This window comes from Micromonospora palythoicola (assembly GCF_036689795.1).
GTDB classification, from domain to species: Bacteria; Actinomycetota; Actinomycetes; order Mycobacteriales; family Micromonosporaceae; genus Micromonospora; species Micromonospora palythoicola.
This window is the reverse complement of the sequence record NZ_JBAGKI010000018.1, coordinates 1-57,270: the sequence shown is the minus strand read 5'-3', so window position 1 is coordinate 57,270 and position 57,270 is coordinate 1. Positions and strand designations below refer to the sequence as shown.

The 57,270-nt window shown below is 72.6% G+C and carries 53 protein-coding genes and 3 tRNA genes (1 of these 56 only partly in view); 20 read left to right on the top strand and 36 right to left on the bottom strand.

Annotation, left to right across the window (positions count from 1 at the left end; genetic code table 11):
* Both coaD and rsmD read right to left on the bottom strand, forming a co-directional pair.
* Positions 1–355, bottom strand: the 5' portion of a protein-coding gene (gene coaD, locus V5O40_RS11055) for a pantetheine-phosphate adenylyltransferase (RefSeq protein WP_332905351.1). 131 nt of this gene lie to the left of the window's left edge; 355 of the gene's 486 nt are visible here — the first part of the coding sequence; it begins with the start codon at positions 353–355; its stop codon lies off the left edge, out of view.
* The gene (gene rsmD, locus V5O40_RS11050) at positions 352–915 is read right to left on the bottom strand and encodes a 16S rRNA (guanine(966)-N(2))-methyltransferase RsmD (RefSeq protein WP_332905350.1); all 564 of its coding nucleotides are present in this window, start codon (positions 913–915) and stop codon (positions 352–354) included. The genes coaD and rsmD overlap by 4 nt, the downstream gene beginning before the upstream one ends.
* A 287-nt stretch (positions 916–1,202) precedes the next feature.
* On the opposite strand from rsmD, the gene V5O40_RS11045 reads away from it, so the two are divergent.
* Positions 1,203–2,705, top strand: a complete 1,503-nt coding sequence (locus V5O40_RS11045; RefSeq protein WP_332905349.1) for a cell wall anchor protein — start codon at positions 1,203–1,205, stop codon at positions 2,703–2,705.
* A 159-nt stretch (positions 2,706–2,864) separates the two neighbouring features.
* On the opposite strand, the gene recG is transcribed toward V5O40_RS11045, so the two are convergent.
* On the bottom strand, positions 2,865–5,069 hold the full coding sequence (recG, locus tag V5O40_RS11040; RefSeq protein ID WP_332905348.1) for an ATP-dependent DNA helicase RecG: 2,205 nt from the start codon (positions 5,067–5,069) through the stop codon (positions 2,865–2,867).
* A complete protein-coding gene (locus V5O40_RS11035; protein WP_332905347.1) occupies positions 5,066–6,667 on the bottom strand; it encodes a DAK2 domain-containing protein in 1,602 nt (533 codons plus the stop codon). Before V5O40_RS11035 ends, recG begins: the two co-directional genes overlap by 4 nt.
* A gap of 216 nt (positions 6,668–6,883) precedes the next feature.
* Here V5O40_RS11035 and rpmB point away from each other — a divergent pair, with 216 nt between their 5' ends.
* Positions 6,884–7,075 (top strand): 50S ribosomal protein L28, encoded by a 192-nt coding sequence (rpmB, locus tag V5O40_RS11030; RefSeq protein ID WP_093401721.1) that lies wholly within the window; start codon positions 6,884–6,886, stop codon positions 7,073–7,075.
* An 86-nt stretch (positions 7,076–7,161) separates the two neighbouring features.
* Here the strand turns inward: rpmB and V5O40_RS11025 are convergent, their stop codons facing one another.
* Together V5O40_RS11025 and V5O40_RS11020 are read right to left on the bottom strand one after the other, a co-directional pair.
* Positions 7,162–7,623 carry a GNAT family N-acetyltransferase gene (locus tag V5O40_RS11025; RefSeq protein WP_332905346.1) on the bottom strand — a complete coding sequence of 154 codons (462 nt, stop codon included), beginning with the start codon at positions 7,621–7,623 and terminating at the stop codon, positions 7,162–7,164.
* A gap of 49 nt (positions 7,624–7,672) precedes the next feature.
* Entirely contained in the window at positions 7,673–8,611 is a 939-nt protein-coding gene (locus V5O40_RS11020; protein WP_332905345.1) for a thiamine-phosphate kinase, read from the bottom strand.
* Between the two features lie 291 nt (positions 8,612–8,902).
* Between V5O40_RS11020 and V5O40_RS11015 the strand changes: the two genes are divergently transcribed.
* Positions 8,903–9,136, top strand: a complete 234-nt coding sequence (locus V5O40_RS11015) for an Lrp/AsnC ligand binding domain-containing protein (protein ID WP_013284547.1) — start codon at positions 8,903–8,905, stop codon at positions 9,134–9,136.
* Positions 9,137–9,757, top strand: a complete 621-nt coding sequence (locus V5O40_RS11010) for a DUF3515 family protein (RefSeq protein ID WP_332905344.1) — start codon at positions 9,137–9,139, stop codon at positions 9,755–9,757.
* A 57-nt stretch (positions 9,758–9,814) separates the two neighbouring features.
* On the opposite strand, the gene V5O40_RS11005 is transcribed toward V5O40_RS11010, so the two are convergent.
* Both V5O40_RS11005 and V5O40_RS11000 read right to left on the bottom strand, forming a co-directional pair.
* Positions 9,815–10,921, bottom strand: a complete 1,107-nt coding sequence (locus V5O40_RS11005; protein ID WP_332905343.1) for a D-alanine--D-alanine ligase family protein — start codon at positions 10,919–10,921, stop codon at positions 9,815–9,817.
* Positions 10,922–11,070: 149 nt separating this feature from the next.
* Entirely contained in the window at positions 11,071–11,307 is a 237-nt protein-coding gene (locus V5O40_RS11000; protein ID WP_164445736.1) for a hypothetical protein, read from the bottom strand.
* Between the two features lie 275 nt (positions 11,308–11,582).
* Between V5O40_RS11000 and V5O40_RS10995 the strand changes: the two genes are divergently transcribed.
* Positions 11,583–12,428: a helix-turn-helix domain-containing protein gene (locus V5O40_RS10995; protein WP_332905342.1), complete on the top strand. Its 846-nt coding sequence runs from the start codon at positions 11,583–11,585 to the stop codon at positions 12,426–12,428.
* 4 nt (positions 12,429–12,432) lie between these two features.
* A complete protein-coding gene (locus tag V5O40_RS10990) occupies positions 12,433–12,633 on the top strand; it encodes a DUF397 domain-containing protein (protein WP_332905341.1) in 201 nt (66 codons plus the stop codon).
* Between the two features lie 84 nt (positions 12,634–12,717).
* Here the strand turns inward: V5O40_RS10990 and V5O40_RS10985 are convergent, their stop codons facing one another.
* Genes V5O40_RS10985 through V5O40_RS10965 form a run of 5 tightly spaced genes read right to left on the bottom strand, consistent with a single transcriptional unit; the run spans position 12,718 to position 17,510 of the window.
* Positions 12,718–13,782 (bottom strand): ROK family protein, encoded by a 1,065-nt coding sequence (locus tag V5O40_RS10985; RefSeq protein ID WP_332905340.1) that lies wholly within the window; start codon positions 13,780–13,782, stop codon positions 12,718–12,720.
* Positions 13,783–13,802: 20 nt separating this feature from the next.
* On the bottom strand, positions 13,803–14,624 hold the full coding sequence (locus tag V5O40_RS10980; protein WP_332905339.1) for a putative protein N(5)-glutamine methyltransferase: 822 nt from the start codon (positions 14,622–14,624) through the stop codon (positions 13,803–13,805).
* Positions 14,624–15,769: a cystathionine gamma-lyase gene (locus V5O40_RS10975; protein WP_332905379.1), complete on the bottom strand. Its 1,146-nt coding sequence runs from the start codon at positions 15,767–15,769 to the stop codon at positions 14,624–14,626. The genes V5O40_RS10980 and V5O40_RS10975 overlap by 1 nt, the downstream gene beginning before the upstream one ends.
* Positions 15,770–15,777: 8 nt before the next feature.
* Entirely contained in the window at positions 15,778–16,776 is a 999-nt protein-coding gene (locus tag V5O40_RS10970) for an NAD(P)H-dependent glycerol-3-phosphate dehydrogenase (RefSeq protein WP_332905338.1), read from the bottom strand.
* On the bottom strand, positions 16,773–17,510 hold the full coding sequence (locus tag V5O40_RS10965) for a lysophospholipid acyltransferase family protein (RefSeq protein ID WP_281580283.1): 738 nt from the start codon (positions 17,508–17,510) through the stop codon (positions 16,773–16,775). The genes V5O40_RS10970 and V5O40_RS10965 overlap by 4 nt, the downstream gene beginning before the upstream one ends.
* A gap of 129 nt (positions 17,511–17,639) precedes the next feature.
* Here V5O40_RS10965 and cofC point away from each other — a divergent pair, with 129 nt between their 5' ends.
* From cofC to V5O40_RS10940, 5 genes are read left to right on the top strand one after another with little or no spacing between them, the layout of a single operon-like run.
* Positions 17,640–18,281, top strand: a complete 642-nt coding sequence (gene cofC / locus V5O40_RS10960; protein ID WP_332905337.1) for a 2-phospho-L-lactate guanylyltransferase — start codon at positions 17,640–17,642, stop codon at positions 18,279–18,281.
* A gap of 46 nt (positions 18,282–18,327) precedes the next feature.
* Positions 18,328–18,525: a cold-shock protein gene (locus V5O40_RS10955; RefSeq protein ID WP_093401734.1), complete on the top strand. Its 198-nt coding sequence runs from the start codon at positions 18,328–18,330 to the stop codon at positions 18,523–18,525.
* A 53-nt stretch (positions 18,526–18,578) separates the two neighbouring features.
* Positions 18,579–20,873, top strand: coding sequence for an RNA degradosome polyphosphate kinase (locus V5O40_RS10950; RefSeq protein ID WP_332905336.1), 2,295 nt, complete (start codon positions 18,579–18,581; stop codon positions 20,871–20,873).
* 23 nt (positions 20,874–20,896) lie between these two features.
* Positions 20,897–22,429 carry a CYTH and CHAD domain-containing protein gene (locus V5O40_RS10945; RefSeq protein ID WP_332905335.1) on the top strand — a complete coding sequence of 511 codons (1,533 nt, stop codon included), beginning with the start codon at positions 20,897–20,899 and terminating at the stop codon, positions 22,427–22,429.
* On the top strand, positions 22,417–23,295 hold the full coding sequence (locus V5O40_RS10940; protein WP_332905334.1) for an NUDIX hydrolase: 879 nt from the start codon (positions 22,417–22,419) through the stop codon (positions 23,293–23,295). The genes V5O40_RS10945 and V5O40_RS10940 overlap by 13 nt, the downstream gene beginning before the upstream one ends.
* A 16-nt stretch (positions 23,296–23,311) precedes the next feature.
* On the opposite strand, the gene V5O40_RS10935 is transcribed toward V5O40_RS10940, so the two are convergent.
* The 4 genes from V5O40_RS10935 to leuC form a co-directional block, all read right to left on the bottom strand.
* Positions 23,312–25,219, bottom strand: coding sequence for an endonuclease/exonuclease/phosphatase family protein (locus tag V5O40_RS10935; RefSeq protein ID WP_332905333.1), 1,908 nt, complete (start codon positions 25,217–25,219; stop codon positions 23,312–23,314).
* A gap of 147 nt (positions 25,220–25,366) precedes the next feature.
* Complete coding sequence (locus V5O40_RS10930) at positions 25,367–25,972, bottom strand: HU family DNA-binding protein (RefSeq protein ID WP_332905332.1); 606 nt, start codon at positions 25,970–25,972, stop codon at positions 25,367–25,369.
* Between the two features lie 173 nt (positions 25,973–26,145).
* Positions 26,146–26,733, bottom strand: a complete 588-nt coding sequence (gene leuD, locus V5O40_RS10925; protein WP_332905331.1) for a 3-isopropylmalate dehydratase small subunit — start codon at positions 26,731–26,733, stop codon at positions 26,146–26,148.
* A 12-nt stretch (positions 26,734–26,745) separates the two neighbouring features.
* Positions 26,746–28,191 carry a 3-isopropylmalate dehydratase large subunit gene (gene leuC, locus V5O40_RS10920; protein WP_332905330.1) on the bottom strand — a complete coding sequence of 482 codons (1,446 nt, stop codon included), beginning with the start codon at positions 28,189–28,191 and terminating at the stop codon, positions 26,746–26,748.
* Positions 28,192–28,240: 49 nt separating this feature from the next.
* Here leuC and V5O40_RS10915 point away from each other — a divergent pair, with 49 nt between their 5' ends.
* On the top strand, positions 28,241–28,927 hold the full coding sequence (locus V5O40_RS10915; RefSeq protein ID WP_013284529.1) for an IclR family transcriptional regulator: 687 nt from the start codon (positions 28,241–28,243) through the stop codon (positions 28,925–28,927).
* Between the two features lie 122 nt (positions 28,928–29,049).
* Here the strand turns inward: V5O40_RS10915 and V5O40_RS10910 are convergent.
* From V5O40_RS10910 to V5O40_RS10895, 4 genes are all read right to left on the bottom strand, one after another.
* Positions 29,050–29,125: transfer RNA gene (locus V5O40_RS10910), tRNA-Glu, on the bottom strand.
* A 145-nt stretch (positions 29,126–29,270) separates the two neighbouring features.
* Positions 29,271–29,343: transfer RNA gene (locus V5O40_RS10905), tRNA-Glu, on the bottom strand.
* Positions 29,344–29,480: 137 nt separating this feature from the next.
* Positions 29,481–29,552 (bottom strand) — tRNA-Gln (locus tag V5O40_RS10900).
* A 96-nt stretch (positions 29,553–29,648) separates the two neighbouring features.
* A complete protein-coding gene (locus V5O40_RS10895; protein ID WP_332905329.1) occupies positions 29,649–30,452 on the bottom strand; it encodes a fumarylacetoacetate hydrolase family protein in 804 nt (267 codons plus the stop codon).
* Between the two features lie 133 nt (positions 30,453–30,585).
* Here V5O40_RS10895 and V5O40_RS10890 point away from each other — a divergent pair, with 133 nt between their 5' ends.
* Both V5O40_RS10890 and V5O40_RS10885 read left to right on the top strand, forming a co-directional pair.
* The gene (locus V5O40_RS10890; protein ID WP_332905328.1) at positions 30,586–31,893 is read left to right on the top strand and encodes an LPXTG cell wall anchor domain-containing protein; all 1,308 of its coding nucleotides are present in this window, start codon (positions 30,586–30,588) and stop codon (positions 31,891–31,893) included.
* A gap of 34 nt (positions 31,894–31,927) precedes the next feature.
* Positions 31,928–32,845, top strand: coding sequence for a 3-methyladenine DNA glycosylase (locus V5O40_RS10885; protein ID WP_332905327.1), 918 nt, complete (start codon positions 31,928–31,930; stop codon positions 32,843–32,845).
* 5 nt (positions 32,846–32,850) lie between these two features.
* Here V5O40_RS10885 and arfB read toward each other — a convergent pair whose 3' ends face one another.
* From arfB to V5O40_RS10850, 7 genes are all read right to left on the bottom strand, one after another.
* The gene (gene arfB, locus V5O40_RS10880; RefSeq protein WP_332905326.1) at positions 32,851–33,276 is read right to left on the bottom strand and encodes an alternative ribosome rescue aminoacyl-tRNA hydrolase ArfB; all 426 of its coding nucleotides are present in this window, start codon (positions 33,274–33,276) and stop codon (positions 32,851–32,853) included.
* A gap of 77 nt (positions 33,277–33,353) precedes the next feature.
* Positions 33,354–33,650 (bottom strand): hypothetical protein, encoded by a 297-nt coding sequence (locus tag V5O40_RS10875; protein WP_332905325.1) that lies wholly within the window; start codon positions 33,648–33,650, stop codon positions 33,354–33,356.
* 108 nt (positions 33,651–33,758) lie between these two features.
* Positions 33,759–34,622 (bottom strand): S1C family serine protease, encoded by an 864-nt coding sequence (locus tag V5O40_RS10870; protein WP_332905324.1) that lies wholly within the window; start codon positions 34,620–34,622, stop codon positions 33,759–33,761.
* A 66-nt stretch (positions 34,623–34,688) separates the two neighbouring features.
* The gene (locus tag V5O40_RS10865) at positions 34,689–35,648 is read right to left on the bottom strand and encodes a VWA domain-containing protein (protein WP_332905323.1); all 960 of its coding nucleotides are present in this window, start codon (positions 35,646–35,648) and stop codon (positions 34,689–34,691) included.
* Positions 35,645–36,634 carry a DUF58 domain-containing protein gene (locus V5O40_RS10860; protein WP_408631858.1) on the bottom strand — a complete coding sequence of 330 codons (990 nt, stop codon included), beginning with the start codon at positions 36,632–36,634 and terminating at the stop codon, positions 35,645–35,647. Before V5O40_RS10860 ends, V5O40_RS10865 begins: the two co-directional genes overlap by 4 nt.
* Positions 36,635–36,660: 26 nt before the next feature.
* On the bottom strand, positions 36,661–37,710 hold the full coding sequence (locus tag V5O40_RS10855) for an AAA family ATPase (RefSeq protein WP_332905321.1): 1,050 nt from the start codon (positions 37,708–37,710) through the stop codon (positions 36,661–36,663).
* A gap of 166 nt (positions 37,711–37,876) precedes the next feature.
* On the bottom strand, positions 37,877–38,374 hold the full coding sequence (locus V5O40_RS10850) for a hypothetical protein (RefSeq protein ID WP_332905320.1): 498 nt from the start codon (positions 38,372–38,374) through the stop codon (positions 37,877–37,879).
* A 420-nt stretch (positions 38,375–38,794) separates the two neighbouring features.
* Here V5O40_RS10850 and V5O40_RS10845 point away from each other — a divergent pair, with 420 nt between their 5' ends.
* Complete coding sequence (locus V5O40_RS10845) at positions 38,795–39,784, top strand: endonuclease/exonuclease/phosphatase family protein (protein ID WP_408631857.1); 990 nt, start codon at positions 38,795–38,797, stop codon at positions 39,782–39,784.
* Between the two features lie 17 nt (positions 39,785–39,801).
* Here the strand turns inward: V5O40_RS10845 and cimA are convergent, their stop codons facing one another.
* On the bottom strand, positions 39,802–41,385 hold the full coding sequence (gene cimA, locus V5O40_RS10840; protein ID WP_332905319.1) for a citramalate synthase: 1,584 nt from the start codon (positions 41,383–41,385) through the stop codon (positions 39,802–39,804).
* Positions 41,386–41,696: 311 nt separating this feature from the next.
* Here cimA and V5O40_RS10835 point away from each other — a divergent pair, with 311 nt between their 5' ends.
* Positions 41,697–42,158 (top strand): PRC-barrel domain-containing protein, encoded by a 462-nt coding sequence (locus V5O40_RS10835; protein ID WP_269739446.1) that lies wholly within the window; start codon positions 41,697–41,699, stop codon positions 42,156–42,158.
* Between the two features lie 60 nt (positions 42,159–42,218).
* Entirely contained in the window at positions 42,219–42,959 is a 741-nt protein-coding gene (locus tag V5O40_RS10830; RefSeq protein WP_332905318.1) for a tyrosine-protein phosphatase, read from the top strand.
* 107 nt (positions 42,960–43,066) lie between these two features.
* Here the strand turns inward: V5O40_RS10830 and V5O40_RS10825 are convergent, their stop codons facing one another.
* Entirely contained in the window at positions 43,067–44,167 is a 1,101-nt protein-coding gene (locus tag V5O40_RS10825; protein WP_332905317.1) for a branched-chain amino acid aminotransferase, read from the bottom strand.
* Between the two features lie 196 nt (positions 44,168–44,363).
* The gene (locus V5O40_RS10820) at positions 44,364–45,395 is read right to left on the bottom strand and encodes a 3-isopropylmalate dehydrogenase (protein WP_332905316.1); all 1,032 of its coding nucleotides are present in this window, start codon (positions 45,393–45,395) and stop codon (positions 44,364–44,366) included.
* A gap of 222 nt (positions 45,396–45,617) precedes the next feature.
* On the opposite strand from V5O40_RS10820, the gene V5O40_RS10815 reads away from it, so the two are divergent.
* Complete coding sequence (locus V5O40_RS10815) at positions 45,618–46,463, top strand: FAD:protein FMN transferase (protein ID WP_332905377.1); 846 nt, start codon at positions 45,618–45,620, stop codon at positions 46,461–46,463.
* Between the two features lie 331 nt (positions 46,464–46,794).
* Complete coding sequence (locus tag V5O40_RS10810; protein ID WP_216592606.1) at positions 46,795–47,154, top strand: hypothetical protein; 360 nt, start codon at positions 46,795–46,797, stop codon at positions 47,152–47,154.
* A gap of 132 nt (positions 47,155–47,286) precedes the next feature.
* Here V5O40_RS10810 and serA read toward each other — a convergent pair whose 3' ends face one another.
* The 5 genes from serA to V5O40_RS10785 form a co-directional block, all read right to left on the bottom strand.
* A complete protein-coding gene (gene serA, locus V5O40_RS10805) occupies positions 47,287–48,885 on the bottom strand; it encodes a phosphoglycerate dehydrogenase (RefSeq protein WP_332905315.1) in 1,599 nt (532 codons plus the stop codon).
* A gap of 272 nt (positions 48,886–49,157) precedes the next feature.
* Positions 49,158–50,171, bottom strand: a complete 1,014-nt coding sequence (ilvC, locus tag V5O40_RS10800) for a ketol-acid reductoisomerase (protein ID WP_332905314.1) — start codon at positions 50,169–50,171, stop codon at positions 49,158–49,160.
* A gap of 83 nt (positions 50,172–50,254) precedes the next feature.
* Entirely contained in the window at positions 50,255–50,770 is a 516-nt protein-coding gene (gene ilvN / locus V5O40_RS10795) for an acetolactate synthase small subunit (protein ID WP_269739452.1), read from the bottom strand.
* Entirely contained in the window at positions 50,770–52,641 is a 1,872-nt protein-coding gene (locus V5O40_RS10790; RefSeq protein WP_332905313.1) for an acetolactate synthase large subunit, read from the bottom strand. Before V5O40_RS10790 ends, ilvN begins: the two co-directional genes overlap by 1 nt.
* A 185-nt stretch (positions 52,642–52,826) precedes the next feature.
* Positions 52,827–55,238 (bottom strand): putative bifunctional diguanylate cyclase/phosphodiesterase, encoded by a 2,412-nt coding sequence (locus V5O40_RS10785; protein ID WP_332905312.1) that lies wholly within the window; start codon positions 55,236–55,238, stop codon positions 52,827–52,829.
* A gap of 110 nt (positions 55,239–55,348) precedes the next feature.
* On the opposite strand from V5O40_RS10785, the gene ilvD reads away from it, so the two are divergent.
* Positions 55,349–57,196: a dihydroxy-acid dehydratase gene (gene ilvD / locus V5O40_RS10780; RefSeq protein ID WP_332905311.1), complete on the top strand. Its 1,848-nt coding sequence runs from the start codon at positions 55,349–55,351 to the stop codon at positions 57,194–57,196.
* Positions 57,197–57,270: the final 74 nt, after the last annotated feature.

Here is a 57,270-nt window from a genome sequence, read left to right as displayed (position 1 = left end):
TGGTGGGCATGAACAGCGTCTCGACACCGGCGAGACCGATGTTCATCTGGGCCATCTGCAACTCGTAGTCGAAGTCGCTGACCGCCCGCAGTCCCTTGATCAGCACGGTTGCCCGCTGCGCCCGGCAGAAGTCCACGAGCAGGCCCCGGAAGGACGCCACCCGCACGTTGCCGTAGGAGGCGGTCACCTCACGGAGCATCTCGATCCGCTCCTCGACGGTGAACAGGCCGCTCTTCGACTGGTTGACCAGTACGCCGACGATCACCTCGTCGAACAGCCGGCTGGCCCGGCCGATGATGTCGAGGTGACCGTTGGTGACCGGGTCGAACGATCCGGGACACACCGCACGTCTCATGATCGGCGACCGTACCAAAGGGTGGTCTCGCCGTACCGGCGACTGCGCTGGCCAGTGATGCCTTCCACCCACTCGACCGGTCCGCCACGGCTGGACCGCTCCACCACCACCAATGCCTCCGGCGCCAGCCAGCCCCCGTCCACCAGAGCGGCGAGCATCGCGCGGACGCCGTCGTCCGGCAGTGCGTACGGCGGATCGGCGAAGACGACGTCGTACGGCTCACCCGCCACGCCGGTGGCCAGAACGGTGGCGACCTTGCCGGCGACCAGCCGGGCCGAGGCCCCGACCCGCAGCGCCGTCAGGTTCTCCCGGATCACCCGGGCGGCGCGTGGGTCGGACTCGACAAGCAGCACGTGCTCCGCGCCCCGCGACAGCGCCTCCAGGCCGACCGCGCCCGAGCCGGCGTAGAGGTCGGCGAAGCGGGCACCGTCGAGGTCCAACTCGGCCTCGACCGCGCTGAACAACGCCTCACGTACCCGGTCGGAGGTGGGTCGGGTGCCGGCACCGGGCGGGGCGGTGATCCGCCGACCGCCGAGGCTGCCGGCGACGATGCGGGTCATCGCTCGCTCCTGCTCACCTTGCTGACGCTACGCGAGACCGGGAATCGGAGCGGGCGGCCCCCGTTTGATCACCGTGGGTGGATCAATGATCTCACATTCATAACATCTCACTTAAGCTTCCCTGAGGGCTGTTTCGTTTCTCACGATCTCGCTAGGGTCTGCCCGGTGCCGGCGTCATGGCCGCCGGTCATCGGCACGGGAGGCACCCTCTCAGGCGCGGCACGTGCCGCCAGCGCCGTCCGTCCCGCCCGCGCCGACCCTGACGCTTCTTCACCCCGGGAGTACGCGTGATCCGACCCAAGCTGTCGCTCCGGCGGCCGCTGGCTGTCCTGGCAGCCGCCCTCATCGGCCTGACCGGAGCGGCGGCGGTGGCCACCCCCGCCGCCGCACACCACACCACCATCACCGCCACCGTCGTCTGCGACCAGCTCAGTGGTGAGCGGGTGATCACGTGGACGGTGGCCAACAGCGAGCGCAGGACTGCCGCCACGGTCAAGAAGGTGACCGCCGAGCCGTCGACTCCGGTCCAGGTCCTCGTGCCGGGTGCCGAGCCCGTCGACCTGCAGGGTGTGGCGATCCCCCGGGGCGGCTCGGTTCAGGCCGTACAGCGTGTTCCGGGCACCACCGAGAGCGCCAAGCTCATCGTCGAGGGCCGCTGGGACAACCGGCGGGAGAAGACCAACGAGGGCACCATCAACCTCGCCGCCGACGGTGCGTGCACGCCGGCGCCGAAGTGCGTCGACGCCAGCGAGGCGAAGTACAGCCACACCTTCGACGGCCCGAAGGGCACGGCGACGGTCAAGCTGGAGGGTGACCTGCCGCTGTGCGGCGAGGAGAAGCAGTACTTCACGCTGGTGTCGTACTTCGCCCCGCGCCCGCAGTTCGCCACCCCGCAGTACGTCTACGGCGAGCCGGACAGCGACTTCCTCGGCGCCGGCCAGAACGAGATCGAGCTGAACGTCGGTGTCCCGGACTGCCACACCCAGGTCGACCTGATCTGGGGCGGCGTCGACGAGGTCATCGACCCGCTGGTTGAGAACGGCAAGCGCTACGGCTCGAAGAAGCTGGGCGACAAGGGTGCGCCCGGCAACCGCTCGTCGGGCCCGCAGGGCTGGTACAACGGCGGCAGCAAGAACTGCACCACCCCGGCGTCCACCTTCGCCTCCGCCTGCGACGGCAGCGTCACCGTCTCGCTGAGCAACGACGGTTCGATCTCCAAGTACCCGGTGGAGTTCGAGGTCCGGGGCGAGAACGGCTGGTCCAAGACCGTCACGGTCGAGCCGGGCAAGGCCGACAACGAGACCGTGGTGCCCGCCGAGAACGCCGGCAAGATCGAGGTGCTGGTCGACGGCGAGGTCATCGAGAACGGCACGTACTCCTGGGAGCGTCCCGAGGACTGCCCGCTGCCGACGGTGACCACCGACGCGGACTGCGAGACCTTCGGGCTGACCGCGTCGAACCCGGAGGGTGGCATGCCGGTCAAGGTGGAGTTCACCTACGGCGACAAGACCGAGACCCGTACCGTCGCGCCGGGCTCGTCGGAGAAGGTCACCTTCCCGGCCGGTGACGAGGAGGTGGCGCTGGTCGTCCTGCCGGAGCTGGGCCTGGAGCTTGAGGTCGTCTACGCGCCCGAGGGCTGCGGTGGCGGTGGCGGCGGCGAGGAGCCGCCGGGCCTGCCGGTGACCGGTGCCGCGGCCGGCGGCATCGCCGCGGGCGCGATCGCCCTGCTGGCGCTGGGCGCGGTCCTGTTCGTGATGGCGCGGCGGCGGCGGATCCACTTCACCGCCTGAGCCGAGCCGGCCAACTGAATTGATCTGAACCGCCCCGGTGCCCATATCGGCACCGGGGCGGTTCACGTTTCAGCGCAGGTCCGCCGACGGGCCGACCTGTCGAAGCCGGCGGGCGCTGCCGACCGGCGCACGACCGTGGCGTCGACCACCAACGGACGGTCAGCCCTTTTCGAGGTACTCTGCGCGGTCCTCGTCGACGAGCGCGGCAACCGAGGCGGCGAGCGCCGGATGCCGGGCCAGTTCCGGATCCTCCTCGACCAGGGCGATCGCCTCCGCCCGCGCGTCTCTGATCAGGTCCGCGTCGCGCAGCAACGACAGCAGGCGCAGGTGGGAACGACGACCGGACTGGGTGGCACCCAGCACGTCACCCTCCCGCCGCTGTTCCAGGTCCAGCTCGGCGAGCTTGAAACCGTCAGTGGTGGAGGCGACCGCGTCCAGCCGCTCCCGCGCCCCGCTGCCGTCGGGCGCCTCGGTCACCAGCAGGCAGAGCCCGGCAGCGCTGCTCCGGCCCACCCGGCCACGCAACTGGTGCAGCTGCGAGACGCCGAACCGGTCGGCGTCCAGCACCACCATCATCGTCGCGTTGGGTACGTCCACCCCCACCTCGACCACCGTGGTGGCCACCAGCACGTCCAGCTCTCCGGCGGCGAAGGAGCGCATCACCGCGTCCTTCTCGTCGGCCGGCAGCCGGCCGTGCAGGACACCGATCCGTAGCCCGTGCAGCGGCCCGTCGGCCAGCAACGGCGCGACGTCGGTCACCGCGAGCGGTGGCCGCCGCTCCGAGTCGTCGACCGCCGGCGGTTCCTCCTCGGCCCCCGACGTCGAATCCCCGATCCGAGGACAGACCACGTACGCCTGATGGCCGGCGGTGACCTCCTCCCGCAGCCGCCGCCAGGCACGGTCGAGGAAGGCCGGCTTCTCCGCGGCCGGCACGACGTGCGAGGCGATCGGCGAGCGACCGCGCGGCAACTGGGACAGGGTGGAGATCTCCAGGTCGCCGTAGACCGTCATGGCCACCGTACGAGGGATCGGAGTGGCGGTCATCACCAGTACGTGCGGCGGCTGCTCCGCCTTGGCCCGCAACGCGTCGCGCTGCTCGACGCCGAACCGGTGCTGTTCGTCGACCACGACCAGACCCAGGTCGGCGAAGTCGACCCCCTCGTAGAGCAGGGCGTGGGTGCCGAGCACGATGCCGGCCGCGCCGCTGGCGACCTCGGCCAACGCCCGACGCCGCGCCGCCGCGCCCAGCGAGCCGGTGACCAGTTCCACCCGGGTGGCGTGCTCGGCGGCGCCCAGCTCACCGGCCCGGGCGAGCGGGCCGAGCAGGTCGAGCATGCCCCGGTGGTGTTGGGCGGCGAGCACCTCGGTGGGGGCCAGCAACGCGGCCTGCCCGCCCGCGTCGACCACCTGGAGCATCGCCCGCAGCGCCACCACGGTCTTGCCGGAGCCGACCTCGCCCTGCAACAGCCGGTGCATCGGGTGACCGGTCGCGAGATCGGCGGCGATCTCGACGCCCACGTCACGCTGCCCGGCGGTCAGCTCGTACGGCAACCGGGCGTCGAAGGCGTCGAGCAGACCACCCGGTCGCCCCGGTCGGGGGCGCGCGGGCGACGCGGCGGCGTCCCGCTTGCGGCGGACCAGGGTCACCTGCACGGCGAACGCCTCGTCCCACTTCAGCCGCCGACGGGCCCGGTACAGCTCCTCCCGGCTGGACGGCCGGTGGATCTCCCGTAGCGCGGTGCCCAGGCCGACCAGGTTCCGACTGGCCCGCACCGTCGCCGGCAGCGGATCATCCGGCGGGGCCACCGTGTCCAACACCACCCGGACGCAGCGGGCGATGACCCAGGTGGGCACCGCCGCGGCGGCCGGATAGACCGGAATGAGCGCCCCGGCGAACTCCTCGATCTGCTCGCTGGCCGCCACCTCGCTGTCGGTCTGCTCCCCGAGCAGGACGTACTCCGGCCCGTTGAGCTGCCGCCGACCCCGGAACTCGGTGACCTTCCCGGCGAACAGCCCCCACCGGCCCGGCCGCAGTTCCCGTTCGCGCCACGCCTGGTTGCCGAAGAAGGTGAGGGTGAGGCTGCCACCGGAGCCGTCGCCGACGGTGACCTCCAGCAGGTTGCCCCGCCGCTGCCGCATCGGTCGTACGGCGGTGCGCTGCACCTGGGCCAGCACGGTGACCTGCTCGCCGACGTCCAACGCGCGGATGTCGGTGTGCTCGCCACGCTCGTCGTAGCGGCGGGGAAAGTGGTAGATCAGGTCACCCGCGGTGTGCAGGTCGAGGTGGCCGGCCAGCGCCTTGGCGGTCTTCTCACCCACCAGCTTCTTCAGCGGGGTGTCCAGATCGGACGGCTCGACGGTCATTCGACACCGACCAGCAACGGATGATGTGGTTGCCCACCCGGGTACGCCTGCACCTCGACGAAGGGCCAGCGCGCCGTGATGTGCGTGCGTACCGCGTCGACCAGCCCGTCGGGGGCGTCGGCGCCGACGAGCAGGGTGACCAGCTCGCCGCCACCGCCGAGCATCCGGTCGACAAGGGCGACGCAGGTGTCCACCAGGTCGGCGCCGATCAGGTTCACCTCCCCCTCGACCAGGGCGAGCACGTCACCGGCGCGGCACGGTCCGGCGACGGTGAGCGCGTCCCGGCCGGCCCGGCACACCTCGGCGTACCGGCAGGCGCCGGCCGCCTCGGCCATCGCGATCACGTCGTCGGCGAAGCGACGCCCCGGGTCCCGCACGGCCAGCGCCGCCAGCGCCTGCACCGGTGAGCGGGTCGGCACCACGGCCACCTCCACCCCCAGCCGGTGCGCCTCCGCGACGACCTCGTTCGCCACCGCCTGCGCGGCCGGGTCGTTGGGCAGCACCACCACGTGGGCCGCGCCGGTGGCGCGTACCGCGTCGAGCAGTTCGCCGGTCGACGGATCGCCGGGCACCACCACCGCTCCCTCGGCGGCGAGCAACTCGGCGATCCCGGCACCCGCGGCCACCACCACGGCGGCCCGCCCGTCGGACGACCGGGGCGGCACGGGCTCCGGTTGGTCGGCGAAGCGGGTCACCGCGATCTGGTGCGGGCGGCCGGCGACCACGCCCGCCTCGATCGCCGCGCCGACGTCGTTGACGTGCACGTGGACCTGCCAGGTGCCGTGGTCACCGACGACCACCAGGGAATCACCGAGGTCGGCGAGGGTGGCCCGCATCCGCCGCACCGCGGCGGGCTCGGCGTCGAGCAGGAACTGCACCTCGTAGGCGTACTCGGTCGAGCCGGTCTCCCGGGCGACGGTGACCGGCGGTCGCACCGACGAGAAGCTGGCCGCCGGCCGCACCGGGCTGTCCCCCGCCACCACCTCGACCAGGGCGTCGAGCAGCAGGCACAGCCCCTGCCCACCGGCGTCGACCACCCCGGCCCGGGCCAGCGCCGGCAACTGCTCGGGGGTACGGGCCAGCGCGCCGGCCGCGGCGTCGGCCGCCGCCCGGGCCACCAGGCGCAGCTCGTCGCTGCCGGCCCGCTCGGCCGCGTCGGCCGCGGCCGAGACCACCGAGAGCAGGGTGCCCTCGACCGGGCGGGCCACCGCCGCGTACGCCGCGTCGGTCGCCTCGCGCAGCGCCGCCGCCAGCTCCCGGCCCCGCACCTGGGGGGTGGCGGCCAGCGCGTCGGCGAGGCCGCGCAGGATCTGCGACAGGATCACCCCCGAGTTGCCCCGCGCGCCGAGCAGGGCGCCCCGGGCCATCAGGCGCAACGCGTGCCCGTGCGCGGTCGCGACGCCGTCGGCGTGGGTGTCGAGATCCATCGCGAGCGCCTGGTGTGCGGAGGTGAGGGTGAGCACCAGGTTGGTGCCGGTGTCACCGTCGGGCACCGGGTAGACGTTCAGCTCGTCGATCTCACCCTGGTGCCGCTTGAGCGCGGCCAGGCCGCTGGCGCACCAGCGGCGCACGGCGGCGGCGTCGAGGGTGTCCAGCACGGTGGCAGCCTACTGGCGTACGCTGACACTCGCCCGGCACCGGGTGGGTGCGCCCCGGTCGGGTTTCCCGGCACGGTGCTGCCCGCGTCGGATGCCGAGCCGTCTCGGCGGCCGAGCCCGGTTGGGCGGGCGGTTCCCCCATCGGGTACCCTGGCCAGGTTGCCCGGGCTGCGCCTGGTGCCGACTTCATGAACGTTTCAATCCCAGGAGTATCCCGTGGCTAGCGTGTGCGACGTCTGTGGCAAGGGGCCGGGCTTCGGCCACAACGTGTCCCACTCGCACCGGCGGACCAACCGCCGCTGGAACCCGAACATCCAGTCGGTGCGCACCCCGGCCGGTGGCGGCACGACCAAGAAGCTGAAGGTCTGCACGTCCTGCATCAAGGCCGGCAAGGTCGCCCGCGCCTGACGCGGTAACACCGGGACATCACGACCGTCACACCGGCGGGCCCCGACGGGCCCGCCGGTGTCGTCGTGTCCGCATGAGCCGGGGGCTCAGAGCGTGCGGCCGAACGACAGGCAGCCGGGCTCGTCGGCGTAGAAGCCGAAGTTGGGGATCCGCTCGTAGCCGGCCGCCTTGTACAACGCGATCGCCTCGGGCTGGCGGTCACCGCACTCCAGGATGATCCGTCGGCGGCCGTGCTCCCGGGCCGAGCGTTCGATGGCCGCCAGCACCGTGCGGGCCACCCCCCGCCCCCGTGCCTGCGGCGCGGTGTACATCCGCTTCAGCTCGGCGGCCTGGTCGCCGTGGCTGCGCCAGCCGCCGCAGCCCACGGGCTGCCCGTCGATCCAGGCGACCAGGAACGCCCCGGCCGGCGGCACGAACTCGCTCGCCTCGACCGGAGTCTCGTCGCCGCTGCCGCCGTAACGGGCGCCCAGGTCGGCCAGGGTCGCAGTGATCAGCCGCTGGGCCACCGGAGAGTCGAACGGCACCGTGTGGATCTCGATTTCGGGCACCCGTGCAGGGTACGACGCGACCGGCGGCACCCCGCCGGGTGGCCGGTGGTCAGCGAAAATGGTCCCATCCGGGTGGGCCGTCGAACGGTCGGCCGTCCACGGTCACCCCGGCACCCTCGGTGACCCGACCGATCGCCCGCCAGCCCGCCGGCAGGGCCGTCGCCGGGGGGAAGGTCGCCGCCAGCGCGTGGTCGTCGCCACCGGTCAGCAGCCAGGCGTACGGGTCGACGCCGAGCGCCTGCGCCGCGTCGCGCATCTGCGGCGGCACCTCGAAGGCGTCCCGGGTGATGTCGACGGCCACCCCGCTGGCCTTCGCCACGTGCCCCAGGTCGGCGAGCAGCCCGTCCGAAACGTCGATCATGGCGGTGGCGCCGAGCCGGGCTGCCTGCGGTCCGGCCCGGTAGGGCACCTCCGGCCGCCGGTACGCCTCGACCAGCAGCCGGGGCGTGCGGAAACCACGGGAGAGCACGGTGAACCCGGCCGCCGCGTAGCCGGTGCGACCGGCCAGGGCGAGCAGGTCACCGGGCCGGGCACCGGCCCGGGTGACCGGTGACCGGCCGCCCAGGTCACCGAGCGCGGTGACCGCGATGGTGAGCGTGGGGCTGGCCGACATGTCCCCGCCCACCACGCTGGCCCCGACCCCGGCCGCCTCGGCGCCGAGACCGTCGGCGAGCTGCTCCATCCAGCCGGTCTCCACGTCGGCGGGCACGCAGAGCGCCACCAGCAGGGCCGTCGGCTCGGCCCCCATGGCCGCCACGTCGGCGAGGTTCGCCGCCGCCGCCCGCCGGCCGACGTCGTGGGCACCGGCCCAGTCCCGGCGGAAGTGCCGTCCCTCGACCAGCACGTCGGTGGTGGCGACCACCCGGGCGTCCGGCGCGGCGACCACCGCCGCGTCGTCCCCCGGGCCGAGCAGCACCGTCGCGCCGTACGACAACCGGGCGGTCACCCGGTCGATCAGCCCGAACTCGCCGACACCCGCGACGCTCACCACGACACCCCCGTGCGCTCGCTGCGCTCGCTCACGACGGCACTCCGCTCCGCTGCGCGCCGCCGTGAGGCACCACCGCCCTGAGCCTGATGGCTCGCTCGCTGCGCTCGCTCACGACGGCACTCCGCTCCGCTGCGCGCCGCCGTGAGGCACCACCGCCCTGAGCCTGATGGCTCGCTCGCTGCGCTCGCTCACTGCTTCTCCTTGGCCACCGATCGGGATCCGCCCTGGTCCGTAAGGTACTTTCTCCCTTCGGGCCGCCTTGCCGGCGGCGACGGAGGGAGGTCGAGCGTGGTACAGGCGTACATCCTCATCCAGACAGAGGTCGGCCGGGCACGTGACGTGGCCGGTCTCATCGCGGACCTCGCCGGCGTGGTCCGCGTCGACGCGGTCACCGGGCCGTACGACGTGGTCGTGCTCACCGAGGCGAACACCGTCGACGAGCTCGGCAAGCTCATCGTCAGCAAGGTGCAGATGGTGCCCGGCATCACCCGCACGCTCACGTGTTCGGTGGTGCGCCTGTAAGTGGACGAGCACTCGAACTCCCCTGTCGCCCAGGCCGACCGGCCGGACGCGAAGGCACCCGACCGGACCAACCGCAGCGCGGCGCTGATCGCCACCGCGGTGGCGCTGCCGGTGACCCTGCTGGTGGGCGCGCTCGCGCTGAACAGTCTCGCGCCGGAGGAGCCGGCCGCCGCGCCGCAGCCGTCGGCGAGCACCCCCGGCCCGGTCTCCACCGCGCCGGTCGAGATGGCCGCTCCCCCGCTCGGCGAGCGCCCGACCGTCGTCTGTCGTGCCCTGTTGTCGCAACTGCCCGACTCGATCCGCGACCTCCCGCAACGACCGGTGAGTGCCGGTCCCGAGCAGAACGCCGCGTACGGCGACCCGGCGCTCACGGTGGCCTGTGGTGGTGCCGCGCCGCAGGTGCGCCCCGACGACCACCTCTACCTGGTCAACTCGGTCTGCTGGTACGCGGTGGAGGGGCCGGACGCGACGGAGTTGACCACGGTCGACCGGGAGACGGCGGTGACCCTGCGGGTGCCGAACTTCTACGGCGAGGCGTTGCAGTGGGCCTCCCCGGTCTCCGCCACCATCGTCGAGTCGATCCGGTCCTCCGACACGGCACCGTCCGGCTGCACCTCCTGACGCCTCCGGGCCGGCCCGCCCGGTACCGGGGCTGCGCGTCAACCGCCGCGGCGGGGCTCAGTACTGCCCGGGCCCCCGGGTCAGCGCCGTCCGGATGAGCCGGTCGACCAGCTTCGGGTACTCCAGGCCGGCGGCCGCCCACATCCGGGGGAACATCGACGTCGGCGTGAAACCGGGCATCGTGTTGATCTCGTTGAGGTAGACGTCGAGGTCGGGCGTGACGAAGAAGTCGACCCGGGCCAGGCCGGCGCAGTCCAGCGCGGTGAACGCGCGCACGGCGTAGTCGCGTACCTGCCGGGTGACCCGCTCCGGCAGGTCGGCCGGGATGTCGTACTCGCAGGCGGTCTCGGCGTCGATGTACTTGGCCTCGAAGTCGTAGAAGTCGTAGTCGCCGACCACCCGCACCTCGGCCAGCACGGACGCCTCCGGCGCGCCGCCGGCCTCGCCCTCCAGCACGCCGCACTCGATCTCCCGACCGACCACGGCGCCCTCGACCAGCACCTTGCCGTCGATCTCCCGGGCGGTGGCGAGGGCCGCGTCCAGGTCGTCCCAGTCGTTGACCTTGGTGATGCCGAAGGAGGAGCCGGCCCGGGAGGGCTTGACGAAGACCGGCAGGCCCAACCGCCGCTTGTCCGCCTCGCTGAGCGTCGTCCCGCTGCGCAGCACCGCGTACGGGCCGACCGGGATGCCCTCGGCGGCGCAGAGCTTTTTGGTGAACTCCTTGTCCATCGCGGCGGCCGAGGCGAAGACCTTCGCTCCGACGTACGGGATGCCGGCCATCTCCAGCATGCCCTGGATGGTGCCGTCCTCCCCGTAGGCACCGTGCAGGACCGGGAAGACCACGTCCACGTCGGCGAGCGCCCGGGGCCCCTCGGTCGGGTCGAGCACCAGCAGTCCACCGCCGGTGGGGTCGGCACGCAGCACGATGTCCGTGCCGGACGCCGCGGTGATCTCCGGCAGCCGGCGGGCGTTGATGGCCAACTGACCGGGGTCGCCGCTGGTGAGTACCCACTGGCCGGCCCGGGTGATACCGACCGGCACCACCTCGAACTCGTCCGGGTCCAGCGCGGCGAGCACACTGCCGGCGCTGACGCACGAGATGCCGTGTTCCGGGCTGCGGCCGCCGAAGACGATCGCCACGCGGGTCTTGCCTGGGGTGGTCACTGTGATCACCTTTCCGGGACGCACTGCTGGCGCTCTCCCGGATGACCTTACTGTGCGTGGCGGGTGAAGGTAGCCGATACCCTGCGGCAACGCGGCGCGGGCGCAAACGGTCAACAAGTCATATACGCAACGTAATCACGCCGACGCGGTCAACCGGCCAGCTCACGCTCGCCGTAGGCGTGCCGGCGGCCGATGGCGAGCACCTTGACCCGCTGCCGGCCGGCCCGCACCATGCCCAGCGCCATGAAGGCCCCGGCGATCCGGTCGGCCGCCTCGCGGCTGCTCGCGCCGACCACCTGGCGGCGACGCTCGGGGGCCAGCCGCTCGTTGCGGCCGTCCACCTCGTACGGGCGCACGTCGGTCAGCACCACCAGGAAACGTGTCATCGCCGGCCGCCCCGGCGCTCGCCGAAAAACCGCTGACCAGTCCGCACGTCGATTCCCTTCCGGTGGCCGACCAACTGGCGTGGCACGCGACGGTCAGGTACGGGGGAAAACCTGACCGCCGCGCGCCCCATCCCCTCCGGTCGCTCACCACCACCGTCGCCACGACAACCGGCGGTGAGGACGCGCTAACAGATTGACAGCCTCATGGGCATGAATGCAACTCTCACCGGCGTTCTCTCATGTACAGCTTCCCAAATATGTGCGACCATCTATCCATGGCTCCGAAGACCGCTCGTGCCCGCCGGTTGGGCATCGCCCTGCGTCACCATCGCGAGGCCGCCGGCCTCACCCTGGAGACCGCGGCTGACGAGATCAACAGCACCCGCAGCACGCTCTCCCGCTACGAGAACGCGCAGACCCTGGTCAGTCCGGCCACCGTGCGCGCCCTGCTCACCCTCTACGGGGTCGGCGCGGACGAGGTCGCGGCCGCCGTCCAGCTCGCCAAGGACGCGCGCAAGCCGGGTTGGTGGGTGTCCTACTCGTACCTGCTCGACCGGCGCACCATCGACTTCATCGCGCTGGAGGCCGAGGCCGTGGCCATCGCGAACTTCGAGCCGTCGGTGGTGCCGGGGCTGCTGCAGACCGCCGACTACATCCGCGGCGTGATGCGCGGCGGGCCGCACACCCTCAGCGACAACGACGTCGAGGAGCGGGTACGCATGCGACTGGACCGGCAGCAGCGGGTCTTCGAGGAGGACCCGCCGATCTTCGACGCGATCATCGACGAGGCCGCGCTGCTGCGCCCGGTGGGTGACGACTCCGCGCAGCAGGGCCAGCTGAGCCACCTGCTCAAGATGAGCGAGCTGCCGAACATCACCGTGCAGGTGATCCCGTTGGCCGCCGGCTACCACCGGGGCACCCGGGGCTCCCTGCACATCCTCGAATTCGCCGACCCGGAGGATCCGATCATCGCCTCCGTGGAGACGGTCGCCGGGCAGATGATCCTCGACCGTCCTGGCGACCTGCGTACCTGCACCAAGATCATGGAACACCTGCGCACCGTCGCACTCAGCCCGACGGACAGTCGCGAGGCAATCTTCGAACTCCTGAAGGGACGGTAAGGCGATGACACCGGAGATCAGCGCGGCGGTGACCGTGGCGGGATGGCGCAAGAGCAGCCACAGCGGTGACGAGGGAGCCTGCGTCGAGATGGCGGTCGTCCCCGGCACCGTCGCCGTCCGCGACTCCAAGGACCCGCACGGCCCGCTGCTGAGCTTCCCGCCGGCCGCGTGGCGCGCCTTCACCCAGGCGCCGCCGACCCGCTGAACCTCGGAGGAACCGCACCCCAGAGCCGCTGACCGGGCCGGTAAGGGCACCGCCGGCCCGGTCAGCCCCTCCGCCGTCGCCCGCTCAGTCGCCCACCAGCGGCGGCGGCGACGGCAACGCCCGGATCGCCTCCAGCGCCGCCAACGCCACGCCCCGCGCACCGGCCATGTCGCGGTCCGGCACCAGGGCGAAGGTGGCCAGGGCGGCCTGCTCCACCCGGAGCAGCGTGTGCTCCCGTACGGCGGCCAGGAACCAGTCGCGGAACGCCGGGTCCGTCTCCACCACCCCGCCGCCGACGAAGTACGCGTGCGGATCGGTGAAGTTCGCCGCGATGGTGAACAGGGCACCGAGCGCCCTGGCCTGCTGGGCGAAGATCTCCCGGGCCAGCTCGTCGCCCCGCTCGCCGTAGCCGCGTACCAGTTTCGCCGCCCGCTGCGGCGACTCGCCGGCCAGCGCGTGCCCCGGGAAGCGGGTCAGCCAGTACGGCAGCAGGTTGTGCTCGATCGCGGTCAACGACACGACGCTCTCGACGTCACCGGCGAAACCGCAGGCGCAGGTCGGCACCGGCTGTCCCGGCGCCAACACGGTGGTCAGCGGAATCTGCACGTGCCCCAGTTCGCCGGCCATCCCCGCCGCCCCGGAGATCACCCGGCCGTGCTCGACCAGGCCGCCACCCAGTCCGGTGCCGACGATCGCCGACACCGACGACCGCCGCATCGCGTCGGTCCCGAAGTGGACATGATGGGCGTAGAGTGCGGCGGCGTTGCCGTCGTTGTGGTAGATCACCGGCAGCCCCAACCGACGTTCGAGGGCACCCCGGACGTCGTAGCCGCGCCAGGCCGGCTGGGAGAAGTTCGTGGACCCCTTCGACGAGATGACGCCGCTGGCACTGGCCGGGCCGGGGGTGTCCAGACCGACCGCGCCGACCTGGTCGCGGGACACCCCGGTGCGGGCCAGCACGCCGTCGAAGGCGTCCGCCATCGCCGCCACCGCCGCCTCCGGGCCCTCCTGCACCCGGCTCGGCGTCTCCACCAGGCGATCGACCAGGAACCGTCCGTCGAGCGTGAGCACGGTGGCGTTGTTGGTCGTGCCACCGTTGTCGATCCCGACCACCACCGTCGCGCCGTCCACCCGAGTTCCGCCTCCCACCGTCACAGCCTGACGTGAGGCTAGTTCTCGTACCGCCCGCCCGCCACGTCGTCCGGGCATCGGCCCGTCATCGCGGTGGCGTCGGCGACGTCGTCACGCACCACCGATGGCACCAGGCCCGCCTCGCTCAGCACCGCCCGGAACCGCTCGACCTGCGTCCGGCCCACCTCCACCACCAGATGCCCGCCGGGCGCGAGCCAGTACGGCGCGGCAGCGGCCAGCCGACGCAGCACGGCCAGCCCGTCCGGCCCACCGTCGAGTGCCGCGGCGGACTCGTACCGGCGAGCCTCGGCGGGTAGCAGAGCCACCGCGACCGTCGGCACGTACGGGGCGTTCGCCACCACCAGATCGAGCCGGCCACGCCAGGCCGCCGGCAGCGGATCGAACAGATCCCCGGCGAGGACCGGCACCCCCACAGCCGCGAGGTTCCGCCGCGCACAGGCCACCGCCGCCGGATCCACGTCGACCGCGGCCAGCAGCCGGGGCGCGGCGAGTCGACGCGCCAGCACCCGGCTGATCGCGCCGGAACCGCAGCACAGCTCCACCACGGTCGCCGCCGGCCCGGTCACCGCCACCGCCGTCGACACCAGCAGGGCGGTACGCGCCCGGGGCACGAAGACGCCCGGGTCGACCTCGATCCGCTCACCGCAGAACTCCGCCCAGCCCAGCAGGTACTCCAGCGGCTCGCCGGCGACCCGCCGGTCGACCAGATCCGCGAGCGTCTCCGGGCCGCCGTCGACGGCCAGCAGCAGCCGGGCCTCCTCCTCGGCCCACACACAGCCGGCCTGCCGCAACCGGGCGACCAGGGCGTCGTACCCGACCGGGAAGACCGGCGCTCCCATCAGGCCGCGGCGTCCAGCGCGGCCGCGACGTCGGCGACCAGGTCGGCGGGGTCCTCCACCCCGCAGGAGAGCCGGACGAAACCGGGCGACGTGTCGTCGCCCCACTGCGCCCGCCGGTCCGCGGTGGTGTGCAGGCCGCCGAACGAGGTCGCCGCGGCGACCAGCCGGGCCGCGTCGAGGAAGCGGGCGACCCGGTCGGCGCTGCCGAGATCGAAGGAGAGCACGCCCGGCATCCGCCGCAGCTGGCGCACCGCCACCGCGTGCGCCGGATCGTGCGGCAGGCCGGGCCAGCGCAGCCCGGCGACGTCGGCGCGCTCGGCCAGCAGCCGGGCCAGCGCCTGCGCGTTCGCCGTCTGCCGGGCCAGGCGCAGGTCGAGGGTGGCCAGCGACCGGTGGGCCAGCCAGGCGTCGAACGCGCCCGGCACGGCACCGGTCGCGGTACGCCAGGCGGTGACCGTCGACAGCAGCTCCGCCGACCGGGTGGCGACGTAGCCGAGCAACAGGTCGGAGTGCCCGGTCAACGCCTTGGTGCCGGAGGCCACGACCACGTCGGCGCCGAGGTCCAACGGCCGCTGCCCGAGCGGGGTGGCGGTGGTGTTGTCCACCGCCAGCAGGGCACCTGCGGCGTGCGCCCGCTCGGCGAGCGCCGGCAGGTCCACCACGTCGAGTCCCGGGTTCGCCGGCGTCTCCACCAGCACCAGCCGTACCCCGTCGAGGTCCGGGTACGGGCCGGCGGTCGGTGCGAACCGCACCCGCACGCCGTTGCCGGCGAGGGTGTCGGTGGCGAACGCGCGCACCGGGAAGTACCCGTCGGCGGGCAGCACCACCACGTCACCCGCCCGCAGCACCGCCAGCAACAGGCCGGTTATCGCCGCCTGGCCGCTGGCGAAGACCCGGCAGTCGCCGCCCTCGAGCTCACCCACCGCGGCCTCCAGCAGCCGGCGGGTCGGGTTGTCCGGACGCCCGTACCCGTTCGGGGCCGTCGCCGGTCCCTGCCACGGGTCGAGATGGTACGGCGCGGCGAACACCGGCCCGGGCAGGAACGGCGCACCCGGGGTGGGCTCGGGCAGGCCGGCGTGCACGCACCGGGTGCCGTCCCCCGTCGACGGGTGGTCATGCGGCTGCGGGGCGTCGCGCTCGCTCATGGTGCTGCTCACTCCGGCTTCGTGGTGCGGCTCATCAGGGCCTGGACTGCCAGGCGCGGGTCAACCCCCTCGTGGCAGACCAGCTCGACCTGCTCGGTGATCGGCATCTCGACCCCGTGCGCGCGGGCCAGATCCCGGATCGCCAGCGCGCTCTTCACCCCCTCGGCGGTCTGCCGGGTGGCCACCCGTGCCTCCTCCAGGGTGGCGCCCCGGCCGAGGTGCTCACCGAAGGTGCGGTTGCGGGCCGACGGCGACGAGCAGGAAGCCACCAGATCACCCATCCCGGCCAGGCCGGCGAAGGTGAGCGGATCCGCGCCGAGGGCGACACCGAGCCGGGCGGTTTCGGCCAGCCCACGGGTGACGAGCATCGCCCGGGTGTTGTGGCCGAAACCCATCGCGGTGGCGATGCCGTACGCCAGCGCGATCACGTTCTTGACGGCACCGCCCAGCTCGCAGCCGATCACGTCGTCGTTGGTGTAGGGGCGGAAGTAGGGCGTGGTGATCGACCGCTGCACCAGGGTGGCCCGATCGGAATCGGTGCAGGCCACCACGGTGGCCGCGGGTTGCTCCGCGGCGATCTCCGGTGCCAGGTTGGGGCCGGAGACCACCACCACCCGGTCCGCCGCGACCCCGGCGGTCTCGACGATCACCTCGCTCATCCGCTTGGTGGTGCCGAGTTCGATGCCCTTCATCAGCGACACCAGGGTGGCCTCGGGGTGCAGGTGCTCCACCCACTCGGCGAGGTTGCCGCGCAGGGTCTGCGACGGCACCGCCAGCACCACCATCTCGGCACCCTTGATCGCCTCGACCGGGTCGCCGGTCGCGGTGACCCGCTCCGGCAACACCACGCCGGGCAGGTACTCCGGGTTGCACCGCTCGGTCCGGATCGCGTCGGCGATCGACTGTCGCCGCGCCCAGAGCGTCACCTCCCGGCCGGCGTCGGCGAGGATCTTCGCGAACGCCGTGCCCCACGACCCCGCCCCCAGCACCGCCACCTGCCCACTCACGCCGCCGCCTCCGGGTGCTGGCGGTCGGGCTGGGGGCGGGTGGTGCGCTGCCACAGCGGCGGTGGTGTCCCGCCCCGGATGTCGGCGAGCATGTCCCGCAGCCGCAACATGATCACGTCGGTCATCTCCTCCAGCACCTGGCGGCTCGGGGTGGCGCCGGCCCAGCGGCTCAGGTCGATCGGCGGCCCGGCCACCACGGTCACGGGAATCCGGGGCCGCAGGTTGATCCGGGCGCGGCGCGGATCGAAGATCCGCTCGGGTCCCCACATCGCCAGCGGCACCACCGGGGCGCCGGTGGCCAACGCCAGCCGGGCCGCGCCGGTCTTGCCCTTCATCGGCCACAGGTCCGGCTCCCGGCTGGTGGTCCCCTCCGGGTAGATGATCACGGCACCGCCCGCGTCGAGCGCCCGGACCAGAGCGTCCAGCGACTTCACCGCGTCGACCGAGCCCCGCTCCACGGGGATCTGCCGGCACCGGTGCAGGATCCAGCCGATCACCGGCACCTTGAACACGCTCGCCTTGCCGAGGAACTGCGGCCACCGCCCGGCGTCGTAGACGAAGTGCGCGGAAACCAGCGGATCGGCGTGCGAGATGTGGTTCGGCACGATGATCACGGGACCGTCCTGGTCCAGGTGTTCCATGCCCCGCCAGGTACGCCGGGTCCAGACGGTCATCACCGGCTTGACCAGCACCACGGCGAACCATTGCCAGAATCCCAGCCTCCGCCGACCCACCCGTGCCTCCTCATGCCCACCCCGACCCGCCACCGGAGGAGCCCGGTGAGGTCCGCAGCGGAAATCATGCCTGCTCGCCCCGGGTACGGCCAGTGAGGGTACCGCCGGCCGGCTGGCAGGATGGCAGGCGTGACACAGCCCTGGACCGTGGTGGTGCCGGTCAAGCGCCTGGCAGCCGCGAAGACCCGGCTGCGTGGCGGGCTGCCGGGCGTACCCCACCAGGATCTGGCGTTGGCGTTGGCCGCCGACACCCTGGCGGCGGTGCGGGCCTGCCCGGTGGTGTCCGAGGTGCTGGTGGTAACCGACGACACCCGGGTCGCCGACGAGGCCCGGTCCGGTGGTGCCCGGGTACTGCCGGACGTCGCGGACGCCGGGCTCAACGCCGCGTTCCGGCACGGCGCGGCGGCCGCCGCCGGCTGGGTGGCCGGGCTGACCGCCGACCTGCCGGCGCTGCGGCCGGCCGAGCTGGCCGCGGCGCTGCGTGCGGCACTCACCGGACCGCGCGGGGTACGCCGGTTCGTGGCCGACGCCCCGGGCACCGGCACCGTACTGCTGGCCGCCCCGCCCGGCGTACCCCTGGACCCGCGCTTCGGCCCCGGCTCGGCCGCCGCGCACGCGGCCAGCGGCGCCCGTCCACTAACCGGCGACTGGCCGAGCCTGCGACGCGACGTGGACACCGCCGACGACCTGGCCGCCGCGGCGCGCCTCGGACTGGGTCAGCGCACCACGGCGCTGACCGCCGGCTGCCGCACCGAGTCCTTCGCCACCTGACGGCGCGGGTGTGTGCGCCCGCCGGAGGGTTCGGTACGGTGCTGGCATGCAGGGCACGGTGGCGACCTTCGACGCGGCGACCCGCAGCGGACTGCTGCTGCTGGACGACGGCACCGAGCTGCCCTTCCCGGCCCGGGCGTTCGACGCCTCCGGGCTGCGCCTGCTCCGTCTCGGCCAGCGGGTCCGGGTGGAGACCGACGCCGCCGGCGACGTCGTACGCGTGACGCTGCCGACGATGTCCTGACAACCCGCCGCAAGTTCATTTTGCGTTAACCGAGTTCGGGTGATTATGGGCGGGTGAGCACCCCTCGCGAACACCCCGCCAGCCCCGCCGCCACCGACGACACCACCAGCCGCAACGGAGGTCGCCCCCGGGGGACCGACGGCCGGTTCCGCAGCGCCCGCCCGACCCCGGACGACGGCCCGGGCAACGACCCGGCGGCGGCCTCCGCCGGCCTGGAGGAGGTGCTGGACCCGGTCTCGGAACCGGGGCTGCCGCAGCCCGCCGACGAGCCACCGTCCGTCCACCCGCTGCCCGAGGACCGGTTCCTCAACCGGGAGCTGTCCTGGCTCGACTTCAACGCCCGGGTGCTCGCCCTGGCCGAGGACCCGCACACCCCGCTGCTGGAACGGGCCAAGTTCCTGGCCATCTTCGCCAGCAACCTGGACGAGTTCTACATGGTGCGGGTGGCCGGGCTGAAGCGCCGGCTCTCCGCCGGCCTGCCCGTGCGGGGCGGTGACGGGCTGCCCCTGCGTACCCAACTGGCGCTGATCTCCGAGAAGGCCGCCGCGCTGGTGGCCCGGCAGGCCGCCTGCTACGTCGACGACCTGCTGCCCAAGCTCGCCGCCGAGGACATCCGGGTGCTGCGCTGGTCCGACCTCGGCGATGCCGAGCGGGAACGGCTGCGTACCTACTTCCGGGAGAAGATCTTCCCGGTGCTCACCCCGCTGGCGGTCGACCCGGCCCACCCGTTCCCGTACATCTCGGGCCGATCGCTCAACCTGGCCGTCGCGGTACGCGACCCGGACGGCGGGCCGGAGCTGTTCGCCCGGGTGAAGGTGCCGAACAACGTGCCCCGGTTCGTCCGGGTCGACCGGGACCGGCCCGGGGTCCGCATGCTGCCGGTGGAAGATCTCATCTCGGTGCACCTCGGTCAGCTCTTCTCCGGCATGCAGGTGGTCGAGTGCCACCTCTTCCGGGTCACCCGCAACGCCGAGGTGGAGGTCGACGAGGACCGGGACGAGGACCTGCTCCAGGCGCTGGAGCGGGAGCTGGCCCGCCGCCGCTTCGGCCCGCCGGTACGACTGGAGGTGGCCGCCTCCATCTCCGACCACATGCTGGAACTGCTCGTCCGGGAACTGGACATGGACACCCAGGACGTGCTGCGGGTCCGGGGCCTGCTGGATCTCTCCGCGCTGTGGCAGCTGTACGGCGAGGCCGACCGGCCCGACCTGAAGGACCCGCCGTTCGTCCCGGCCACCCATCCCCGCCTCGCCGAGGGCGAGGTGCCGAGGAGTGTCTTCGCCACCCTGCGCGACGGCGACGTGCTGGTGCACCACCCGTACCACTCCTTCGCCACCAGCGTGCAACGGTTCATCGAGCAGGCCGCCGCCGATCCGAACGTGTTGGCGATCAAGCAGACGCTCTACCGCACCAGTGGTGACTCGCCGATCGTGGACGCGCTCGTCGACGCCGCCGCCGCCGGGAAGCAGGTGGTGGTGCTCGTCGAGTTGAAGGCCCGTTTCGACGAGGTGGCGAACATCGGCTGGGCCCGGACCCTGGAACGAGCCGGCTGCCACGTGGTGTACGGGCTGGTCGGTCTCAAGACCCACTGCAAGACCGCCCTGGTGGTACGCCAGGAGGGCAACCAGATCCGCCGCTACTGCCACATCGGCACCGGCAACTACCACCCGAAGACCGCCCGGCTCTACGAGGACTTCGGCATGCTCACCGCCGACCCGGAGATCGGTGCCGACCTGACCGACCTGTTCAACGTGCTCACCGGGTACAGCCGGCAGACCGCGTACCGGCGGCTGCTGGTGGCGCCACAGGGCATCCGCAGCGGGCTGATCGAGCGGGTAGAACGGGAGATCAACCATGTCCGGCTGGGCATGCCGGGACTCGTCCAGTTCAAGGTGAACTCGCTCGTCGACGAGGAGATCACCGACGCGCTGTACCGGGCCTCCCAGGCCGGCGTGCACGTCGACCTGATCATCCGAGGGATGTGCACGCTGCGACCTGGGGTGCCCGGGCTGTCGGAGAACATCCGGGTGCACTCGATCCTCGGCCGTTTCCTGGAACACTCGCGGGTCTTCCGCTTCGGCAACAACGGCGACGCGGAGTTCTGGATCGGCTCCGCCGACCTGATGCACCGCAACCTGGACCGGCGGGTGGAGGCGCTGGTGCAGGTGACCGACCCGGTGGCCCGGGCCGAGCTGGACCATGTGCTCGGTGCCGCGATGAGCCCGGACGTGGACGCGTTCGAGCTGGCCGGCGACGGCACCTGGACCCGCCGTGCGGGCCGGCCGGAGGCGCCGCTGAGCCACCTCCAGCACCTGCTGCTGCGTCGCGTCGGCAGCACGGCCGGTTGACCGGGTCGGAATAGGCTGGGCAGATGGTCGAGGAGGAACGGAAGTTCACGGTGGAGGCCGGGTGGCTGCTGCCCGACCTCTCCCCCGCCGTGCCGGCCTCGGGGAGCGTCCGGACGCTGGCACCGGCGACCCTCGTGGCGACCTACCACGACACCGTCGACCTGCGGCTGGCCCGGGCGGGCGTGTCACTGCGGTACCGCGAGGGCGACGAGGTCCCGTGGACGGTGAAGTTGCCGACCGACAGCCCCGGCGTCCGCCACGAGATCTCCCGTGCCGGCCCGGCCGAGGAGATGCCGACGGAGCTGGTGGAGCTGGTCACCGTGTTCCACCGGGGTGCCGCGCTCACCCCGGCGGCGGTGGTGCGTACCGTCCGGCACGCTCAGGAGATCGTCGACGAGGCCGGCCGGGTGCTGGCCGAGGTGGTCGACGACGAGGTCACCGTGCTCGACGCCGAGGGTGCCATCACCGGCGCCTTTCGCGAGGTGGAGGTGGAACGCAAGGCCGGTGACGGCGCACTGCTCGACCGGCTCACCGAGTTGCTGCGTGACGCCGGTGCCCGGGGCGGTGACTTCACCCCCAAGCACGTCCGTGCGCTCGGCCGGGCGGCCACCGCCGAACCGGACCTGGTCGCCCCGGACGAGCTGCCGGCCGATCCCAGTGCCGCGACGGTGGTCACCGAGGCGGTACGCCGCGAGGTGGCCCGGCTGCTGGTGCACGACCCGCTGGTCCGGCTGCGCGCGCCGGTCGGCGACGACGACACCGCCGTCCACCAGATGCGGGTGGCCTGCCGGCGGTTGCGCAGCGACCTGAAGACCTTCGGCCCGCTGGTCCGCCCCGCGTGGGCCCGGCCGCTGCGTACCGAGTTGAAGTGGCTGGCGGACGCCCTGGGGGCGGCCCGGGACGCGGAGGTGCTGCGCGAGCGGTTGCGCCGCACCGCCGCCGCCGACCCGGTGAGTCCGGTGGATCCGGCGGCGGTCGACCGGCTGGACGCCGTCCTCGCCGAGTGGCAGGCGGAGGCGCTGACCCGGGTGGACGAGGCGCTGCGCGCCCCGCGGTACCTCGCCCTGGTCGACGCGCTGGTGCTGGCGGCCCGGGCACCACGGCTCACGCCCCGGGCGGACGCGCCGGCCCGGCGGGTGCTACCCGGGCTCGTGGCCCGCCCGTGGCGACGGCTGGCGGGCACATCGAAGAAGCCGGGCGGCGTCGCGACGCTGCACCCGGCCGGGCCCGACGAGCACTGGCACACCGTCCGCAAGCAGGGCAAGCAGGCCCGCTCGGCGGTGACGGCGGTCGCGCCGGTGCTCGGCGGGGACGCGGCGAAGCTGGCCCGGGCACTGAGGAAGGTGCAGAACCTGCTCGGTGAGCATCAGGACGCGGCCGTGGCCGCCGAGACCTGGCGCGCGGTGGCCGAGGCCCGGCCCGACGACCATCAGTTGGCGATGACCGCCGGCCGGCTGCTGGAACGGGAGCGGGCGGCCGTACGACGAGCGCGGGCGGACTTCCCGTACGCCTGGCGGCGCGCCAGCCGGCGACGCCGGACCCGGTGGTTGGCGTGACCGCGATCCGGGCGGCCGGCGGGGTGGTGTGGCGGCCGGCGGGGGTGGACCACGTCGAGGTGTGCCTGGTGCACCGGCCCCGGTACGGGGACTGGACCCTGCCGAAGGGCAAGCTGGAGCCGGGCGAACATCCGCTGCTCGCCGCCGCCCGGGAGGTCGCCGAGGAGGCCGACGCGCAGGCCGTGCCGCAGTTGCGGCTGCCGTCGGTGCGCTACCTCAGCGAGGGCCGGCTCAAGGTGGTCGACTACTGGTCGATGCGGGCGGTGGGCACCGGCGGATTCCAGCCGGACACCGAGGTCGACGAGGTCCGTTGGTTGGCCGTCGACGACGCGATGACGCTGGTGAGCTATCCGCACGACATGGAGGTGCTGGCCGCGTTCGCGGCGCTGCCGCCGGTCACCGCGGCCCTGGTGCTGGTGCGGCACGGCCACGCCGGTAAGCGGCTGACCTGGCCCGGCCCGGACACCGGGCGGCCACTGGACGCCCGGGGCTGGTCCGAGGCGCACGCGTTGGCACCGCTGATCGGGCTGATCCGCCCGGCCCGGCTGCTCTCCGCGTCACCGCGCCGGTGCGTGCAGACCCTCGATCCGGCGGCGGCGCTGCTGGACCTGCCGATCGAGATCCGCGGCGACCTGGACGAGCCGAAAGCCGGCCAGCAGCCCGACGAGTGCGTGCTGGCCGCCGCCGCACGCCTGGCCGCGCTGGCCGCCGCCGGGGAACCGGCGGCGGTGTGCAGCCAGGGCAAGGTGATTCCCGGCGCCCTGGAGCGGCTGGCGGGGCGGTGTGGTGACTGGGCCACCGGCAAGGGCGGCGGCTGGCTGCTCGCCTTCACCGGCGACCGTCTGGTCGCCGCCGACCGTCTCTGACCGGGTGCCGCACCCGTCAACGGTCGGGCAGGGTGAGGGTGACGGCGACCGGCAGATGGTCGCTGGCGGTGCCCGGCACCGCGACCGCGTCGGCGGCGACCAGGTCGGGTGAGACGAGGACGTGGTCGATCTGCTCGCGCGGATCGTCCGCCGGGCTGGTCGGCAGCGGGCGGGCGGCGGCGAGCGCGTCGACCAGCCCGGCGTCGGTGAACGCGGTGAACGCCGGGTCGCCCGGCTCGGTGTTGAGATCACCGGCGACCACCAGCGGCGCGCCGTCGGCGTACCCGGTGGCGAAGTCCGCGACGGCGCGGGCCTGCACCACCGGGTCCGCACCCGGCGGCGGTTGCAGGTGGGTGCTCACCACGGCCAGGCGTACGCCGGCACCGAGGTCGACCGTCACGCCCAGCGCCTGCGCGCCGGTGGGCGCGCCCACCGCTGGCAGCGGACGGGTCCGGGCCCGTTGCACCGGCCAGCGACTGAGCACCGCGTCGCCCCACAGCGGGTCGGCGGCCGGCGCGAAGACGTACGGCATCCCCAGCCGGTCGGCGAGCAGGCCCAGTGTGTCGTGGCCACCGTTGAGCAGCCAGCCCCGGTCGACCTCGCTGAGCACCACCACGTCCGCCCGGCCGACCATCCGGTCCAGGGCGGTGAGGTCGAAGCGGCCGTCGAGGCCGAAGCCCATCCGGATGTTGTACGCCACCAGCCGCACCTGCTCCGGCGGCCCGGGCCGGTTGGTCGACACCAGCCATGGCCCGTGTAGCCAGGCGGCGGCGAGGGCGACGACGGCGGCCAGCACCGCCAGCCGCCACCGGGGCAGCTCCGGGGCGGGGTCCGCCCGCGGTTGCCCGTCCGACGCGCCCGTTGCGCGCATCGCGACCACCCCGGTCAGGGCGGCCACCACGGCCGGTACCCACTGGTTGGGGTAGCCGATGTCGTAGGCGGCGTAGTAGACGAGCGCGGCGACGGCGAAGACGAGCATCCCGCCCACCGCCGCGTACGCCGGGCCGGTGCCGCTCCGGTCGGTCGGCTGCGGCGACGCGCCGTCACCGGTCAGGCCGAGGCAGCCGCCCAGCCCCGCCGCGCCGGCCAGGACGGCGACGGTGAGCAGCGTCGGTGGACCGTATCCGAACAGCAGCGCCCCGGCCACCAGCAGCACCGGCGGCAGCGCCCGCCACCGTGGCTGCCACGGGGTCAACGCACCGAGCAGGAACAGCGGTACCGCCGCGCCCAGCGGCGCCAACGCGAACGGCGGGGGCGCGGCGGTGCCCGCCTCGCCGTACCAGTAGGACATGGCGTTTATCGCGACCGCGGGTGACAGCGCCACCATGCCGCCGAGCAGCAGAGCCGGCCCGACGAGCAACCAGCCTCGGCGGTTCGGCGGCGGCCGGTCGTCGACCGCCCGGCCGGCGGCGCGGCCGAAGGCCGTCTCGGCGGCCAGCAGCGCCGCCACCACCGCCACGCTCGCCACCCACGCCGGCCAGCGCTGCCACCACACCAGGTCGTACGTGCCGAGCAGCGCGTGACCCAGCGCGCTCGCGGTCATCCCCAGCACCAGCCCGGGCACCGGGTACGCCACCCGGGCGGCGGTGGCGGCCAGCCAGACCAGACCGGCGAGCAGACCGGCGCTGGCCAGCCACAGTTGGGCCGGCCCGCCCGGCGCGGCGGTGAGCACCAGCCGGGCGGCACCGAGCACCAGCACCGCCGCGAGCCCGACGGTGGCGGAGCCGACCCGCGCGACGAGGACCGGCGCGGCGAGCGCCAGCACGAACCAGCCGACCGCGAACGCGCCGAGCAGCTCGGCCGGGGTCGACGCGGCCTGACCGAAGATGGTGATGACCGACGGCAGGAAGACCCGCAGCACGTCGGTCAGGACGACAAGTCCCAGAGCCAGGGTGGCGGTGCCGAGACGGCGCTGACTCAACACGGTTCTCTTTCCGGCGAGGGGTGGTGCGGCGATTCTGCTGGCCGGGCCCCGAGCCGGTCAACGGTTCCCCGCCGTGGGGGTGGACCGTCGGGCGGAAATGGCGAGGGCGCCCGCCGTGCCGGCGGGCGCCCTCGTCGTACGACCGGCTCAGCGCCGGGTCGCGGCCTTCCTGGCCGGCGCCTTCTTCGCCGGCGCCTTCTTGGCCGTCGCGGTCTTGCGAGCCGCCGTCGCCTTGGTCGCCGCGGCGGTCTTCTTCGCCGGGGCGGCCTTCTTGGTGGCGGCCTTCTTGGCCGGGGCGGCCTTCGCGGTCGTCTTGGTCGCGGTGGTCTTCTTGGCCGCCGCGGTCTTGCTCGCCGCGGTCTTCTTGGCTGCGGTGCTCTTCGCCGCGGTCGTCTTCTTCGCCGCGGTCGCCTTGGCACCGGTGGTCTTGGCGGTGGCTCCGGCGGTCTTCTTCGCCGCAGCCGTGGCCTTCGGCACCTTGCCGCTGGCCACCATCTCCTTGAACCCGGCACCGGGGCGGAACGTCGGCACCGAGGTCTTCTTGACCTTCACCGCCTCCCCGGTACGCGGGTTGCGGGCTGTTCGCGCGCCCCGGACCCGCTTCTCGAACGCTCCGAAACCGGTGATCGCCACCTTCTCGCCCTTGGTGACCGCCGCCTGGACCTCAGCGAGGACCGCGTCGAGCGCGGCCGTCGCCGTTTTCCGGTCCCCCAGGCGAACGGCGAGCGCCTCGATGAGCTCGGCCTTGTTCACGACTTCCTCCTGATTGTGCAACTGACTCGACGCGAGCCATTCTGCGCGCACGGTATGCCCTGTGCTGGCGGGACACAAACATTCGGCGGAAAAAAGCCCTTGTGTCGTAACGGATTCGCCCCCACCGGTGGCACCGGTGGGGGCGGAATCGGCTGCGGATCGGGGCGTTCGGGCTACGCGACCCGAGGCAGGAAGGCCGGTCGGTCGGCCTCGAAGGCGCTGATCCGGTCCTCGTGGCGGAGGGTGAGTCCAATGTCGTCCAAGCCCTCCATCAGCCGCCAACGGCTGAAGTCGTCGAGCGGGAACGACCAGGTGGCGGTGCCGACCCGCACCTCACGCGCGGTCAGGTCGACGATCACCGGGGTGGCCGGATTCTCCTCGACCAGGCTCCAGATTTCTTCGACGGCTTTCAATTCAAGCTCTACCGGAAGCAACCCTTCCTTGAGGGCGTTCCCGCGGAAGATGTCACCGAAGCGCGGCGAGATCACCACTCGGAAGCCGTAGTCACGCAACGCCCACACCGCGTGCTCCCGCGATGACCCGGTGCCGAACTCGGGGCCGGCCACCAGAATCGACGCTCCCGAATAAGCTTGATCGTTGAGCACGAATGCCGGATCCTCCCGCCACGCGCTGAACAGCCCGTCGGCGAAACCGGTCCGGGTCACCCGCTTGAGGTACACGGCGGGGATGATCTGGTCAGTGTCCACGTCGGAGCGACGCAGCGGCAGGGCGGTGCCGGTGTGCACGGTGAACTTGTCCATGTCGCAGCCCTTCTACAGGTCGGCGGGTGCGGCCAACCGGCCGACGACGGCGGTGGCGGCGGCCACCGGCGGGCTGACCAGGTGAGTACGCCCACCCCGGCCCTGGCGGCCCTCGAAGTTCCGGTTGGAGGTCGAGGCGGCGCGCTGCCCCGGCGAGAGCGTGTCCGGGTTCATGCCCAGACACATGGAGCAGCCGGCGAAGCGCCATTCGGCACCGGCGTCGGTGAAGACCTTGTCCAGCCCCTCCGCCTCGGCCGCCTCGCGTACCGCGGCCGAGCCGGGCACCACGAGCATGCGTACCCCGTCGGCGACCCGATGGCCGCGCAGCACGTCGGCGGCGGCGCGGAGGTCCTCCAGGCGCCCGTTGGTGCAGGAACCCACGAACACCACGTCGACGGCGAGGTCGCGCAACGCGGTGCCGGGGTTCAGGTCCATGTACGCCAGGGCACGGCGGGCGGCGGCCCGCTCCGGCTCGGTGACGAACTCCTCCGGGTCCGGTACGACCGCACCCAGCGGCGCACCCTGCCCCGGGTTGGTGCCCCAGGTGACGAACGGCGTGATCTCGGTGGCGTCCAGGGTCACCTCGGAGTCGAAGGTCGCGCCCTCGTCGGTGGGCAGGGTCCGCCAGTAGGCGAGCGCCGCCTCCCAGTCGGCGCCGCCGGGGGCGTTCGGCCGCCCCTTCAGGTACGCGAAGGTCGTCTCGTCCGGCGCGATCATGCCGGCCTTGGCGCCCCACTCGATGGACATGTTGGCGATCGTCATCCGCCCTTCCATGGACAACGCCCGGATCGCCTCGCCCCGGTACTCCACGATGTGTCCGCGCCCGCCGCCGGTACCGACCTTGGCGATCAGGGCGAGCACCAGGTCCTTGGCGGTGACACCGGGGCCGAGCCGGCCGTCGACGGTGACCGCCATCGTCTTCGGGCGAGCCTGCGGCAACGTCTGGGTGGCCAGCACGTGCTCCACCTCGCTGGTGCCGATGCCGAAGGCCAGGGCGCCGAACGCGCCGTGGGTGGCGGTGTGCGAGTCGCCGCAGACGATCGTCATGCCGGGCTGGGTGAGGCCGAGCTGCGGGCCGATGACGTGCACGATGCCCTGGTTGGCGTCGCCGAGCGGATGCAGCCGTACGCCGAACTCGGCGCAGTTGCGCCGCAGCGTCTCGATCTGGGTGCGGGAGGTGGGGTCGGCGATGGTGAGCAGGTCGCCGCGACGCTGCTGGAACGAGGGATCGGCGTACCCGGTCGGGGTGTTGTGATCCTCGGTGGCCAGCGTGAGGTCGGTACGCCGCACCCGACGGCCGGCCATGCGCAGGCCGTCGAACGCCTGCGGGCTGGTCACCTCGTGCAGCAGGTGCAGGTCGATGAAGAGCAGGTCGGGCTCACCATCAGCGGACCGGACGATGTGTGCGTCCCAGACCTTCTCGGCCAAGGTTCTCGGCTCTGGAGTGACTCCCACCATCTGGACATCCTAAATTCTGGGAGGTAAATTTCGGCTTGTGGGACACAGTATGAGCGGTGTCGGCGTTCTCGACAAGGCGGTGGTCATCCTGGCCGCCTGTGTCGACGGCGCCAGCCTTGCCGAACTTGTTGAACGCACGAAGCTGCCCCGAGCCACCGCGCACCGGCTGGCGCAGGCGCTGGAGATCCACCGGATGCTGGTCCGGGACACCCAGGGTCGCTGGCGTCCCGGCCCGCGCCTGGGCGAGTTGGCGAACGCGGCGCCGGATGTGCTGCTGACCGCGGCCGAGCCACTGCTGGCCGCCCTGCGGGACGCCACCGGCGAGAGCGCCCAGCTCTACCTGCGTCGGGCGGACGAGCGGATCTGTGTGGCCGCCGCCGAGCGGGCCAGCGGGCTGCGCGACACCGTGCCGGTCGGCTCGGTGCTGCCGATGACCGCCGGCTCGGCGGCGCAGATCCTGCTCGCCTGGGAGCCGCCGGAGGCGGTGATGCCACTGCTGCCCCGGTCGAAGTTCACCGGCCGCACCCTCGCCGAGGTCCGCCGCCGAGGCTGGGCGCAGAGCGTCGCCGAACGCGAGGCCGGTGTGGCAAGCGTCTCAGCCCCGATCCGCGACCGCACCGGCCGCGTGATCGCCGCCATTTCCATCTCCGGCCCCATCGAGCGCCTCGGCCGCCGCCCCGGCGAACGCCACGCCATGGCCGTGGTCCGCGCCGGCCAACGCCTCTCCGGCCTCTAACCCCCTGCACCTCGTTGATCATGAGGTTAACGGCAGTTGTTGATCTTTAAATTGCCGCTAACCTCATGATCAACGAGGTGGGCTGGGTGCGGAGAGGCCCGTCCGGGTGGGACGGGCCTTTGTGGTAGCCCCGACCGGATTCGAACCGGCGCTACCGCCTTGAGAGGGCGGCGTCCTGGGCCGCTAGACGACGGGGCCAGGTACTTTCCAGATTCACCAGCCCTTGTGGGCGGTGCGGCAGTAGTCTAGCGGCGCCGCCGCGGCAACGGCGGTCGGGGTCGGCAGTTGACCGAGAAAGCGAAACGGCCCGCTCCGCAGCGGCGGAACGAGCCGTGAACACCTGTAGCCCCGACCGGATTCGAACCGGCGCTACCGCCTTGAGAGGGCGGCGTCCTGGGCCGCTAGACGACGGGGCCAGAACACATCGCGGCACCACCCTTTCAGGCGGTGCCGCCGAACTCTACCAGACCTCGGCACCAGAGCCCCTCGCGGTGCCTCGTGCCGAACTCCACCAGAATCCAGCGGCCTCGATTCGTGACGAATCTCGGCTGCGCTGGGGTACCAGGACTCGAACCTAGACTAACTGAACCAGAATCAGTCGGGCTGCCAATTACCCCATACCCCATTGGCCCCTTGCGGCGCCGGGAACAAACTCTACCCTCCCGGCACCGACAGGCCAAATCGACTTCCCCAAACCGCTACTGAGCTGCCAAAACGGCGATCAGGTCGCCGACACCACCGGGTTCGTCAGCTCCCCGATCCCCTCGATCCGGACGCTCACCGTATCCCCGTCCGCGAGCGGGCTAACCCCTGCCGGCGTACCGGTCAACACAACGTCACCGGGCAACAACGTCATCACGTGTGAAACGTACGACACCAGGGCCGGCGCATCGAAGACCATGTCGCCGGTGCGGCCGAGCTGCCGCACCTCCATCTCCTCCGGATCGCGACCGACCTCGCAGCGGATCTCCAGGTCGGTGACGTCCAGCCCGGTGGTGATCCACGGCCCGATCGGGCAGAACGAGTCGAACCCCTTGGCCCGGGTCCACTGGCTGTCGGACCGTTGCAGGTCCCGGGCGGTGACGTCGTTGGCGCAGGTGTAGCCGAAGATGGCCCGTTCCGCCGCGGCCCGGTCGGCCCGGCGGGCGCCGGGTGCGCCGATCACCACCGCCAACTCGGCCTCGTGCTCGACCTGCCTGCTGAACTCCGGCAGCCGGATCGCGTCCCGGGGACCGATCACCGAGGTCGAGGGCTTCAGGAACAACAGCGGCTCCTTCGGCACCTCGGCGCCGTGTTCGGCGGCGTGCTCGGCGTAGTTACGGCCGACGCAGACCACCTTGCTGGGCAGGATCGGCGAGAGCAGCCGGACGTCGGACAACGCCCAGCGGACCCCGCTGAACGTGATCTGGCCGAACGGGTGGCCGGAGATCTCGGCGATGGTGAGCCCCTGGGCCCCGGCCTCCGGCTCCCCCTCGACGACACCGAACGACATTCCCTTGGCATGAGCAAAACGAGCGATACGCACCAGGCCAATGTAGTGCGGCCAGCGAACGGTCGGCGCAGCTTACCCGCACCGCGCACCGTTCGGGCCGGATTCACCGCTTCGTACCCACCCGACGCGCGCCCGCCCCTAGCGTCGGCTGCGGAGGTTCGTTCGTATGCCTGCATCGACACGACACCACAGGACCCTCGCCGCGATCGTGCACTGCGTCGGTCTGTTGACCGCCCTGCCGGTGCTGCCGACCGCCACCGCCCCGCACGCTCCGGCGGTCACCGCCCCGCACGCTCCGACGGCGGGGCTCACGCCGGCGGCGGCAGCACCCGAGCCCAGCATGCCGGCGGCACCACCGGCGGTACCGACGCCGACCCGGGTGGTCTCGCCGGCCGCCAGGCCGAAGGTGAGCGTACGGGTCGCGCCGGAGCGGAGCAGCGCGCCCGGGTACCGGATCGAGGTCCGCAACGCCGGCAGCACCCCGGTGGAGACGACCGTCCGTCAGGAGCTGCCCCAGGGGGTCTCGGCGACCACGGTGAGCGACGGTGGCCGGGTGCTCCGCCCCGGCGGATCGTCGGCGACCGAGGTGACCTGGCGGCTGAGGCTGGCGCCGGAGAGCACCACCACTCTGGGCACCACGCTCACCACGACCGGATCCCGACAGCCGGTGACCGCTCCGACGTGCGCCTACGCCAGTGACGGCCGACAGCCGTACGACTGTGCGAGCGCCACCTGGACTGCGCCGGGGATGGCGGCGTCGCAGTCGCCGGAGGCCACGGGCTGGCGTCGCCAGACACCCGCGCTGGTGGCCGCCGGCGCCGCGCTGCTGGTGCTGGGCGTGGTGGGCCTGCTCGCCTGGCGACGCCGCCGACGGCCGGTCGCCGCGGCACTGGCCTCGGACGGGCCGGGCACCATCTACCCACGCCCGGCCGCGCCCCGGCCGCCGGCCCGACGCCGCAAGCCACCGGTGTGGGTCGTGGTGCCGGTGGCCGCGATCGTGCTGGCCGGCACGCTGGGCGCCGCCGCGTGGTCGGCCACCCGCCGGGTCGTCGCGATCGACACGGACAGCCAGCCGACCAGCGGCGCCTGGACGGGCACCGGAGTCAGCGGAAGCCTGGGGACCCCGCTGCGCGAGGACGCGTTCGAGTTCACCGTCTACCGGATCACCTGCGAACCGGGCCGGGGCGCGCGGCAGTGTCAGGCGACCGTCGGGGTCCGCAACCTCACCCGCGAGCACCAGAGCTGGCACGGCAAGCTGCAACGGGCGTACCTGGCCAACGGCAACTGGGTCACCACCGACGAGCCGGCCACCCGCCGGGCGAACCAGGGACGCGACGTGTTCGCCGATCCGCTGGCCGCCGGCAGCCGGATGGTGCTGCCGCTGGTCTTCACCGTCACCGGGCGTGAGGCGCCGCAGCGACTGGAACTGCGCAGCGGGGTCTTCTCCGCGGGTGTCCGCGTCGACGTGCCCTGACCGGCGACCGGACGGCGGTCGTACCCTTGGCTCCGTGAGCACCGTCCCCGCCCCCGTCGTCGGTGGTGTCGACGGCGGGCGACCGGCCAGCCTGCCGGCAACCGCCTGGCGACCCCTGCTGGCCGGGCACGAGCGACGCGCCGATTCACTCACGGCGGGCCACCGGGCCCGCCGGGCCGCCGGGGCACGTCACGCCATCGACGACTTCCTGTACGACTACTACGGCACCCGGCCGGCGGTGCTACGCCGGTGGCACCCGGGCGTCGGTGTCCGGCTGGAGGCCGGTCCGGACGGTCCGGCACCGCAGCACCGGTGGCGCTGGTACGCGACCGACGCCGACGGCTCGGTACGCCTCGACGTCGACGCGTTCCTGACCGACCGGGGCGACTCGGTGCGCTTCATCCACCGACTGCTGACCGCGATCGCGTCCCGACCGGCCTTCACCGGCTGCTTCGGGCTGCACGAGTGGGCGATGGTGTACCGCCAGGCCGAGCACCGGCACCCGCTGCCCCTTCGACTCGGTCAGCGGGGCACGGACGCGGTGGTCGAGTCGCACCAGATCCGGTGCACGCACTTCGACGCGTACCGGTTCTTCACCCCCGAGGCGGTCGAACTCAACCACCTCCGACCGACCCGGGCCGGTCAGGTGGACCTCGACCAGCCCGGCTGTCTGCACGCCTCGATGGACTGCCACAAGTGGGCCACCAAGCTGGGCCCCGCCGTGCCCGGTGCGCTGGCGCTCGACTGCTTCGAGCTGGCCGGCGAGATCCGGCTGCTCGACATGCGGGCGTCGCCGTACGACTTCTCCTCCTACGGTGAGCCGCCGGTGGCGATCGAGACGCCGGACGGCAAGGCCGAGTACGTGGCGCGGCAACGCGAGTTCGCGCAGCGGGCCGGCCGGCTGCGGGCCCGGCTGATCGAGGTGTGCTCCGCGCTGCTCGACGGCGATTGACGGGGCTACTCGCCGTCCACCCGACGGTCGCGCTTGCGCTGCCCCCGACGCTTCTTCTCGGCCAGCCGCCGCTCCTTGGCCGCCCGCGACGGGCGGGTCGGACGACGCGGTGGCGGTGGCGGGGCGACCGCCTCGCGCAGCACCGAGACCAGGCGTTCCCGCGCCGCCTCACGGTTGGCCAGCTGCGTCCGGTGCTCGCTGGCGGCGATCGTCAGCACGCCGTCGACCAGCCGTCCGGCGAGCCGGTCCAGCGCCCGGGTACGCAGCGACTCGGGGATGCTCGGTGAGCCGGCCAGGTCGAAGCTCAGCTCGACCCGGGAGTCGGCGGTGTTGACGCCCTGCCCGCCCGGCCCGGACGACCGGGAGAACCGCTCCCGCAGTTCGGCGGCGGAAACCACCCACCGGTCGGTCACCCGCAGTCCGTCGTCCACGCCCTGAGGCTAGCGCGGGGTCCGCGGCGCCCTCGCGCCAACGCCGCGAGCGCGCATCCGGTTCGGCGACCGGATGGTCAGCGATCGGGCCGCTCGTCGGCGGTGCTGCTCGGCGTCGGCGTCGACGGTGCCGGACCGTCACCGCCACCGGTGGCGGCGTACGCGACCGCTCCGATCAGGAGCAGGGCGATGACGCCGACCTTCGTGGTGACGACTTTGATCAGCATCCAGGCGGCGCGACGCGCCCCGGGCACGGTCTTCTTCGCCGCCTGGTAGTCGTTCCAGCCCCGTCGGGCGCGCGCGTACGACGACCCGACGCCACTTCCGATGATGAGGCCCACCAGCAGGAGGGCCGCGATGAGAGGACGCTCCACCCACGCCAGTATTCATACCGAGCGTAATATTTCCATTCTCCGATCATCAGGCGCCGGAATCCGACAGTTGCCCCGATCTCCCCGTAATCGGACAGTTACCATAAGTGATCAGCCGCCTTTCCCGATGATCGTGTCGGCGGTCTGCTGCACCTGCTCGATCGGGATGGCGAACCCGATGCCGATGGAGCCGTTGCCGTCCATCGTCGCGATCGCGGTGTTCACCCCGACCACCTCGCCCCGGGCGTTGACCAGGGGTCCACCTGAGTTGCCGGGGTTGATGGAGGCATCGGTCTGCACCGCCCGGTGCCGGTTGTCGCCGAGGCGCACCTGCCGGTCCAGCGCGCTGACGATGCCCGCGGTGACGGTGCCGGGCAGCCCCAGTGGCGACCCTACGGCCAGCACCGGTTCGCCGACCCGGGTCGCACCCGGCTTGGCCAACGGCAGCGACGTCAGGTTGGCCGACGACGGCACCTTGAGCACCGCGAGATCACTGTCCGGCTCCCGGCCGACCACCTCCGCCGCGTACCGCCGGCCGTCCGGCAGTTCGACGGTCACCGGCCCGCCACGGCCCTTGGCGATGATGTGGTCGTTGGTGATGATGTGTTGCTCGGAGTCGACCGCGAAGCCGGAACCGCTCGCCGAGCCACCCGCCGCCCCACCCACCAGCACCGACACCACACCGGGCACGGTCTTCTCGGCGGCGGTCACCAGCTCGGCCGGCACCGGGGCGGCGGACGCGGCGGCCGGCCCCGCGATGCCGTCGCGACCGGCCACCCAGCCGCCGGCGAGCGCCCCCGACCCGGCGGAGATCGCGATCATCGCCAGCCCCGCGAGCAGCCGGCGCCGCCAGCCACCCAGCAACCGCTCCCGCTCCCGCGCCGCCGGGTCCGTCCCGCCCCGCCCGTCCGGGTCGAGTTCGGGCGAGACGAACCAGGGTCCGCGCGGCTCACCCAGTCCGGTCTGCACTGCCATACGTACGCTCCTCACGTGTGTGGCTCGGCCGCGGCCGCCGTCGCGGGTCGGACGGACGGTCGGAACTCAGGGCAGGCGGGAGAACCAGCGCATCGAGCCGGCCGCCGCGCCCATCGCGAAGACCAGCCCGAGCCCGATGAACCGGGCCGAGACGTCCTGCCGCACCGTGCGCCAACCCACCGAGCTGCCGATGTCGTCGTAGACGGCCCGCAGTTCGGCGCTCGTACCGGCCTCGTGGAAACCGCCCCCGGTCTGCTCGGCCACGGCCCGCAGCGTCTCCCCGTCCACCGGCACCTGGATCGGTCGCCCGCCCCGGTCGACGAAGCCACCCGGCGTACCGAACGAGATGCTGTGCACCGGCACGTCGAGGGCCACCGCCTCGGCGGCGGCCTCCACCGGATCCATGCCCGAGGTGTTCGCCCCGTCGGAGAGCAGGATGATCCGGGCCGGTGGCGGCTCGGTCGTGGCCTTGTCGTCGAGCGCCTTCACCGCGCCCAGCGAGGTGCTGATCGCCTCGCCGATCGCGGTGCCCTGCACACCCGTCGCGCCCTCGGCCAACCGCTCGATCCCGTCGTGCAGCGCTTCCCGGTCGGTGCCCGGTGGCACCAGTACCGCCGCGCTACCGGCGAACGCGACGAGTCCCACGTTGAACTCGCCGGGCAGGCCGTCGGCGAACCGCCGAGCGGCGCTCTTGGCCGCGCTGAGCCGGTCCGGCTCCACGTCGCCGGCGAGCATCGAGGTGGAGACGTCCACCGCCACCATCACCGTGGCGCGTTCCCGGGGCACCCGGACCTCGGCGGTGGGTCGGGCGAAGCCGACCACGAGCAGGGCCAGCATCGCCAGGAAGAGGCCGGCCGGCAGGTGTCGACGCCAGGTCGGGCGCCGGGGCGCCACCCGGTCGAGCAGCCGCAGGTTGGTGAAGCGGACCGCGTACCGGCTGCGGCGCCGCTGCGCCACCAGGTACGCCGCCGCCAGTGCGAGCACACCGAGCAACAGCCAGAGCCGCACAGGTGACTGCCAGATCACGCCGTACCTCCCCGGTGCGGCGTGGCCGCGGCGGCGACCAGCCGGCGTTGCGCGTGCACGTGCCGGACGATGTCGACGGTCCAGTCCCGGTCGGTGCGTAGCGCCAGGTGGGTCGCACCGGCCCGGCGCAGCGCCTCCCGGACCTGCTCACGTTGGGCGGCGGCCGCCGCCGCGTAGCGCTCGCGCAGGTGTCGGTCGCCGGTCCACACCTCGCGGTGTTCACCGGTCTCCGGGTCGACCAGGGTGATCAGACCGACGTCCGGCAGTTCCAGCTCGCGCGGGTCGGTCACCTCGACCGCGAGTACCTGGTGGCGCACCGCGAGCTGACGTAGCGCACGCTCCCAGCGGGCCGGGCACCGTGGGTCGTCGGGCAGGCCGTCGAGGAAGTCGGAGACCACCACCACCAGACCACGCCGGTGGGCAACCCGGCGCACCTCGGCCAGCGCGTCGGCCAGCCCGCCGACGGGCACGGCCCGGGACCCGACGTCCGGGTCGTCGCCGGCCCGGGGCGCGGCCAGCAACGCACGCAGCAGCCCGAGCAGATGGGTACGCCCGCCCCGGGCCGGCACCCGGTGCAGCCCGTACGGCGTGAGCACCTGCGCGCCGAGCCGGTTGCCGGGCCCGGCGGTGAGGAAGCCGATGGTGGCGACGGCGGCGACGGCCAGTTCCCGCTTGTCCAGCTCGGCGGTGCCGTACTCCATGCTGGGGCTGGCGTCGACGAGCAGCCAGGTGGTCAGCTCCCGGTCGGCGTCCACCTCCCGCACGTGCGGTACCGCGGTGCGGGCCGTCACCGACCAGTCCATCCGGCGTACCTCGTCCTCACCCGGCCGGTACTCGCGGCTGCCCGCCGGTTCGCTGCCGGGACCGGGCAGCAGACCGTGCCGCTCGCCGTGCAGCAGGCCGTCGAGACGTCGGGTCACCGTGAGTTCCAGCCGCCGCAACCGCTGGCCGGGGGTGAGGTCGGTGAGCACCGGGTCCGCCGCCACCGGCGGCACGGGGTTCCGGCGGCCCATCAGGCGACTGCCAGGTCGGTCGCGTACGCCGGTCTGGCGGCGGTCACCCGGGGCGGCGGTACCGCCTCGACCAGCCGGTGGACCACCCATTCGGCGCTCACCCCGTCGGCGACCGCGTCGAAGGAGAGCACCAGCCGGTGGGCCAGTACGTCCGTCGCGAGTTCCCGGACGTCGTCGGGCAGGACGTAGCCGCGTCCCCGGAGCAGGGCCTGGGCGCGGGCGGCCGAGACCAGCCCGAGGGTGGCACGTGGGCTGGCACCGTAGGCGAGCAGCCCGGCCATCTCCGGCAACCCGAACCGGCCGGGGTCACGGGTGGCGAGGATGAGCCGGACCACGTACTCGGCGATGGCGTGATGGACGAAGACCTGCCTGGCCTGACGCTGGAACTCGCGCAGCCGTTCCGGGTCGAGCACCCGGTGCGCCCGGGGGCGGTCGGCGCTCATCCGGTAGAGGATGGCCAACTCGTCGGCGACGTCCGGATAGTCGACGACGATCTTCATGAGGAAGCGGTCCCGCTGCGCCTCCGGCAGCTGGTAGACCCCTTCCGACTCGATGGGATTCTGGGTGGCCAGCACCAGGAACGGCTCCGGTACCGGGTGGCTGCGCCCGCCGATCGACACCTGGCGCTCGGCCATCGCCTCCAGCAGCGCCGACTGCACCTTGGCCGGGGCGCGGTTGATCTCGTCCGCCAGCACCAGGTTCGCCATCACCGGGCCCAGCTCGACGTCGAAGCTCTCCTTCGAGGCGCGGTAGATCCGGGTGCCGACGATGTCGGAGGGGACGAGATCGGGGGTGAACTGGATGCGGGAGAAGCTGCCGCCGACCACCGTCGCGAGGGTCTGCGCGGCGAGGGTCTTGGCCACTCCCGGTACGCCCTCCAGCAGGCAGTGCCCGTCGGCGAGCAGTGCGACCAGGAGGCGTTCGACGAGCCGGTCCTGCCCGACGATCACGCGTTTGACCTCGAAGAGCGTCTGGTCCAACTCCGCCGCGGTCGCGTCCGGATCGGCCGGGCTGGGCAGGCTGGCCATGGTGTCCGAGATGTCCGTCACGGTGCTTGCTTCCCGAGCCGACCGGCGGACAAACGTCGGAATTACCGGCCCTCCGCCGCCCAGACCACGTGATCGGCGCCCTTACCGGACAGCGGGAAAGGATGGGGTCCGTTCCCACACGGCACCGGCCTCCGTCCTGCGACGGAGGCCGGTGACAGTGCACCGATCAGCGGTGCACGAGGAGGTAGAACGGCAGGTCGGCGGGGGTACCGGCGGAGTCACGAGTCTGGATGAAGACCGCGTTCGGAGTGAGCAGCCGCCGCGCCACGGAGATCTCACCGGCAGGCGGAATGCAACACGAGTCCGGCCGGCCGATCGTCGCCACGTAGATGCCGTACGTGACGTTGCTGCCGAACTGCACCTCGTACTCGCCGACGCCGTACTTGATGACGACACCGTCGCCGCGGGCCTTGGTGCCGTTGGCGTTGACCGCCGTGGCGTAGAAGCCGCTGACGGCCTGGGTGCCCACCGCGTCGCCCTTGGCGAGGGTGGCCTTCGCGCTGTTCAGTGAGGCGGTGGTGACGGCCGGCTGCTGGGCGCTGCGGGCGGTGGGCTGGGCGGACCCGGTGGTCGGCTTCGCCGCGGCGATTCCGCCGCCGGCCAGGGCCAGCGCCAGCGCCGCGATAGCCACCGCGGCCGTCTTGCGTCGGAATAATCTGGTCATGACGGGACTCCCTTTTCAGGCGTGGAGATACGGCCGACCCGCGACACGCGGGGCGGTTGTTGCCTTTTTCGAGTCGGGCGGCAATGAGCGCTCACCGCCTGCGCACCCCGTCCGGGAGCGCACCCGCAGACGCATCCAACCCGGCCCATTGACATGCGCTCTGAGCTGGCAGTTCCTTGCCCGAGCGCAGCCTCCCGAGCAGCTGAAACGTAGCACTGCAAAATGCCGAGGGTCAATAGTGGCAATGCCGTCGGCGCGTTGCCGGATCAAGGCCATAAATTGCGAAAGTGAAGCCGTGCGCAATTCATGAAATCGATTCTGGGATCTTTGTCGAGCTGCCGTACGGGAGCCGGCCGGCTCGGGCCTTCGCGGCCGGGCGGTGCACACCGGGCGGGATTCAGTAGCCTGCCTGCCGTGGAGATCACCATCGGCCACCGGGCCTGGCGGCCGTCCCGGGGCGGCCTGCTCTGCTGGTTGGCCGTCGCGCCGGGTGTCGGGTGGGTGCTGGTGCGGTCGATCGGTCTGGACCGGGGGCCGTTGGTCCAGGCGTTGGCCTTCACGCCGTACGTGACGATCGCGAGCCTGGCCCCGCTGGTCCTCGCGCTCGCCCTGCGCCGCCGGGCCCCGGCGATCGTCGCGGCGCTGACCACCCTCGCCCTGGTCGCGCTGGTGGCACCCCGCGCCCTGCCCGCGGCGCAGCCGAACGCTACCGGACCGACCGTGCGGGTGCTCACCGCCAACCTGCTCGCCGGTGCCGCCGATCCGGCGGCGGTGGTGGAGGTGGTCCACGCCCGGCAGGTCGACCTGCTGCTCGTGCAGGAGTTCACCCCGACCGCCCAGGCCGAGCTGGATCGGCTCGGCCTCGACATGGTGCTGGTGCACCGGCAGCTCAACCCGGCCGTCGGCACCCCCGGCTCCGGCCTGTACGCCCGACATCCGCTCAGCGACGGCGGCATCCGACAGCTGCGCGGCGCCTGGGGCTTCACCCAGGCGTACGCGACCGTCACGGTGCCCGGCGCGCCCCCGGTCCGCGTCGAGTCGGCGCACCCGGCGGCCCCGTACGCGGTCGACCAGGTGGAGTTCTGGCACGCCGACCTGGCCGCCCAGCCGGCGGCCACCCCCGACGGACCGTTGAGCATCCTCGCCGGTGACTTCAACGCCACCCTCGACCACGGTCCGCTGCGGACCCTGCTCGACACCGGCTACGTCGACGCAGCCGCCTCGGTCGGCGCTGGGCTCACCGGCACCTGGGGACCGTACGACGGGGACCTCATCCCGCCCGTGGTGATCGACCACGTGCTGGTGGACCGTCGCATCGCCGTACGGGACGTGACGGTCCACCCGTTGCCCGGCAGCGACCACCGCATGGTCCTCGCCGAGCTGCGCCTACCTGCCGCCGAGAGCCGATAGGCCACGGGGCCCAGACGTCAGACCCGGGCGCGGTCCAGGCCGTAGGTGAGCGCGTCGACCAGGGCGTGCCAGCTCGCCTCGACCACGTTGGGGTGTACGCCGACGGTGGTCCAGCCACCGCCCCGCCCGTCGGCCGTCTCGACGAGCACCCGGGTCACCGCGCCGGTGCCGTGGCTGCCCTCCAGGATCCGCACCTTGTAGTCGGCCAGCTCGAAGTCCCGCAACTCGGGGTAGTGCCGGCCGAGACCGACCCGCAGCGCCTCGTCCAACGCGTTCACCGGTCCGTTGCCCTCGGCCGTGGCGATCACCCGTTCCCCGCGTACCCGGATCTTGACGGTCGCCTCGGAGACGACCGAGCCGTCCTCGCGGTGCTCGACCAGCACCCGGTACGACTCCAACGCGAAGGGCCGCACCGGCGCGGCGTCCGGCAGCTCGGAGCGGACCAGCAGCTCGAACGAGGCGTCGGCGGCCTCGAAGGACCACCCGCCGGCCTCCAGCTCCTTGACCCGGTTGGTGACCCGGGACAGGGTCTCCGGATGGCCGGCCAGATCCAACCCCAGCTCGCGGCTCTTCAGCTCGATGCTGGCCCGGCCGGCCATCTCGGTGACCAGGATCCGCATGTCGTTGCCGACCACCTCGGGCTCCACGTGGTTGTAGAGCAGCGGATCCACCTTGATCGCGCTCGCGTGCAACCCCGCCTTGTGGGCGAAGGCCGCGGCCCCGGCGTACGCCTGGTGGGTGTCGGGGGCGATGTTGGCGATCTCGGCGATGGCGTGGGAGACCCGCACCATCTGCTCCAGGCAGCCCTCCGGTAGGACCGGCAGCCCGAGCTTGAGTTGGAGGTTCGCGACGACCGCGAAGATGTCGGCGTTGCCCGGCCGCTCGCCGTACCCGTTGGCGGTGCCCTGCACGTGCCGGACCCCGGCCTCCACGGCGGCGATGGTGTTGGCCACCGCGCAGGCGGTGTCGTTCTGGGCGTGCATGCCGAGCAGCTCCGGCGCGACACCGATCCGGTCGGTGAGGTCGACGATGGCGGCGGTCACCTGGGACGGCAGCATCCCGCCGTTGGTGTCGCAGAGCACGAACCGCTCGGCGCCCGCCGCGAGGGCGGTCTCCACCACCGACGCGGTGTACGCCGGGTCGTGCCGGTAACCGTCGAAGGTGTGCTCACCGTCGACGAAGACCCGACGCCCCTCGGCGACCAGGTGGGCCACCGTGTCGTAGATCATCGCCAGGTTCTCCTTGGCGGTCGTGCGCAACGCCCGCTCGACGTGCCTCAGGTCGGCCTTGGCGACCAGGGCGACCGCCGGGGTCTGCGCGTCGAGCAGGCCACGCACCTGCGGATCGTCGGCGGCCACCGTGCCGGCCCGGCGGGTGGCGCCGAACGCGACGAGCACCGCGTGCCGGAGGTCGAGTTCGGTGCGCGCCCGGCGGAAGAACTCGGTGTCCTTCGGCACCGCGCCCGGCCAGCCACCCTCGATGAACCCGACACCGAACTCGTCGAGCAGCCGCGCCACGGCGAGCTTGTCGACCACCGAGTAGCTGAGCCCCTCGCGCTGGGCGCCGTCGCGCAGCGTGGTGTCGTAGACCTGAAACGTCATGGTGATCCCTTCGTCAGGCACCGGCCGGCGCAACAAAAAGACCCCCCGCGGCTGCGGGAGGTCTGCGCGCTCGGCGAGGGGAAGGCCGGCGCGCTAGTTGCCAATAATGCGGGCGGTGCTGGTCACGCCCGGTACTCTGCCACCTCCAGGTCGCTTCTGGGAGGCACAATCCACATCCCGGGACAACGGGTGGTGGCTGTGCCGGATGGTTTTCCTGGTGTAGAGCGCTCGTGCCCGGGTAGGAGTTTTCGGGACAACGAAACACGTTCCTCCGAGACGGTCCGGACCAAGGACCGGGGCAGGAGAATCCCATGGACAGGCTCGACCCCAACACCACGCACACCACGCCCGACCCGGAGCTGCGTGCCGTCGACCAGAGCGTCGTCGCGGGCGGCCCGCCCGCCGGCGCCTTCGACCCCTGGAGCTACCGGGACGAGGCCGGGGTGGCCGGCGCGAACCTGGTCGGCTACAAGGTGGAGGCCAGCGACGGTTCGATCGGCAAGATCGACAGTGACAGCACCGAGGTCAACGCCAGCTACCTGGTCGTGGACACCGGACCGTGGATCTTCGGCAAGAAGGTGATGCTCCCGGCCGGCACGGTGAACCACGTCGACCACGAGGAGCAGAAGGTCTTCGTCGACCGCACCAAGGACCAGATCAAGGCCGCGCCGGAGTACGACGAGACGGCCACCGACCCGGCCTACCGGGACAAGCTCGGCGGCTACTACAACGACACGTACAGCGCCATGCCGCCCGGTGGCCCGCTGCGGTAGGGGCACCAGTCAACGTGACGGCCGGTGGGACGCTGTTCCACCGGCCGTTACCGTGTCCGGATGGACGCCACTGAGCAGACTCGCAGGATTCCCTTCACCAGGATGTTCAACTTCCGGGACGTGGGCGGCTACCGCGGCCTGGACGGACGGACCGTCCGTACCGGAAGGCTCTACCGCTCCGACTCGCTGCACGGGATGGACGAGTCCGACCGGGAAGCGTTCGCCGCGCTCGGCGTCCGGACCGTGGTCGACCTGCGCCGACCGCAGGAGGTCGAGCGGTACGGCCGGGTTCCCGACTTCGACGGCCTCACCTACCGGCACATCCACCCGGAGCACGCGCACTGGGAGGAGCGGCCGTACCAGCCCGACACCGATCTGGCCCGCTACCTCGCCGACCGGTACGCCGATCTGGCCCGCACCGGCACCGCCGGTCTCGCCGAGGCGATCGGCCTGATCGCCGACAGCGCGAACGCGCCGGTGGTGGTGCACTGCGTCGCGGGCAAGGATCGCACCGGCATCGTCTGCGGCCTGACCCTCGCGGTGCTCGGCGTCGAGGACGCCGAGATCGCGGCGGACTACGCGCTGAGCACCGAGGCGTCGCAGCGCTTCGCCGCCTGGGTGGCCACCGCGCATCCCGAGGTGCCCGAGCTGCCCATGCCGTACCTGTCCTCGCCGGCCGAGACGATGTTGCTCTTTCTGGCCGAGATCCGGGAGGGGCACGGCTCGGTCGACGACTACCTGCGGCACGCCGGGGTCACCGACGAGCAGCTCGCCGCCCTGCGTGACCACCTGCTGACCTAGGCCGGGTTGCCCGACACCGTGCCTCCGCGAGCTTCAAGAGCACGGCCCTGGACAGTGCGGGGGCCCCGCGCCACGCTCGGCGTGACGACGGGGCCCCGACGAACCGCTCAGAACACGCGGTGGACCCAGTTGTGCGGGTCCTCGGCCTTGCCCCGCTGGAGGTCCACCAGCTGTTGGCGTAGCGCCATGGTGACGGTGCCCGGCTCGCCGCCGGCGACGGTGAACTCCCCGTCCGGGAAGCGCACCTGCCCGATCGGGGTGATCACCGCAGCGGTGCCGCAGGCGAAGACCTCGCGGAGTCGGCCGCTGGCGGCGTCCGCCCGCCAGTCGTCGAAGGTCACCGGCCGCTCCTCGACCCGGTGACCGGCCGCCGAGGCCAGGGTGAGCACCGACTCGCGGGTGATGCCGGGCAGGATCGTGCCGGTGAGCGGCGGCGTGGCGATCGACCCGTCGTCGTAGACGAAGAAGACGTTCATGCCGCCCAGCTCGTCGACGAATCGACGCTCCACGGCGTCGAGGAAGACCACCTGGTCGCAGCCGTGTTCGAGGGCCTCGGCCTGGGCGGCCAGCGAGGCGGCGTAGTTGCCGCCGCACTTGGCCGCGCCGGTGCCGCCGGGCGCGGCGCGGGTGTAGTCGGGCGAGACCCAGACCGTCACCGGCTTGACGCCGCCGGAGAAGTACGCCCCGACGGGCGAGGCGATCACCGCGTAGAGGTACTCGTTGGCCGGGCGGACGCCGAGGAAGACCTCGCTGGCGAACATGAACGGCCGCAGGTAGAGGCTGCCGCCGTCGTCGCCGTCGGGAATCCACTCCCGGTCGATCTCGATCAGCCGGTGCAGCGAGTCCACGAACGTCTGCTCCGGCAACGCCGGCATGGCCATCCGGGCGGCGGAGGTGTTGAACCGGGCCGCGTTGGCGTACGGGCGGAACATCGTCACTCCACCGTCGGCCGCCCGGTACGCCTTCATGCCCTCGAAGATCTCCTGCGCGTAGTGCAGCACCGCGCTGGCGGGATCCATCGGGATCGGTGCGCGGGCCTCGACCCGGGCGTCGTACCAGCCCTTGCCGTCGGCGTACCGGATGGTGACCATGTGGTCGGTGAACACCCGGCCGAACCCGGGGTTTGCCAGCAGCGCGGCCCGGTCGGTGGCGGATACCGGTGCGGGGTTCGGACGGATCTCGAAATCGATCTTGTCACCACCGCTCATCGCGCTGACCTCCCTGGGGACGACGGCATGCGCCGACCGCACGCCGGAAACATGGTTGTGCCAGAAACCTACCCCGAACGGTCGTTCAGCGGATAGGTCCACCGGTGGACAGGTGGCACACCACCGGCGAGTCGCCGCCGCCACCCTGGTGCCGCCGAAGCGGCGAGGTGGCCGTGGCCGGTGGGACGCGAACTGTTCAGCCGGCGGCCTGTGCCGCGATCCGGTCGCCCACCTCGGCGGTGCGTACGACCGCCTCGGGGCTGCGGGCGGCCAGTTCCGCGCTGACCGCGGCGGTGATCCGGGCAGCGGCGTCGGCGTGCCCGAGCTGATCGAGCAGCAGCGCCGCCGACAGTACGGCGGCGACCGGGTCGGCGACGCCACGGCCGGCGATGTCCGGGGCGGAGCCGTGCACCGGCTCGAACATCGACGGGTAAGCCCCGTCGGGGTTGATGCAGCCGCTGGCGGCCAGCCCGATGCCACCGGTCACGGCGGCGGCGATGTCGGTGAGGATGTCGCCGAAGAGGTTGTCGGTGACCACCACGTCGTACCGCTGTGGCTGGGTGACCAGGAACATCGCCGCGGCGTCGACGTGCTGGTACTCGGTGGCGATGTCGGGGTGCTCGGCGGCGACCGCCTCGAAGGTGCGCGACCACAGGGAGCCGGCGTGGGTGAGCACGTTCGTCTTGTGCACGAGCGTCACCTTGCGCCGCTCGCGCCGGGCCGCGCGGGCGAAGGCGTCCCGGATCACCCGCTCGACACCGTGCCGGGTGTTCAGGCTCTCCTCGGTGGCGATCTCGGCGGGGGTGCCCCGGTGCAGCGAGCCGCCGGCACCGGCGTACAGGCCCTCGGTGCCCTCCCGGACGACCACCAGGTCGACCTCGCCCGGCTTGACCGCCGCGAGCGGGCTCGTCACTCCCGGCCAGAGCCGCGACGGGCGCAGGTTGACGTACTGGTCGAAGGCGAAGCGCAGCTTCAGCAGCAGACCGCGCTCCAGCACGCCGGGCGGCACGGTCGGGTCGCCGACCGCGCCGAGCAGGATCGCGTCGTGTCCGGCCAGCTCGCCGAGCACCGAGTCGGGCAGCACCTCGCCGGTGCGGTGGTAACGTGCCGCACCGAGGTCGTACTCGGTCACCTCGACACCGGGCAGCACCGCGTCGACGACCTTGCGGGCCTCCGCGACCACCTCGGGGCCGATCCCGTCCCCGGCCACCACCGCGATCCGTGCCACGTCCGTCAGCTCCTTAGCTCGAATGGCTCGACGGTACGCCGCCGTCCCGTCCCCCGGTACGAGTGTTCCACCTTTCGGGAAATTGGTGACGCACAGCAGCTTCCCAGGCGGCATTCATGGCTCGGTCATCTCCGCTGTCTAGCGTGATCGTGAGCGTGACGGGCCGTGGGCCCGGGCGAGCGCCGCGACGGGGCGGCACGCGCCGAGGAGAGGGCGGACGCGATGTGGACCGACGAACAACCACGAACCCGCTGGGTCGATCCGGCGGTCTTCCGCCTCCGCCGGCCCGACCTGCGACTGGGTGCCCGGGAGGAACGGCCGGACCGCACCGACCTGGTGGCCGGGGACCGGATCGCCGTCCGGCACACCGTTCGCACCTCTACGGCCGCCTACACGCTGCTGCTGAACGCTCCCGAGTGGTTGGGTCGGCGCGGCACCGGCGCGGCACTGCGCGACGCGGTCGCCGAGCTGCGGGCGATCGACCTGACCTACGGCCCGAACCGCCCGGAGAGCCTGGTGTCCCGGCTGCGCCGGGGTGAGATCGGCCCCGAGTCGTACCCGCCGCTGCGCGACCTGGTGGACCGCTGCGCCGCGATGCGCGCGGCCACGGACGGCTGGTTCGACGCCTGGGCGGTGCCCGGCGGCTTCGACCCGGGTGGCCTGCTCGGCGGATGGGCGGTCGAGCGGGCCGCGGCCCGGTTGCGCGACGCCGGCATCCACGACTACGCCGTGCTCACCGGTGCCGACCTGGTGGTACGCGGCCAGGCCGGACACGGTGGCCCGTGGCGGATCGCGGTGCACCACCCCACCGACCGGAACCGGGCCCCGCTGCTGCTGGAGATGACGGCCGGTGCGGTCGGCACCTCCGGGGTGACCGGACGGCAGGGCCACGTGGTGGACCCGCACACCGGCGAGCCGGCCGGGCAGTTGGTCGCCGCCACCGTGGTCGGGCCCGACCTCGCGGTCGCCGACGCCTACGCCACCGCCCTGTACGCCGCCGGGCCGGCGGGGTTGGCCTGGTTCCGCCCCGGGTCGGACTACCGGGTGCTCTTCGCCGCCGAGCGCTGAACCGCGCGATCCCACCAGGGGCGAGGGGAAGCAGAGACAGCGATCGGCCTCCACGGTCGCGGCAACGACCGTGGAGGCCGGTCGGCGACGAGTGCGCGTGGCTCGCGCAATCGAGGGGTGCGGGCCGCTCGGCCGGGCGTCGACCTCGCCACCCGAAGACGGGCCGGCGCCACGTGCTCGGCAGGTGACCGCACCGGTACGTTATCGAATTGACGCGTTTCGCGGCAAGGGTTCCACAGGGGAGCATCTGCGCAAATGCCGGTACCCCAGGCGTTCGCCTGCGGCGGGGTCGTTTTCGACAAGGTGAACCGCAGATGGCACGCTGTCCGCCGTGAGTTTCGATCTGAGCGTGTGGGCCCTGGCGGACGGGGCGACGCCCGAGGACGTACGAGCGGCGGTGCAGCAGTGCCGTAGCGGCCGGCACCACCAGCGTCAGCCGGACCCACGATGCGTGGGCTTCTACCGGGCGATCACCGCCAGCTACCCCGACCAGCCGGCCGGCCCGAACACTCCCTGGGCGGTCGCACCGCTGCACAAGGCGGCCGACCACATCGAGCTGAACCTGGACCCCGCCTGCCCGGACCAGGTGCTGCTCGACATCGAGCGGCTGGCCGGCGAGCACCGGCTGATGCTGTTCGACGCCCAGGACGGTTCGGTCTACCCGCCGCCCGGGGTCCGGCTGCCCGGCTGACCGGCCCCGCCGGTGCCGGGTGACGGGCCCGACACGCGGGCGGACGCGATGCTCCGACCGATGCCGGCTCGGTGACCGGCGACGAGGGGCCCGGCCGATGGCCGGGCCCCGTCGTGGCGTGCCTGTGACGAGCTACTCGTCGCGCAGGTCGGCGGCGCTGGCCGAGGTCGCGCCGATCGAGTCCGCGACCGAGGTGAGCAGGTCGGCACCGAGCGCCTGGTCCACGGTGAGGGTCATCAGCGTCTCACCGCCGGCCTCCCGGCGAGCCACCTGCATCGCCGCGATGTTGATGCCGGCCTGGCCGAGCAGGGTGCCGACGGTGCCGACCACGCCCGGGCGGTCGGCGTAGCGGAGGAAGAGCAGGATGCCCTCGGCGCCGATCTCCACGTCGAAGCCGTCCACCTCGGTCAGCTTGATGACGTCGCGGGTGCCGGCCTGCGCGACGGTGCCGGAGACACTGACCGTACGACCGTCGGGCAGCGCACCACGTACGGTGACCAGAACCGGGTGGTCGACGGTCTCGGCCTGGGTGTTCAGCGACACCTCGACACCGCGCTGCGCGGCCAGGTGCGGAGCGTTGACGTAGGTCACCTGCTCCTCGACCACCGAGCTGAACAGGCCCTTGGTGGCGGCGAGCTTGAGCACCGACACGTCGTGGTCGACGATCTCACCGCGTACCTCGATGGTGACGCTGGCGGCGATCCCGCCGGCCACCGCGGTGAACGCGCGGCCGAGCTTCTCGGCGAGCGGCAGCAACGGCCGGACGTCCTCGGCGACCACGCCGCCGGCCTGCACGTTCACCGCGTCCGGCACGAACTCGCCCTGCAGGGCCAGCTTCACGCTCTTGGCGACCGCGAGACCGGCCTTGTCCTGCGCCTCGGCGGTGGAGGCCCCCAGGTGCGGAGTCGCCACCACGTTGTCGAAGGCGAACAGCGGCGAGGAGGTGCACGGCTCCTTGGCGTAGACGTCCACCCCGGCGCCGGCGACCCGACCCTCGGCGAGCGCGTCGGCGAGGGCCTGCTCGTCGATCAGCCCGCCCCGGGCGGCGTTGACGATGCGTACGCCCGGCTTGACGATGGACAGCTCCTTCTCCCCGATCAGGCCCACCGTCTCGGGGGTCTTCGGCAGGTGGATCGAGATGAAGTCGCTCTCCCGTAGCAACTCCTCCAGTCCGACCAGCCGTACGCCGAGCTGCGCGGCGCGAGCCGGCTGGATGTACGGGTCGTACGCGATGAGCCGGGTGCCGAAGGCGGCGATCCGGGAGGCGAAGAGCACGCCGATGCGACCGAGACCGACCACGCCGACGGTCTTGCCCTGCAACTCCACGCCGGTGTACTTCGAGCGCTTCCACTCCCCCGCCTTGAGCGCTGCGCTGGCGCTGGCGGTGTTGCGGGCGACCGCGAGCAGCAGCGCGACGGCCTGCTCGGCGGCGGAGACGATGTTGGAGGTGGGTGCGTTGACGACCATGACGCCCCGCGCGGTGGCGGCCGGCACCTCGACGTTGTCCAGGCCGACACCGGCCCGGGCCACGACCTTGAGTCGGGGGGCGGCGGCGATCGCCTCGGCGTCGATCTGGGTGGCGCTGCGGACGATGACGGCGTCGGCCTCGGAGAGCGCCGAGAGCAGGGCCGGGCGGTCGGTGCCGTCCACGTGCCGGACGTCGAAGTCGTGGGCGAGCACCTCGATGGCGGCGGGGGCGAGTTCTTCGGCGATCAGTACGACAGGAGTCATTGGTCCTCGTAGATGTCGTCAGAGCGGTCGGCCGGGGGCTGGGCGCTGCGCTGCGCCCGGCGCGCTCCCGGGCCATGGCCGTCAGGTGCCGCCTGGAGCACCTACCCGCGATCGTAGGGCGCGGGCCGCCCGACGCGCGCCGGAGTGTGGGGTGAGTGCCCTCACAAACCGGACGTGACGTGCGTGTTAACGATCGTTTGCCGGACGGAGACAGTACGGCACCCGACCCCGGCGTCGGGGAGAACGCCGGGGCCGGGTGCCGGGGAGAACGCTCAGGCGGTCTCGGTGATCGGCCGGTCCACCCAGCTCATCATGCCGCGCAGCTTCGCGCCGGTCTCCTCGATCGGGTGCGCCGCGCCCTCGCTGCGCCACTTGTTGTAGTTGGGCCGCCCGGCCTCGTCCTCGGCCACCCATTCGCGGGCGAACTCGCCGTTCTGGATCTCACCGAGGATCTTGCGCATCTCCTCCTTGACCCGGCCGTCGATGACCCGGGGCCCACGGGAGAGGTCGCCGTACTCGGCGGTGTCGGAGACGCTGTAGCGCATCCGGGCGATGCCGCCCTCGTACATCAGGTCCACGATCAGCTTCAGCTCGTGCAGGCACTCGAAGTAGGCCACCTCGGGGGCGTAGCCGGCCTCGGTGAGCACCTCGAAACCGGTCTGCACCAGCGCCGCCGCACCGCCGCAGAGCACCGCCTGCTCGCCGAAGAGGTCGGTCTCGGTCTCCTCGGTGAAGGTGGTCTTGATCGCGCCGGCCCGGGTGCCGCCGATGCCCTTGGCGTACGACAGGGCCAACGCGAACGCGTCGCCGCTACCGTCCTGCTCCACGGCGACCAGGCAGGGCACGCCCTTGCCGTCGACGTACTGCCGGCGGACCAGGTGCCCGGGGCCCTTCGGGGCGACCATCGCCACGTCGACCCCGGCCGGCGGCTTGATCAGCCCGTACCGGATGTTGAACCCGTGGCCGAAGAACAGCGCCTTGCCGGCGCTGAGGTTCGGCGCGATCGACTCGGCGTAGATGTGGCGCTGCGCGGTGTCCGGGGCGAGGATCATGATGACGTCGGCCTCGGCCGCCGCCTCGGCCGGGGTGAGCACCCGCAGCCCCTGCTCCTCGGCCTTCGGCCGGCTCTTGGAGCCCTCCGGCAGACCGATCACCACGTCGACACCGGAGTCGCGCAGCGACAGCGCGTGCGCGTGCCCCTGGCTGCCGTAACCGATCACGGCGACCTTCTTCGCCTGGATCAGGCCCAGGTCGGCGTCGTCGTCGTAGTACACCTCAACGCTCATGACTTCCCTTTCGTACGGCGGCCGCAACGGCCCGTCGTGGCTGGTGGCCGGCCCCGGTCACCCGGACCCGGGCCGTGGTGGGGTCAGGCGGCCCGCAGGGCCGGGCCGGCGGTGATCGCACGCGAGCCGCGCCCGATCGCCACCACACCCGACTGGACCATCTCCTTGATGCCGAAGGGCTCAAGGTCGCGCAGCAGCGCGTCGAGCTTGTCCGGGGTGCCGGTCGCCTCGACGGTGAGGGTGTCGGCGGCCACGTCCACCACCCGGGCGCGGAACAGGTTGACCGTCTCCAGGACCTGGCCCCGGGCGTTGCGGTCCGCGCGCACCTTGACCAGCAACAGTTCGCGGGCCACCGAGGTGCCCGGATCCAACTCGACGATCTTCAGTACGTTCACCAGCTTGTTCAGCTGCTTGGTGACCTGCTCCAGCGGCGAGGACTCCGCGTTGACCACGATGGTGATCCGCGAGACGTCCGGGTTCTCGGTCTCGCCGACCGCCAGACTGTCGATGTTGAAGCCGCGCCGGGAGAACAGGCCGGAGACCCGGGCGAGCACGCCGGGCTTGTTCTCCACCAGGACGGAGAGGGTGTGGATGGTCATTAGATGTCGTCCTCGTCGAAGGCCGGGCGAACGCCACGGGCGAACATGATCTCGTCGTTGCTGGTGCCGGCAGGGACCATCGGCCAGACCATGGCGTCCTTGCCGACCACGAAGTCGATCACCACCGGCGCGTCGTTGATGGACATGGCCATCTCGATGGTCCGGTCCACCTCCTCGGCGGTCTCGCAGCGCAGCCCGACGCAGCCGAGCGCCTCGGCCAGCTTGACGAAGTCCGGGATGCGGTGCTTGTGGGTGCCCAGCTCGGTGTTGGAGTAGCGCTCGTTGTAGAACAGCGTCTGCCACTGCCGGACCATGCCGAGGTTGCCGTTGTTGATGACCGCGATCTTGACGGGGATGCCCTCCAGGGCGCAGGTGGCCAGCTCCTGGTTGGTCATCTGGAAGCAACCGTCGCCGTCGATGGCCCAGACCACCGTGTCCGGTCGGCCCACCTTGGCGCCCATCGCCGCCGGCACCGCGTAACCCATGGTGCCGAGTCCGCCGGAGTTGAGCCAGGTCTGCGGCTTCTCGTACGAGATGAACTGGGAGGCCCACATCTGGTGCTGGCCGACGCCTGCGACGTAGATCGTGTCCGGTCCGGCGATCTCCCCCAGTCGCTTGATCACGTACTGCGGGGAGAGGGTGCCGTCGGACGGCTCCTCGTAGCCCAGCGGGTAGCGCTCGCGCAGGTCGTCGAGCTGCGTCCACCAGTCACCGAGGTCGGTGCCACGGCCCGCCGCGCGCTCGGCGGTGACCGCCGCCAGCAGCTCGTCGATGACGTGCCGGGCGTCGCCGACGATCGGCACGTCCGCGTGCCGGTTCTTGCCGATCTCCGCCGGGTCGATGTCGGCGTGCACCACCGTGGCGTCCGGCGCGAACGAGTCCAGCTTTCCGGTGACCCGGTCGTCGAACCGGGCGCCCAGCGCCACGATCAGGTCCGCCTTCTGCAGCCCGTAGACCGCGGCGACGGTGCCGTGCATGCCCGGCATGCCCAGGTGCTGCCGGTGCGAGTCGGGGAACGCGCCGAGCGCCATCAGCGTGGTGATCACCGGGATGCCGGTCAGCTCGGCCAACCGGCGCAGACCCTCGGTGGCACCGGCCTTGAGCACGCCGCCGCCGACGTAGAGCACCGGACGGCGGGCGGCGCTGATCAACCGGGCCGCCTCGCGGATCTGCTTGCCGTGCGGGTGCAGGGTGGGCCGGTAGCCGGGCAGGTCCAGGGTGGGCGGCCAGGCGAAGGTGGTCGACGCCTGGAGGACGTCCTTGGGGATGTCCACCAGGACCGGTCCGGGACGCCCGGTCGAGGCCAGGTGGAACGCCTCGGCCAGCACCCGGGGAATCTCGCCGGCGTCCTGCACCAGGAAGTTGTGCTTGGTGATCGGCAGGGTGATGCCCTGGATGTCCGCCTCCTGGAAGGCGTCCGTGCCGATCGACGGGCGGGCCACCTGACCGGTGATCGCCACCAGCGGCACCGAGTCCATGTAGGCGTCGGCGATCGGGGTGACCAGGTTCGTCGCGCCCGGACCGGAGGTGGCGATGCACACCCCAACCCGGCCGGTGGCCTGGGCGTAACCGGTGGCGGCATGACCGGCGCCCTGCTCGTGCCGGACCAGGATGTGCCGCACGGTCGAGTCGTAGAGCGGGTCGTACGCCGGCAGGATCGCGCCGCCCGGGATGCCGAAGACGACGTCTACGCCGAGTGCCTCCAGGGAGCGCACCAGCGAGCCGGCACCGGACACCTGGGCCGGGGCGGGACGGGCCGCCGGGACGGCCGGCGAGGCGGCGCGGGTGTGGTCGGCGTCACCCGGCGCCTCGGCGGCGGTGCGGGCGCGCCGGGCGGAGTGGGCGAGCGTCTCGGGCGTGGGTCTCGTCATGGCGGTTGGCCTTCGGCTGAAGTGGGTGGGGCTGCTCACACTGTGGAACCCGGACGGAGCCGGCGTTCGATTGGTTCGACGGCAAGAAAAAGGCCCACGTGCCAGATGCACGGGGCCAGCGCACTCTCAGTCAGGGAGAGTGCGCTCAGGTAAGTACTCGCAGCGACCGGTACGACGACATGGGCTCAAGACTGACGCATCTCATGCGATGAGTCAACTGATCCCACATTCTGGTTCACGGACCTCGGCGCGTCGCCACTCGGCGCGCCGATCGGACCGGGCATGACCTGCCCGGAAACGCCTTCCCCCCGCCGCTGGACGGGCGGCCCGACGGGTCGCGGAACCGTACTGCCCGCAGCCGCCGGACGGGCCGGGCGGGCACCCGGCGACGTCGCCGCGTCCAGCATCGCCTCCAGGTGCTCCGCCGGTACGCCCCAGCCGAACAACGCACCCTGGCCGAACCGGCAACCGGCGGCCACCACGGCGGCCAGCTCCGTGGGAGTGGTCACCCCCTCGGCGATCACCTCCAGGCCGAACTGGTGGCCCAACCGCATCACGATGTCGACCATCGGGGCGAAGGCCGGACCGTCGCGCCCTTCCGGCTGGACCGGCTCGTGCTCCGCCACCAGGCCGTGATCGATCTTGAGAATGTCGATCGGTAGCCGGCGGAGCTGGTTGAGCGAGGAGTAGCCGGCGCCGAAGTCGTCGAGGGCGATCCGCACACCGGTCAGCCGCAGCGCGGTCAGCCGCCGGATCAGCTCGTCGAGGTCGGTGGCGACCGCGTGCTCGGTGACCTCCAGCACCAGCCGCTGCGGCGGCACGTGATGGGCGCGCAGCGCCTCGGCGACCTGCACCACGTACTCGGGGGCGTGCAGCTCGCGCGGGGAGACGTTCACCGACACCCAGACGTCGTGGCCCTCGGCCAGCCAGCGGGACAGCTGGTAGCAGGCCTGGTGCAGCACCCAGGCACCGAGCTTGGCGATCATCCCGCTCTCCTCGGCGAGCGGGATGAACTCGTCCGGTCGCACGTTGCCCAGCTCCGGGTGACGCCACCGCAGCAGCGCCTCCGCGCCGACCGGGCGTACCGACGGCAGGGAGGCCACCGGCTGGAACACCAGCCGCAGCTCGTCCCGCTCGATCGCGCCGCGCAGCTCGTGCTCGAGCGAGGTGCGTCGGCGCAGCAGCCGGTCGTACGCGCCGTCGTAGCGCTCGATCCGGTTCTTGCCGCGTTGCTTGGCGTAGCGCAGCGCCAGATCCGCGTGCCGCAGCAGCAGCTCGACGTCGGGTTCGTCGGCCCAACCCGCCAGGCCGATGCTGACCGACAGGAAGACGGGCGCCTCGGGCTGCTCGTAGGCGCCGCCGAGCACCCGCAACAGCCGCTCCGCGACCACCCCCGCGCCCGCCGGGCCACCGTGCATGAGCACCGCGAACTCGTCACCACCGAGCCGGGCGGCCAGATCACCGGGTCGCAGGTTGCCCCGCAACCGCCGGCCCACCTCGGCGAGCACGGCGTCGCCGACGTCGTGCCCCCGCATGTCGTTGACGTTCTTGAAGCCGTCCAGGTCCAACCCGAGCAGCACGCACGGCACCCGTTCCTCGGCGCAGCGGTGCAGGGCCCGCAGCAGGCCGCGACGGTTCGCCAGCCCGGTGAGCGCGTCGGTGTGCGCGAGCTGCCGGAAGTGCGCCTCCCGGTCGGCCAGCCGGCGGGCGTAGGCCCGCACGTCGTGCAGGGTGAGGTACTGCCGGGCGACCAGGGCGAACCCCTCGACGCTGCCGGCCGCGATGGCCAACCCGTCGAACCGGCCGTCCTGGAGGAGGTGGTACATCGCCGAGGCGGCCATGGCGCCCATCGGCACGAAGGCGTACTCGCCGTCGCGACGGATCACGTCGATGGCGAGGTGGCCCGGCGGATCGATCCGGTACGCCGCCACCGCCGCGACCAACAGCCCGACGGCCAGGATCACCGCGCCGGTCAGCGCCAGACCCGGCCCGGCCTGACAGAGCCCGGCCGCGACACCCAACCCACCGACCGACGCGGCGGTGATCCCGGTGCCGAGCACGGCCAGGCAACGTCGGGGCGCGGGTGCCCGGAGCACCATGATCGCGGACAGGCCGGCGCTCAACGCCGCGCTGACCGAGGCGAGCAGGATCGACGGGCAGGCCGTCGGCGTCGCGTCGCCGAGCAGCCGGGTCGGCTCGGAGAACAGCACCCAGCCGACGAACCACAGCGCGGCTCCCACGATCACGCCGTCCAGCGCGAGCCGGGCCGCCGAGGGCACCGACCCGGTCACCCCGGGCAGCCGGAGCAGACCGAAACAGAACAGCAGGCCACCGGTGGCCGTGCCGAGCGCCACCAGCGTGGCCCACGTGCTGCGATGCTGCTGCTCGTGCGCCCAGTGCTGGCTCGCGGTCACCGCGACAGCCGCACCCACCAGCACGGTCACCGCCGCGAACGCGCCGCCGGCGGCCAGCACCGCGTACGCCGGACGATGCGGCGCGGCCCGGCGTCGGACGGCGGCGGCGAGCAGCACGCCGGCCGTGAGGGCGATGAGCGCGCTCAGCACCGCAGCGCCGATCATGGCCGGGGGTGTGTGCACGCCCTCAACTCTGCCGGATCGACGCTCGCTGTGGGGATCGGGTGTGCATCTGTTGGGACACGGCGCGACGCCCGTGTCCGGACCGGCTGACCGGTGTCAGACTGGTACGCATGCCTGAGCTGCGGTCGAAGACCTCCACGCACGGTCGGACGATGGCCGGCGCCCGGGCCCTCTGGCGGGCCACCGGGATGACCGACGACGATTTCGGCAAGCCGATCGTCGCCATCGCGAACAGTTTCACCCAGTTCGTGCCGGGCCACGTACACCTCAAGGACCTCGGCGGCCTGGTCGCCGACGCGGTGGCCGAGGCCGGCGGGGTGGGTCGGGAGTTCAACACCATCGCGGTCGACGACGGCATCGCCATGGGCCACGGCGGCATGCTCTACTCCCTGCCCAGCCGGGAGCTGATCGCCGACGCGGTGGAGTACATGGTCAACGCGCACTGCGCGGACGCCCTGGTCTGCATCTCCAACTGCGACAAGATCACTCCCGGGATGCTGCTGGCCGCGCTCCGGCTGAACATCCCCACCGTGTTCGTCTCCGGCGGCCCGATGGAGGCCGGCAAGACGGTGGCGATCGAGGGGATCGTGCACAGCAAGATCGACCTGATCGACGCGATGATCGCGTCCTCCAACGAGGCCGTGACCGACGAGCAGCTCGGCGCGATCGAGCGGTCCGCCTGCCCCACCTGCGGCTCCTGCTCCGGCATGTTCACCGCCAACTCGATGAACTGCCTCACCGAGGCGATCGGGCTGGCCCTGCCGGGCAACGGCTCGACGCTGGCCACCCACGCCGCGCGCCGGTCGCTGTTCGTCGAGGCCGGCCGCACCGCCGTGGAGATCGCCAAGCGGTGGTACGACGGCGACGACGCCTCGGTGCTGCCCCGCGCGGTTGCCTCCCGGGCCGCGTTCGAGAACGCCGTCGCCCTGGACGTGGCGATGGGCGGGTCGACGAACACGATCCTGCACCTGCTGGCCGCCGCCCGCGAGGCCGAGCTGGACTTCTCCGTGGCCGACATCGACGCCATCTCCCGCCGGGTGCCGTGCCTGGCCAAGGTCGCTCCGAACTCGCCGCAGTACCACATGGAGGACGTGCACCGCGCCGGCGGCATCCCGGCCATCCTCGGCGAACTCGACCGCGCCGGCCTGTTGCGCCGGGACGTGCACGCGGTGCACTCCCGCACCCTGGAGGGCTGGTTGGCCGACTGGGACGTGCGCGGCGGCACCGCCCGGCCCGAGGCGGTCGAGTTGTTCCACGCCGCACCGGGCGGGGTGCGCACCACCGAGCCGTTCTCCACCACCAACCGCTGGTCGTCGCTGGACACCGACGCCGCCGGCGGCTGCATCCGGGACCGTGAGCACGCGTACTCCGCCGACGGCGGGCTGGCCATCCTGTACGGAAACCTCGCGCCGGAGGGCTGTGTGGTGAAGACCGCCGGGGTGCCCGAGGAGTGCCTCACCTTCCGCGGCCCGGCGAAGGTCTACGAGTCGCAGGACGACGCGGTGACCGCCATCCTGGCCAAGGAGATCGTCGCCGGGGACGTGGTGGTGATCCGCTACGAGGGGCCGAAGGGTGGTCCCGGCATGCAGGAGATGCTCTACCCCACCTCGTTCCTCAAGGGACGGGGCCTGGGCCGGGCCTGCGCGCTGCTGACCGACGGCCGGTTCTCCGGCGGCACCTCCGGGCTCTCCATCGGGCACGCCTCCCCCGAGGCCGCCTACGGTGGGCTGATCGCGCTGGTCGAGCCGGGCGACGAGATCGTCATCGACATCCCGGCCCGGTCGATCGAGCTGAACGTGCCGGCCGACGTGCTGGACGCCCGCCGGGTCGCCCAGGAGAAGCGGGACCGCCCGTACACCCCGGTCGACCGGCAGCGCCCGGTGTCGGCGGCGCTGCGCGCGTACGCCTCGATGGCCACCTCGGCCAGCGACGGCGCCTACCGCCGCGTCCCCGAGTGAGACACCGATAGATCTTGGTGCGGGGCGGGCCGGCCGGGGGGGCGGACCCGCCGCACTGGCGCACCCGGGCGCGC

Coding starts and splice junctions, on each gene's coding strand:
- ilvC (WP_332905314.1), bottom strand. CDS start 50,171: ATGAGCGTTGAGGTGTACTACGACGACGACGCCGACCTGGGCCTGATC.
- V5O40_RS10850 (WP_332905320.1), bottom strand. CDS start 38,374: ATGACCAGATTATTCCGACGCAAGACGGCCGCGGTGGCTATCGCGGCG.
- ilvN (WP_269739452.1), bottom strand. CDS start 50,770: ATGACCATCCACACCCTCTCCGTCCTGGTGGAGAACAAGCCCGGCGTG.
- V5O40_RS10790 (WP_332905313.1), bottom strand. CDS start 52,641: ATGACGAGACCCACGCCCGAGACGCTCGCCCACTCCGCCCGGCGCGCC.
- V5O40_RS10975 (WP_332905379.1), bottom strand. CDS start 15,769: ATGAGCGAGCGCGACGCCCCGCAGCCGCATGACCACCCGTCGACGGGG.
- V5O40_RS10945 (WP_332905335.1), top strand. CDS start 20,897: ATGGTCGAGGAGGAACGGAAGTTCACGGTGGAGGCCGGGTGGCTGCTG.
- V5O40_RS10955 (WP_093401734.1), top strand. CDS start 18,328: ATGCAGGGCACGGTGGCGACCTTCGACGCGGCGACCCGCAGCGGACTG.
- V5O40_RS10995 (WP_332905342.1), top strand. CDS start 11,583: ATGGCTCCGAAGACCGCTCGTGCCCGCCGGTTGGGCATCGCCCTGCGT.
- V5O40_RS10915 (WP_013284529.1), top strand. CDS start 28,241: ATGAGCGGTGTCGGCGTTCTCGACAAGGCGGTGGTCATCCTGGCCGCC.
- V5O40_RS10990 (WP_332905341.1), top strand. CDS start 12,433: ATGACACCGGAGATCAGCGCGGCGGTGACCGTGGCGGGATGGCGCAAG.
- leuD (WP_332905331.1), bottom strand. CDS start 26,733: ATGGACAAGTTCACCGTGCACACCGGCACCGCCCTGCCGCTGCGTCGC.
- V5O40_RS10830 (WP_332905318.1), top strand. CDS start 42,219: ATGGACGCCACTGAGCAGACTCGCAGGATTCCCTTCACCAGGATGTTC.
- V5O40_RS10870 (WP_332905324.1), bottom strand. CDS start 34,622: ATGGCAGTGCAGACCGGACTGGGTGAGCCGCGCGGACCCTGGTTCGTC.
- V5O40_RS10835 (WP_269739446.1), top strand. CDS start 41,697: ATGGACAGGCTCGACCCCAACACCACGCACACCACGCCCGACCCGGAG.
- V5O40_RS10980 (WP_332905339.1), bottom strand. CDS start 14,624: ATGGGAGCGCCGGTCTTCCCGGTCGGGTACGACGCCCTGGTCGCCCGG.
- V5O40_RS11000 (WP_164445736.1), bottom strand. CDS start 11,307: ATGACACGTTTCCTGGTGGTGCTGACCGACGTGCGCCCGTACGAGGTG.
- cimA (WP_332905319.1), bottom strand. CDS start 41,385: ATGACGTTTCAGGTCTACGACACCACGCTGCGCGACGGCGCCCAGCGC.
- serA (WP_332905315.1), bottom strand. CDS start 48,885: ATGACTCCTGTCGTACTGATCGCCGAAGAACTCGCCCCCGCCGCCATC.
- V5O40_RS10890 (WP_332905328.1), top strand. CDS start 30,586: ATGCCTGCATCGACACGACACCACAGGACCCTCGCCGCGATCGTGCAC.
- V5O40_RS10825 (WP_332905317.1), bottom strand. CDS start 44,167: ATGAGCGGTGGTGACAAGATCGATTTCGAGATCCGTCCGAACCCCGCA.
- recG (WP_332905348.1), bottom strand. CDS start 5,069: ATGACCGTCGAGCCGTCCGATCTGGACACCCCGCTGAAGAAGCTGGTG.
- rsmD (WP_332905350.1), bottom strand. CDS start 915: ATGACCCGCATCGTCGCCGGCAGCCTCGGCGGTCGGCGGATCACCGCC.
- V5O40_RS10815 (WP_332905377.1), top strand. CDS start 45,618: ATGTGGACCGACGAACAACCACGAACCCGCTGGGTCGATCCGGCGGTC.
- ilvD (WP_332905311.1), top strand. CDS start 55,349: ATGCCTGAGCTGCGGTCGAAGACCTCCACGCACGGTCGGACGATGGCC.
- leuC (WP_332905330.1), bottom strand. CDS start 28,191: ATGGTGGGAGTCACTCCAGAGCCGAGAACCTTGGCCGAGAAGGTCTGG.